Annotated in this window: 49 protein-coding genes (1 of these 49 only partly in view); 11 read left to right on the top strand and 38 right to left on the bottom strand. The window is 37.7% G+C overall.

What is annotated here, in order from left to right:
* Window positions 1-281: 281 nt before the first annotated feature.
* From AC27H3_RS13830 to AC27H3_RS13765, 14 genes are all read right to left on the bottom strand, one after another.
* The gene (locus AC27H3_RS13830) at window positions 282-2,423 is read right to left on the bottom strand and encodes a hypothetical protein (protein WP_487107059.1); all 2,142 of its coding nucleotides are present in this window, start codon (window positions 2,421-2,423) and stop codon (window positions 282-284) included.
* A gap of 333 nt (window positions 2,424-2,756) precedes the next feature.
* Window positions 2,757-3,098, bottom strand: a complete 342-nt coding sequence (locus AC27H3_RS13825) for a PDZ domain-containing protein (RefSeq protein WP_487107057.1) — start codon at window positions 3,096-3,098, stop codon at window positions 2,757-2,759.
* A gap of 78 nt (window positions 3,099-3,176) precedes the next feature.
* Window positions 3,177-4,163, bottom strand: a complete 987-nt coding sequence (locus tag AC27H3_RS13820) for a lysophospholipid acyltransferase family protein (protein ID WP_487107055.1) — start codon at window positions 4,161-4,163, stop codon at window positions 3,177-3,179.
* Between the two features lie 2 nt (window positions 4,164-4,165).
* Complete coding sequence (locus AC27H3_RS13815; RefSeq protein ID WP_487107054.1) at window positions 4,166-5,014, bottom strand: hypothetical protein; 849 nt, start codon at window positions 5,012-5,014, stop codon at window positions 4,166-4,168.
* Window positions 5,011-6,243 carry a zinc metalloprotease gene (locus AC27H3_RS13810; RefSeq protein ID WP_487107052.1) on the bottom strand — a complete coding sequence of 411 codons (1,233 nt, stop codon included), beginning with the start codon at window positions 6,241-6,243 and terminating at the stop codon, window positions 5,011-5,013. Before AC27H3_RS13810 ends, AC27H3_RS13815 begins: the two co-directional genes overlap by 4 nt.
* A 56-nt stretch (window positions 6,244-6,299) precedes the next feature.
* Window positions 6,300-6,434 carry a hypothetical protein gene (locus AC27H3_RS13805; protein WP_269844052.1) on the bottom strand — a complete coding sequence of 45 codons (135 nt, stop codon included), beginning with the start codon at window positions 6,432-6,434 and terminating at the stop codon, window positions 6,300-6,302.
* A 633-nt stretch (window positions 6,435-7,067) separates the two neighbouring features.
* Entirely contained in the window at window positions 7,068-7,562 is a 495-nt protein-coding gene (locus tag AC27H3_RS13800) for a helix-turn-helix domain-containing protein (protein WP_487107050.1), read from the bottom strand.
* Between the two features lie 20 nt (window positions 7,563-7,582).
* Window positions 7,583-7,813, bottom strand: a complete 231-nt coding sequence (locus AC27H3_RS13795; protein WP_085305855.1) for a helix-turn-helix domain-containing protein — start codon at window positions 7,811-7,813, stop codon at window positions 7,583-7,585.
* Window positions 7,813-8,406 carry a DUF2975 domain-containing protein gene (locus AC27H3_RS13790; RefSeq protein ID WP_487107049.1) on the bottom strand — a complete coding sequence of 198 codons (594 nt, stop codon included), beginning with the start codon at window positions 8,404-8,406 and terminating at the stop codon, window positions 7,813-7,815. Before AC27H3_RS13790 ends, AC27H3_RS13795 begins: the two co-directional genes overlap by 1 nt.
* 239 nt (window positions 8,407-8,645) lie before the next feature.
* Window positions 8,646-9,719 carry a hypothetical protein gene (locus AC27H3_RS13785; RefSeq protein ID WP_487107047.1) on the bottom strand — a complete coding sequence of 358 codons (1,074 nt, stop codon included), beginning with the start codon at window positions 9,717-9,719 and terminating at the stop codon, window positions 8,646-8,648.
* Between the two features lie 372 nt (window positions 9,720-10,091).
* Window positions 10,092-10,592, bottom strand: coding sequence for a DUF6702 family protein (locus AC27H3_RS13780; protein ID WP_487107045.1), 501 nt, complete (start codon window positions 10,590-10,592; stop codon window positions 10,092-10,094).
* On the bottom strand, window positions 10,582-13,032 hold the full coding sequence (locus AC27H3_RS13775) for a M1 family metallopeptidase (protein ID WP_487107043.1): 2,451 nt from the start codon (window positions 13,030-13,032) through the stop codon (window positions 10,582-10,584). The genes AC27H3_RS13780 and AC27H3_RS13775 overlap by 11 nt, the downstream gene beginning before the upstream one ends.
* Window positions 13,033-13,312: 280 nt before the next feature.
* The gene (locus tag AC27H3_RS13770) at window positions 13,313-14,596 is read right to left on the bottom strand and encodes an ABC transporter permease (protein ID WP_487107042.1); all 1,284 of its coding nucleotides are present in this window, start codon (window positions 14,594-14,596) and stop codon (window positions 13,313-13,315) included.
* The gene (locus AC27H3_RS13765) at window positions 14,586-15,278 is read right to left on the bottom strand and encodes an ABC transporter ATP-binding protein (protein ID WP_487107040.1); all 693 of its coding nucleotides are present in this window, start codon (window positions 15,276-15,278) and stop codon (window positions 14,586-14,588) included. Before AC27H3_RS13765 ends, AC27H3_RS13770 begins: the two co-directional genes overlap by 11 nt.
* Before the next feature lie 96 nt (window positions 15,279-15,374).
* Here AC27H3_RS13765 and AC27H3_RS13760 point away from each other — a divergent pair, with 96 nt between their 5' ends.
* Entirely contained in the window at window positions 15,375-16,055 is a 681-nt protein-coding gene (locus tag AC27H3_RS13760) for a DUF3299 domain-containing protein (protein WP_487107038.1), read from the top strand.
* Window positions 16,056-16,126: 71 nt separating this feature from the next.
* Here AC27H3_RS13760 and AC27H3_RS13755 read toward each other — a convergent pair whose 3' ends face one another.
* The 12 genes from AC27H3_RS13755 to AC27H3_RS13700 form a co-directional block, all read right to left on the bottom strand.
* The gene (locus AC27H3_RS13755; protein WP_487107036.1) at window positions 16,127-17,128 is read right to left on the bottom strand and encodes a CobW family GTP-binding protein; all 1,002 of its coding nucleotides are present in this window, start codon (window positions 17,126-17,128) and stop codon (window positions 16,127-16,129) included.
* A 22-nt stretch (window positions 17,129-17,150) separates the two neighbouring features.
* Entirely contained in the window at window positions 17,151-17,327 is a 177-nt protein-coding gene (locus AC27H3_RS13750) for an SEC-C metal-binding domain-containing protein (protein ID WP_487107034.1), read from the bottom strand.
* A 12-nt stretch (window positions 17,328-17,339) separates the two neighbouring features.
* Window positions 17,340-17,717 carry an SgcJ/EcaC family oxidoreductase gene (locus AC27H3_RS13745; protein WP_487107032.1) on the bottom strand — a complete coding sequence of 126 codons (378 nt, stop codon included), beginning with the start codon at window positions 17,715-17,717 and terminating at the stop codon, window positions 17,340-17,342.
* Window positions 17,718-17,786: 69 nt separating this feature from the next.
* Entirely contained in the window at window positions 17,787-19,124 is a 1,338-nt protein-coding gene (locus tag AC27H3_RS13740) for a dihydroorotase (RefSeq protein ID WP_487107030.1), read from the bottom strand.
* Window positions 19,125-19,333: 209 nt separating this feature from the next.
* Window positions 19,334-19,945, bottom strand: coding sequence for a ZrgA family zinc uptake protein (locus tag AC27H3_RS13735; protein WP_487107028.1), 612 nt, complete (start codon window positions 19,943-19,945; stop codon window positions 19,334-19,336).
* A gap of 14 nt (window positions 19,946-19,959) precedes the next feature.
* Window positions 19,960-20,640, bottom strand: coding sequence for a DUF1826 domain-containing protein (locus AC27H3_RS13730; protein ID WP_487107027.1), 681 nt, complete (start codon window positions 20,638-20,640; stop codon window positions 19,960-19,962).
* The gene (gene zigA / locus AC27H3_RS13725; RefSeq protein WP_487107065.1) at window positions 20,637-21,839 is read right to left on the bottom strand and encodes a zinc metallochaperone GTPase ZigA; all 1,203 of its coding nucleotides are present in this window, start codon (window positions 21,837-21,839) and stop codon (window positions 20,637-20,639) included. Before zigA ends, AC27H3_RS13730 begins: the two co-directional genes overlap by 4 nt.
* 333 nt (window positions 21,840-22,172) lie before the next feature.
* Window positions 22,173-22,424: an AraC family ligand binding domain-containing protein gene (locus tag AC27H3_RS13720; RefSeq protein WP_487107025.1), complete on the bottom strand. Its 252-nt coding sequence runs from the start codon at window positions 22,422-22,424 to the stop codon at window positions 22,173-22,175.
* 334 nt (window positions 22,425-22,758) lie between these two features.
* Entirely contained in the window at window positions 22,759-23,226 is a 468-nt protein-coding gene (locus AC27H3_RS13715) for a nuclear transport factor 2 family protein (RefSeq protein ID WP_487107023.1), read from the bottom strand.
* Between the two features lie 47 nt (window positions 23,227-23,273).
* On the bottom strand, window positions 23,274-25,079 hold the full coding sequence (locus AC27H3_RS13710; protein WP_487107021.1) for a 2Fe-2S iron-sulfur cluster-binding protein: 1,806 nt from the start codon (window positions 25,077-25,079) through the stop codon (window positions 23,274-23,276).
* A 30-nt stretch (window positions 25,080-25,109) separates the two neighbouring features.
* Entirely contained in the window at window positions 25,110-25,304 is a 195-nt protein-coding gene (locus AC27H3_RS13705) for a hypothetical protein (RefSeq protein ID WP_487107019.1), read from the bottom strand.
* A 64-nt stretch (window positions 25,305-25,368) separates the two neighbouring features.
* Window positions 25,369-25,992 carry a glutathione S-transferase family protein gene (locus tag AC27H3_RS13700; RefSeq protein ID WP_487107017.1) on the bottom strand — a complete coding sequence of 208 codons (624 nt, stop codon included), beginning with the start codon at window positions 25,990-25,992 and terminating at the stop codon, window positions 25,369-25,371.
* Window positions 25,993-26,142: 150 nt separating this feature from the next.
* On the opposite strand from AC27H3_RS13700, the gene AC27H3_RS13695 reads away from it, so the two are divergent.
* Window positions 26,143-27,051: a LysR family transcriptional regulator gene (locus tag AC27H3_RS13695; protein WP_487107015.1), complete on the top strand. Its 909-nt coding sequence runs from the start codon at window positions 26,143-26,145 to the stop codon at window positions 27,049-27,051.
* A 124-nt stretch (window positions 27,052-27,175) separates the two neighbouring features.
* Here the strand turns inward: AC27H3_RS13695 and AC27H3_RS13690 are convergent, their stop codons facing one another.
* Window positions 27,176-28,060: a LysR family transcriptional regulator gene (locus AC27H3_RS13690; protein WP_487107013.1), complete on the bottom strand. Its 885-nt coding sequence runs from the start codon at window positions 28,058-28,060 to the stop codon at window positions 27,176-27,178.
* 275 nt (window positions 28,061-28,335) lie between these two features.
* On the opposite strand from AC27H3_RS13690, the gene AC27H3_RS13685 reads away from it, so the two are divergent.
* On the top strand, window positions 28,336-29,163 hold the full coding sequence (locus AC27H3_RS13685) for a sulfite exporter TauE/SafE family protein (protein ID WP_487107011.1): 828 nt from the start codon (window positions 28,336-28,338) through the stop codon (window positions 29,161-29,163).
* A gap of 38 nt (window positions 29,164-29,201) precedes the next feature.
* On the opposite strand, the gene AC27H3_RS13680 is transcribed toward AC27H3_RS13685, so the two are convergent.
* The 3 genes from AC27H3_RS13680 to AC27H3_RS13670 all read right to left on the bottom strand — a co-directional run bounded on the left by AC27H3_RS13680 (window position 29,202) and on the right by AC27H3_RS13670 (window position 34,341).
* Window positions 29,202-30,305 (bottom strand): methionine synthase, encoded by a 1,104-nt coding sequence (locus AC27H3_RS13680; protein ID WP_487107009.1) that lies wholly within the window; start codon window positions 30,303-30,305, stop codon window positions 29,202-29,204.
* 41 nt (window positions 30,306-30,346) lie between these two features.
* Entirely contained in the window at window positions 30,347-31,324 is a 978-nt protein-coding gene (locus AC27H3_RS13675) for a DUF1852 domain-containing protein (protein ID WP_487107007.1), read from the bottom strand.
* A gap of 653 nt (window positions 31,325-31,977) precedes the next feature.
* Entirely contained in the window at window positions 31,978-34,341 is a 2,364-nt protein-coding gene (locus AC27H3_RS13670) for a fatty acid cis/trans isomerase (RefSeq protein WP_487107005.1), read from the bottom strand.
* Between the two features lie 231 nt (window positions 34,342-34,572).
* Here AC27H3_RS13670 and AC27H3_RS13665 point away from each other — a divergent pair, with 231 nt between their 5' ends.
* Together AC27H3_RS13665 and AC27H3_RS13660 are read left to right on the top strand one after the other, a co-directional pair.
* Window positions 34,573-34,806, top strand: a complete 234-nt coding sequence (locus tag AC27H3_RS13665) for a hypothetical protein (protein WP_487107003.1) — start codon at window positions 34,573-34,575, stop codon at window positions 34,804-34,806.
* 21 nt (window positions 34,807-34,827) lie between these two features.
* A complete protein-coding gene (locus tag AC27H3_RS13660) occupies window positions 34,828-35,355 on the top strand; it encodes a hypothetical protein (RefSeq protein ID WP_487107001.1) in 528 nt (175 codons plus the stop codon).
* A 59-nt stretch (window positions 35,356-35,414) separates the two neighbouring features.
* Here AC27H3_RS13660 and AC27H3_RS13655 read toward each other — a convergent pair whose 3' ends face one another.
* Window positions 35,415-36,416: an AEC family transporter gene (locus tag AC27H3_RS13655; protein ID WP_487106999.1), complete on the bottom strand. Its 1,002-nt coding sequence runs from the start codon at window positions 36,414-36,416 to the stop codon at window positions 35,415-35,417.
* A gap of 268 nt (window positions 36,417-36,684) precedes the next feature.
* On the opposite strand from AC27H3_RS13655, the gene AC27H3_RS13650 reads away from it, so the two are divergent.
* On the top strand, window positions 36,685-37,194 hold the full coding sequence (locus AC27H3_RS13650) for a DUF3016 domain-containing protein (protein WP_487106997.1): 510 nt from the start codon (window positions 36,685-36,687) through the stop codon (window positions 37,192-37,194).
* A 94-nt stretch (window positions 37,195-37,288) separates the two neighbouring features.
* Here the strand turns inward: AC27H3_RS13650 and AC27H3_RS13645 are convergent, their stop codons facing one another.
* Together AC27H3_RS13645 and epmB are read right to left on the bottom strand one after the other, a co-directional pair.
* A complete protein-coding gene (locus AC27H3_RS13645) occupies window positions 37,289-37,585 on the bottom strand; it encodes a hypothetical protein (RefSeq protein WP_182254608.1) in 297 nt (98 codons plus the stop codon).
* A 152-nt stretch (window positions 37,586-37,737) separates the two neighbouring features.
* Window positions 37,738-38,754 (bottom strand): EF-P beta-lysylation protein EpmB, encoded by a 1,017-nt coding sequence (gene epmB, locus AC27H3_RS13640; protein WP_487107063.1) that lies wholly within the window; start codon window positions 38,752-38,754, stop codon window positions 37,738-37,740.
* A gap of 58 nt (window positions 38,755-38,812) precedes the next feature.
* Between epmB and efp the strand changes: the two genes are divergently transcribed.
* Window positions 38,813-39,382 carry an elongation factor P gene (gene efp / locus AC27H3_RS13635; RefSeq protein WP_085305912.1) on the top strand — a complete coding sequence of 190 codons (570 nt, stop codon included), beginning with the start codon at window positions 38,813-38,815 and terminating at the stop codon, window positions 39,380-39,382.
* A 123-nt stretch (window positions 39,383-39,505) separates the two neighbouring features.
* Here efp and AC27H3_RS13630 read toward each other — a convergent pair whose 3' ends face one another.
* Window positions 39,506-39,847 carry a DUF4389 domain-containing protein gene (locus tag AC27H3_RS13630; RefSeq protein WP_487106995.1) on the bottom strand — a complete coding sequence of 114 codons (342 nt, stop codon included), beginning with the start codon at window positions 39,845-39,847 and terminating at the stop codon, window positions 39,506-39,508.
* Window positions 39,848-40,403: 556 nt separating this feature from the next.
* Between AC27H3_RS13630 and AC27H3_RS13625 the strand changes: the two genes are divergently transcribed.
* The 4 genes from AC27H3_RS13625 (at window position 40,404) to panP (ending at window position 44,908) form a co-directional block, all read left to right on the top strand.
* Window positions 40,404-41,345, top strand: coding sequence for an ABC transporter ATP-binding protein (locus AC27H3_RS13625; protein WP_487106993.1), 942 nt, complete (start codon window positions 40,404-40,406; stop codon window positions 41,343-41,345).
* A gap of 5 nt (window positions 41,346-41,350) precedes the next feature.
* Window positions 41,351-42,124: an ABC transporter permease gene (locus AC27H3_RS13620; protein WP_085305918.1), complete on the top strand. Its 774-nt coding sequence runs from the start codon at window positions 41,351-41,353 to the stop codon at window positions 42,122-42,124.
* Window positions 42,125-42,168: 44 nt separating this feature from the next.
* Window positions 42,169-42,861 (top strand): tRNA (guanine(46)-N(7))-methyltransferase TrmB, encoded by a 693-nt coding sequence (gene trmB, locus AC27H3_RS13615; RefSeq protein ID WP_487106990.1) that lies wholly within the window; start codon window positions 42,169-42,171, stop codon window positions 42,859-42,861.
* A 418-nt stretch (window positions 42,862-43,279) separates the two neighbouring features.
* Window positions 43,280-44,908, top strand: coding sequence for a pyridoxal-dependent aspartate 1-decarboxylase PanP (panP, locus tag AC27H3_RS13610; RefSeq protein WP_487106988.1), 1,629 nt, complete (start codon window positions 43,280-43,282; stop codon window positions 44,906-44,908).
* 141 nt (window positions 44,909-45,049) lie between these two features.
* On the opposite strand, the gene panC is transcribed toward panP, so the two are convergent.
* The 4 genes from panC to pcnB form a co-directional block, all read right to left on the bottom strand.
* The gene (gene panC / locus AC27H3_RS13605) at window positions 45,050-45,898 is read right to left on the bottom strand and encodes a pantoate--beta-alanine ligase (protein ID WP_487106986.1); all 849 of its coding nucleotides are present in this window, start codon (window positions 45,896-45,898) and stop codon (window positions 45,050-45,052) included.
* A gap of 77 nt (window positions 45,899-45,975) precedes the next feature.
* Window positions 45,976-46,770, bottom strand: a complete 795-nt coding sequence (panB, locus tag AC27H3_RS13600) for a 3-methyl-2-oxobutanoate hydroxymethyltransferase (RefSeq protein WP_487106984.1) — start codon at window positions 46,768-46,770, stop codon at window positions 45,976-45,978.
* A gap of 53 nt (window positions 46,771-46,823) precedes the next feature.
* A complete protein-coding gene (folK, locus tag AC27H3_RS13595; protein WP_487106982.1) occupies window positions 46,824-47,315 on the bottom strand; it encodes a 2-amino-4-hydroxy-6-hydroxymethyldihydropteridine diphosphokinase in 492 nt (163 codons plus the stop codon).
* Window positions 47,315-48,581, bottom strand: partial view of a polynucleotide adenylyltransferase PcnB gene (gene pcnB / locus AC27H3_RS13590; RefSeq protein WP_487107061.1) — the 3' portion only. It continues 170 nt past the right edge of the window; the window shows 1,267 of its 1,437 coding nt (coding positions 171-1,437); its start codon lies off the right edge, out of view; the stop codon is at window positions 47,315-47,317. The genes folK and pcnB overlap by 1 nt, the downstream gene beginning before the upstream one ends.

Genomic DNA, 48,581 nt, shown 5'->3' with positions numbered 1-48,581 from the left:
AATGTACACACCTTGGGTAGGCGCTATTGTTGTTTTAGTGGCCCTTATTTTAACACGCTATAGTGGAATGCTTGATAGAAAAAGGGCAAGTTTAAATTTTAGTTAACGTTTAGAGGAGTAAAGTGGGGTATCCCACTTTACAGATTTTATTTTTCGACATAACAGTGAGCTATCGCCAAATTTATTGGTAAGCTGTACGACAAAATCACCTCTTAGTCAGTTTGAATATGTATCATCAAGCTGTATGTTGAGGTTTATAATCAGGGTAAGTATTCGCAAAATCATACAGTATTTCTTTGTAGTATTGGTCCTTGGTTCCTTATTGATCTGAGCTGCCCCATACTTTTTTCAAATTGCTTAATGAGTGCCGAATCACATTTAAAGGTTTCCTGCATTTTACGCACGCCTCGCACCACTTCATGTTCATTAAAGAAGGCATGCGACATAGCACGGACTTCACAAACTTCCTGACACAAACCAAGTAAATCGCTAGGAATTTTGAAGTGCTCAGTGTAATTACGACCTTCTGCAATGACTCTTGAATTTCCAAAACTATCAACTTCAAGTACCGTGTCAGAACTTCCATGGGCAGTATAAGTTGAAGTTCCAGCCATACACTCTCTATCGTTATTCTGGTAATTGAATAAATATTCTTTTATCGCGGCATTCGACATACTCATATTCATATTCATTTTTCCTCCTGTAGCTTCAACTAGCTCTTTAAGAGGGTTGTTATTCATGAACGTTTGAAGTTTTCCTAAATACTGTGCATCTAATTTACTTATCGTGGCGGTGTCAGTACGTAGCATTGCATCTAAATACTCGCCACCCGGTAAATTACATAGTTCCTTGTTTTCGCAGCGTTTAGTTAATTGGTTTGCATTTATGGTTGTCTGGGGCGCCAATTCGTTAAAAAGCGCTATGGCGACTTTTTCACTTTGTGTTAAATACATCATTCGCATTTTATTTGCAGCGAGGGGAGATTTACGTAAGCACTTTTCAGTGGCGTCATTTTTACCAGCGACCCATTCAATACAAAGGGCTTGATTAGGCTGTGTATTACCCGACTTATCAATTACCTGGTACCGACTAGACTGCCATACAGGATGAGAGTGTTGCTGGCTGGTATTTTTACTGAACTTAAAAGTAGTATTTGTCGCGCCACCTTCAATATCACGCATAATATTGCCGGTTTCGGTATTTTTCATGGTATTTCTGATTAACAACTTTTGTTGCTTGCTGTCCCATATAGTATATCGTGTTCTGTCACTAGGGTTGTAAGCGTTAGTTTTACCATACACTCTAATGGCAACTGATTGGTTAAAGTCAGTGCCGTTGGAAGGTATTTGATCTACGCCACTTGAGTCGACTAAGTAAAAGCGAGTTAAATCCTTAAGTTTTTGTTCTTTATCAATTTGAGAGGGTAAATTGACAACAAGTTGCGATAAATCGACTTTTTTATCACTAATCAAGCCAGTTAACATAAAAGCATTTTTAATAGTTTCACAATCTGTTTTGTCTGGATGCTCATAGATATTGCCATACTTATAGATGTCATATTGTAAATTCTTAATATTGACATTAGATGGCAAAGGCTGACGATATTCCGTTGGCCCTCGTCCACTTCTTCCTCTTTTGGTCCCTACGAGAATATCTTGCTGCGGCGAAGACTCTATATGCAAGAGATCAAAAGGGAATACCTTTTTAATTTGAACTTTGATATCGGCTAACTCACCAAAATACATTGCGCAAGTTGCTGGCACTTTCGTTAAAGTATCGGCCGTCACATTCTGAGGTTTTTGTATAATGGCAAGTTCAACAGCAGTGGGTTTACCGCCTGAATATTCTTTAATCATCTGATTTTGCGCATCACTGGGTTTCACTCTAGTGAGCTCTACAAGTTTAAATCCCATAATAATAGACATATTGCCGGTCATTTTAACGGGAGCAACAAAAGATTTTAAATGGAGAAATTCCCATATCCTTTTGCATTTTTTAGCTTGCGCATGATCCTCATTATTTTTCCTATACCTTCCAACACTTTTTGGAATCATTAACTTAAAAGCTCTATTGCGACTATCAATGTCTTTCTTTTCACCTACTTGTCTTGCCACCCACAAATCGTTTTGGCGTAAAGGAAATGCCACATTAGTATTGCATTGCGGTTGCTTAGCAAACGATATCACGCCCTGCAACACACCTACACTGCGAAAATCTTGAGACCACCTTGTATCGTGCCATAAAGTTAACTCTATCCTACCCAGATTACTTTTAGGAAGTGCCCAATTACCCACTAATTTTTGTGAATGTAGCACTTGTGAGTAAGCTGGTGCTTGAATGCCAACGAGCAACAACAAAGTAAGAATGAAAATAGATTGCGCAGAAGTCCGTCGCGCATTAATAAATAACGATTGGCTACTCAAAATAAATCCTTGTTTAGATGTAGTAACCTGACAGTAGCATAGGCTGTTTATGTATTTCAATTTGACGTAACCTATAATCGTGGTAAATACACGGCAAGATCATTATATTTTGAACACATGAAAAGATGGTTTCATTTAAATTCAATAAGTTAGATTATATGCTGATTTTTAGGGAGCAAAGAGGGGTGTTACTACTAACCTAATAATGACTTGTTGATAGCGCACTAATAATTAAAGAGGCGCTATTGAGCATAAAATTAAAAACTAAATAGCGTTTGTCGAGTATCTATTTATGGCAAAGTTTAACAAAGAACCGAATGCAAACTATGGAGGTTACATTAACTGAATGTCTACTGAGTATTGCTGTCCATTTTCTTTTTTAAATTGAAAGTTTACCATGGTGCCTATAGGTTGAGATATATGTGCTTTTGCTGTGCTTGCCGGACAGCTTGGTATTTCGCAACCATTTATAGCGAGTAATTGGTCTCCCGCTTTCACGCCTTCAGATTCGGCTAATGTACCACTTCTTACCGACTTCACGGTGGCTTGTTTCACCTCAGGGGAGAAAAAGCCTTGAACAACTACATCTAACTTAAAACCAAGATCACGTTTTTCTGCAGCGAAACTCGGATTAATAAATAACATTAAAAACAATACCGATAAATACTTATACATAAAACCTCCAACTATTATCAATTATATATTTGATAATGAATACTGTGTAATTAAAAGTGTGCAAGTGCAGTTCTCAAACTAAAAATTATTTTGTGACTTGTTTAAATCAACATGACTATTCGCGACATTCAACGCACTTTTAATTGAAGCGGTCTCTAATTGTAAGCTGTTTGCTAGAGCAAGTATTTTATGTTTGCTCATAGAGAAACTAGGTTGCTCAGGTAGCGGCAAGCCTAGTCGGTTATTTAATTGTCTTAGGTAAATCCAATGTTGTGGTGCATGGGCTAACTGCTGTTCGATTGATTTAAACAAATGACTTGTTAGGTCGTAGGTGTCTTGTTCAAAATCATCTGTGCTTTTAAACTGAAATGGTTTATGAAGAATGCATTTAACACCACCATTGTTATCAGGTACACAATACGCTTGCATGATCAGAGCATTAGTTTTAAGTGCTAAAAATGCTGTACCTGCCATTGCTGTAGTAAAGTGACCGAAAAAAGGAATTGAAATAGACTGCCCAGACAAGTCAAATACATCAGGCATCATTGTTAATATCTGTTTGTTTTTAAGACATTTTAAAGCCCTGACTAAGCCCCGATTGTCATTGAATATTGGATTGAACTTGTCACCTAAACTACTTAAAACCTCTTTATAAACCGCTGTGGTTGGATTCTTTTCTGGAGGATCGTAAAAGGCATTGACAGTTTTATTTTCACCCATATCAAGCACAGCCTTTAAGCAGCCAATAGCAAAAGGTCCATAATGTGGTGTAACAAAAATAACGGGCCCATCAAAGGTATGCGCCTGATGCCAATATTTAGGTTTGTCTACCCAAACTTTAGCGCTAATGAAGCGCTTTAAATTTTCACGAGTACTAGATAAACAAAAGTTATTTAGTTCATCTACTCGGGCCATTGATTGAAAGTGTTGATATATTTTTAAGTGATTAAACTTAGGATTAATGCGTTGCAAAGATTGCTGTAATTGTTGTCGAGTTTCTTGATCAGTAACAAGCCTTGTAAAAGCATTCAGGTGTTGTGAGAGGCGCTGTGTAATCGGTAACATAATTATGATCTGTTCCTTTGTAGTACGACTGTTTTCTGGTGCTTAATTGCTGCAAATGTAGGTTGTAAATCAGTAGATTCTAACCTAGGCCTTAAATGCCTGAGTAGCGCTTCTAATTGATTAACTTGAGAAATAAACACTTTTTCTAATCGCTCTACTTTATGATTGTTTAGCCTACTCCAGCTATATATGCTGCCATTTGGCGATTGATAACTGAGTGACAAGTCTTTGTACATATCACTTGGGTGTTTTACTAAGACTAAATTTTGTTCCACATTGAGGAAGTATGATGGAAGATTTTTTTTAGCACTAAGTAACCAAGAATATGTCGAGAACATGCAGGCTTGTCCATGAATATACGTTCTATACTCACTGGTTAAGCTTTTCGGGTGAAACTCAGGAACACTGATAAATATTTGTGTTTCAGAAGATAGTACAGGCAAGGGATTTAATGCTTTTTGATGGTTTATTAAAGTAATACGCGATAACGAGATCAGCCTTTTTAAATAAGGTAATACTTCAATCTGATCCATAATCAAGTAAAAATGAAGTGAAGGGTTACAGTACATTTTTGCGATTAGCTCAATTAAGGCACTACCATACGCAGCGTTGATAACACTAGCTTGTTCAAAAGGTATAGGTTTTTTATAATTCGACTGAGAAGTTTTTTCGCTGGTATACATTGAAATATTATTATCAACTTTCTCCATTGCCGCTAAATGATGGGGGCTATTTTTTTCGTTAACTGTTGTGGCATTTGAGGCACAAAAAACTCCTAGCTGTTTATTTTGTTCCGTCAACAATAAAAAATCTTCATTCATATTTAAAAATTTAGATAAGAAAAATTTCATTTATTGCTCGCCTTTACATTGTTATTGACTAATAAGTTTTTAATACGCTTTAAATAAAAAGAAAGTAGTAATGTGAATAGCGCTGCCCACATTAAGGCTTTTAGCAATGAAAGTAAGGTACCTTGCTCTAGCATTAGGTCAATATTGCTAAGTAAACTACTATTGGGCAGAGAAGAGATCACAGCAGCAATTTCTTGCCCCGTTTGCCAAAGCTTACTACCTAGAAAGGTTGCAATATAGGTAAAAAATAACATTGCCATTAAGCTATAAGGTACTAACAAGTATAGCGTTTTGTCATTTTTAAAGTTCAGTGGTGTACCTTTGAAAACTTTATGTTTTATGCGATTTAGCGCTGTGCGCATTTTGTCATGAAGGTTAGTAATACCACTGAGGTCACTGAGCAACCAATAACCATCAAATTTAAAAAAGGGATTGAGGGTATGTAGCATTGTTAGGGTGATTGTCCAAGATAAGACATAAGCAAACTGGCTTTCATAGAAAAAGGCGTAGCAATCAACAACAATCAGCAGTATTAATTGAAAATATATCCCACCTAAATCAACAACAGCACGCTGTTTTTGTGATAATCGCCATGCTTTAGAAACGTCAGCATAAAATACAGGGAACACTATGTATATACCAAAACCTATGCTGCCGTGCGGACAATTGAAGCGTTTACAAGCAGTTATATGGCCAAGTTCGTGAATAAAGTAACTCATTAGCATTGCCAGTAGAAACATGGGGATGGTTGACATCGATATGCCGAGTGTTGCTGCATGGCTAATATTAGCGAAAAGCGAAAAGTGAACACAGATAAAAACAAGGGCGAGGGCTGCACTTAGCCACTTATTAAATAATGGGGTCAATAAAACAGATAAGTAATTTAATATATGCTCAGGTAACAGAGTCATACTAAATATAAAAGGGTTTCGTTGCGGAGGAAGCTCCATATCTGCAAAAAGCTCTTTGGGAATGTGTTGATGAGCCAGCGCGATAATGTCTTCTTCAGTAGCCTTGTAGCGAGTTTTTATAAAATAACTTTCAACCAATGATTGACTCGAATTTTGATAAGTAAGTAAACTCTCAATTAATGATTTTACAGGTGCTGATACCACAAAGTTAAGATGTTCACATTGGATGAGAAATTTATTGTTTTTCTCTTCTGGCGATGAAGTTGTCGTCAAAATAAATTCGCTAATTTCAATGTTTTGATGAAGTTGAATAGGCATATTAAGTTAATCAGTAAGAGACAAAATTGAGAGGGGGCGACCCCTCTCGCTTTAAGTTACCAAGTAACTTTACATTCGCAGCTTCCATCTGTTTCAGCGCCGCCATCATCAACGACTGCTTCCATTTCAAAACGTGCTTCTAAAGCTTCTACAGTATATTCAGTGTTTAGCTCATTTTTATCATTATTCATGTGACTTTCCTTAATTTATAATAATTTTAAGTTCATCGAAACGTCATTGCCTCGACCAAATTATGATTGCATCACGACAGAATAAAAAAAATAGTAAAAACACGCCAAGCCCTTTAAAAAATGAGTCTGGCGATAAATTACAAGTAACAGTCAGAAAAATATTAGCTTTGTTAGGCAGCTATATTATTTAATAGCGCTAAGGATTTTTCGAATGTAAAAAATTACAATCATATTTTTTACATATTTAATTTGAGCTGATGAAATGACCTTACTTTTAGACTTAGGAAATGAAATTCTTTTTCAAAAACTTATATTCTATTCAATTAATGTCTAGGTAATTAAGTGCTTGCTGTGCATATTTATAATGAGGTTTAATTAGGTTCTTGACAGAATTTTATAAGCAGTGAGTTTTAGAGGTAATCTTATTAATATATAAGAGCCGATTTTTTTAAGCAGAAAAAACACCTTGGTAAGTGGTATTACTTGAGCATATTCTTTGTTTTCTTTGGTCGCTTTATTTATCGTAATAACAAGCTATACCTAACGATGATTGCGGTTAAATAAATACGTTGTTGAAAATTTTCTATCAAACTTAATGCGTTTTTATACTTAGCCTTAATGGGACAATAGCGTTTATATTAATGTTGTCGATTTGGGGGGATTTTTATTATTTTTAACTAAGTACTCAGAAGGGGTACACCCGTAGTACTCTTTAAAGCACTTACAAAAATATGATGCCGATGAAAAACCGCTCTCAAATCCAACTCTTTTAATTTGGAGGTTAGCATTCAGTCCAGTAACTGAGTGTTTTAGGCGTGATTTTTTTATTTCTTTACTTGGCGATGATTGATATGTTGCTTTAAATTTTCGTTGTAAACTACGTGGGCTTGAATTCAGCATAAGTGCAAGTTTTTCTGTGTTAAATTGAGGGTCACAGTAATGCTCTGAAATCAAAACCATTGCAGCTTTGGTCAGTATTAAATCCTGTTCACGCTCTCGGGTTAATTTATTACCCGATCTTTTAAAAAAGGTTTCCGTTACTGTATTCTCAAAGCGTTTCAGATTGAAAAAACTAAAAACCATAACTGATACAATACATAACGTAATAGTTAGCATTATACTTTCCATGTCATTTTCCTTATTTGTGCCTAATCTTGTTCCATTTCAGTGTTATTGTCTGCTTGATATTGCAAAATATCGCCAGGACAACAATCGAGTGCTTCGCATATAGCATCTAAGGTGGTAAATCGAATTGCTTTAGCTTTACCACTTTTAAGTACGGATAAATTCTGTATCGTGATATCTATCTGTTTTGATAGATCTTTCAATTTCAACTTTCGTTGAGCTAACATCACATCCAGATTGACAATTATTGCCATTAGATAACTAAACCTTGTTCATCTTTCATGGTACAAGCCTCCTTCATAATTGAAGAGATCACTAAAATTACAGCACCCCAAATTAATTGAGTTAATTCGGCACTACCAAAGTAATAATTTACTTCAAGCTTAGGAAATTCAAATAATAAATTTATAATGAATGAAACTGCAGAAGGCAGGAATATCATAACGATACCGTATGAAAACAAAGTGATTCCTATGAGTTGCAAATATCGACAACTTTGCGCCATAAATATTTCGCCTTTTTCATATAAACAGAATAATTTGAAGAGAAAAAATAAGACGAATAGTTGGGCAATAAAATCAACAGTACCTAAAATCCAGAAACTATTTAGGCCAGAACTTTCAAGTGAACTCGCATAGCTTGACCACTTCTCACTAATGGCTGATAAATTGACATTATTATCACCGAAGCTTTGTTTTGATTGCACTGCATCGGAGTTAAGTCCAACAAAAAATAGAAAAACACTAATATGAATTGCTCCACCAATAAGGATCATCAACTTAGTAATTTTACTAAGTCGTATAATTCTATGTATTGTTTGTGTTTTTTGACTATATTTATCTGACATTCTGATTGCTATAATTTTTTTAGTAATGATAATAATTATAATCAATAAAGATTTTAGGTCAATTTATTTATCGTTTATCGATAAAAAATGCATGATAAACGTTTCTTTATGAAAGGGCATTAGGGGTGGTAAGTTGCTATTTCTAGTATATGATTAGCGCCATCGAAGCTTAGTTACCTGATCTAAAGTAAATAATTATCTAGTTGATCTAGAAGTCTTCGGTTATTGAATATTTAACATTATTCTTCACTTAAAAAACTATTGAGACTATTTTCAAACCAATAATCAAACTCTTGTTGATGGTTTGGAAAATGTTCGAATAGTAGTTCCTCTATCACGCCTTGTGTTAGCGCTGAACAGTGCTCTTTCATTTCGAGTTTTAGTATCTGTTGAACTAATGCTCGGCCTTGAGCATTTGTCATTAAGAAATGAAACAATGCATTGCTGTTTTGGTATAACTCATGATTATTATTGCCATGCCAGTCTAATTCAGAAAATAACAATGTTGATATTTGATGCGGGTAGCGTTGGTGCTTTAACCATGAAAAATTGAATGTTGCTATTGAACCATTGCTGGAAATAGCAGAAAGATACTGCGCCATGCCTTCATTCAGAAATCGTAAAGAATAACCAAAATAGGCATAATTAAAAGCATGAATAGCTTCATGTATAGCGGCATTTATCGCTTGTTTATGGTTTACAAACTCTACAACAGCTAAATTATTATAACTTTGATACATGCCTTGATATCCTCTAGGTGGAGCTCCTAAGGCGTTTAAATAATTTTCAAATTCTGTTCTTGAAGTTAGAAATACAATCTGTAATTTGATTTTTTTATTAAGCCGTATGTCTAGTCGATTTTCAATATGTTGAAAGGCAGCATTAAGCTTTAGGTTTAATTCTTCTAAAAATGGTTCATATCCCTTTCCTAAGTTTGTTTCTAATTGGTAATAATTTTTGCTGACACGATAATCTATCGAACCATCATTTTTGGTATATTTTTGGCGCTGTGTAGTAATGTTAACTAACTCAGGAATTCGGCATCTATTTACGGTTACCTTGTTGGCTTTATGAGGACTAGATGAGGCCGAAAATGATTGGCTGTTTTGATCTGCTGCGATATTTGTTAATGAGTGATCGTTGCTTTCTTTTTTATTAGGCGTGACAGGTGAGCTTAAGTGAGGGCTTGATTGATAAACAGCTGCTAACTTATCAAAAGTAAGCTCAAAATACCCATAGAGCATATGACTGAAGATGAGGATAATAATCACAATAGTGGCTACTACTAAGAGCGCACGTTTTTTATAAGACATTTTCAACCAATAAATTTAATTGTTGCTTATATGAAATATACGGATAACACATATATTTTACGAGCTATTATCTTAATTTAAAATTAATCGAACGTGGTATTTTTATAGGTATATAAATACATCAAAAATTGAGGAGGTATTATGCAGCGCCTTGGCGTAAAATTGATTGCTCTGTTGATAATAATGTTGGTAAATTTTTATTGAACAAGCTAATTCATTTGCACGGCACCATTTGCAAGGTACGTCGTTTTAACTTTAATGAAAATATAGCGTTTTTGTCATTTATTCAAAATAGCTTGATAAAAGGCGTGGTTTTGATCATTAGTAAATCATTAAAACACGCCTATTAAACAAGTTATCGATAAAGGTGTTCTAGAACGTAACTTCAAGTAACTCTACTGAGTCATCAAAAGTCATTGTTTGTAGTTTTCCTTTCCCTTCAATATTGACCGTATTAACTTGGCTGGGCCATATTTCTTGAAGGGCATTGTGACGAATGCTTAGCGATTTCAGGGTCGGTGGCTCAACGGCCTCTTGGTATACCCAAAAGAATTGTCCATCGTTTTCATAGCCAATAGCGGTTAACTCTAAAGCACTACCAGCCGTAGACATTGAAAAGTGCTTGTTTACATAGTTGCTAAACTGCTGTTGTGTTTTTGTTGAGCCGATAATGTCGGCGTCTTTACCAAAAATATACTTAACTGCATGCTCAGCGTCATGAATTCTGAAACGATGCATTATCTCAATATTATGTGTTCTTGGGTTAAATGAAACGCTAGTGATTGCCGACTTTTGCTGATGTGCAAAAGAGTATGGGGCTGCAAAAAGCAGCCCCAATATCAGCATAACAATGAAGGGGGTACTATTCTTCATTGTCACCTTGAGTTTCTTTCTTCAATTCTGTTTTTATATCTTGCATGATATCTCGAGAAACCTTTTTGGTAGATTTCTTCTTCTTATATGCTTCGATACGAGACGGAATAATTTGACGCGGGTAGTGGTTGTTATGCACATCAACATCTGCTGTTTCCCAACGAGGGTCAACCGTTACACTGACTAGCTCTTTTTCTTTGTCAGTAATAATCAACTTACTTACAGCCTTAGGCGTACGACGCCAGATTTCAGCAGGAATGTATTGCGTATCTTTACTGCCATCAGTAAATGTTAGCTCTAAGATAATCGGCATTACTAAACCGCCTTTATTAGAGAAATCTAACACGTAGTAGTTTTTGTCTTCTTTAATCGCGCGATCTAGCGTTTTACGTTCCCAAGGTTCTAGTTTCTTAAGGAATTTTTGATAGCTATTTCGCTCTTTATTTGTCACGGTAAAACGGTCGTTTTCGTCATAAAAATCAGTGATGTCTGAAAAGCGATCAACCCATAACTCTTTACCTTCAGCTTTGTTACGCTCGTCAGTTTTAGACAATGGCTTGTCTAGTTCTTCTTGGCGTTGACGGTCAAAGTCTATGTCGGGGTTTTTGGTATCTAAGCGTAACTTTGATACTTTATCTAAAGAAATATCTACGTGATCTGTGCTGTAAAACCAACCTCTCCAGAACCAATCTAAATCAACACCTGAAGCTTCTTCCATGGTACGGAAAAAGTCTGACGGAGTAGGGCGCTTATACTTCCAGCGAGTTGCATATTCTTTAAAAGCGAAATCAAATAATTCACGGCCTAGAATGGTTTCACGTAGAATATTTAAAGCCGCTGCTGGTTTAGTGTAAGCATTTGGACCAAGTTTTAAAACGCTGTCAGACTGGGTCATAATCGGTACTTGCGTTGAAGACTTCATATAACTCACAATATCGCGTGGTTCAACACCCCATGGAATGGTTGGATCCCATTCGCGACCAGCAACACCATCTAAAAAGCTGTTTAAACCTTCATCCATCCATGCCCATTGTCGCTCATCAGAGTTAACGATCATCGGGAAATAGATATGTCCAATTTCATGAATAACAACACCAATTAAGAAGCGCTTTTCTGCTTGCGTATACGTGCGGCTGCCATCTTTTTGTAATTCTGTACGCGGACCATTGAATGTGATCATTGGGTATTCCATACCGCCTACTGGGCCATTTACTGACTGTGCAACAGGGTATGGGTAATCAAATGAGAAGCGTGAGTAAACTTCTAAGGTATGAATGATTGATTCAGTTGAATATTTCTTCCATAAATCACCACCTTCTTTTGGATAAAACGACATTGCCATTACAGAAGGTTGTTCGTCACCACCTTGTTGATGGCCACGTGCATCCCACATAAATTTACGTGATGAAGCCCAGGCAAAGTCACGTACATTTTTAGCACTAAATTTCCATGTTTTAGTTTTGTTGGTACCAGCTTTTTCGTTTTCTAAGGCTTCTTCTTCAGTAACGATGAAAACAATACGATCTGCTTTTTCAGCTTCTTTCAAACGCTTACGCTGCGTAGATGTTAGTACCTTTTTAGCATTGGTTAGTTCACCTGTAGCGCTAACAATGTGATCAGCAGGAACCGTTAGTTCAACATCATAATTACCAAATTCTAAGGTAAATTCACCACGGCCAATAAACTCTTTGTTAGTCCATGCTTCATAATCAGTGTATGCGTGAAGACGTGGGAACCACTGAGCTAATAAGAAAATGTCGTTACCGCCTTTGCGGGCATCGTCAGGAAAATGTTCGTACCCTGAACGTGCAGAAACAGCATCTTCTTCAACAATATTGAAAGCATAATCAATGCCGAATTTAACTTGAGTTCCTGGCGCTAATTTATTGCGTAAATCAATACGCATATTTGTGCCAACAATGACATGATGTAATTTATTGCCTTTGCTATCAGTAACCGACTGAATGTCATAACCAACAACATTGTCATCCATAAAGTGCTGGCGACGAAGTGCACCTAAGCTTAACTGTGCTGGTTTGCTTGATGTTGCCGCTGCTGTACCAGGGCCTCGGTTGCCAATGCCACCAAAAGTGGTTGTTGTAGCTGAAAGCGAGTCATTGCGGAATTTGTTTTGGTCTAACTGCACCCACAAGTATTTCAAGGTATCAGGAGAGTTGTTGTAATAAGTGATTGACTGAGTAGCTTCAATACGACGCTTTTTCTCGTCTAATTTAGCTTTAATTTTATAGTCTACTTGTTGCTGCCAATATTTGTGGCCTGGTTCTCCGGCCGCATTTCGGTATACGTTAGGTGTTGGTAAGCTTTCATCCAATTGACGAAATTTATCAACAAAATCGCCTTTGGTTTGCTGTATCGCCGCATTTGCCGAAGCAATTGCAGTTAACGATAGCAGTGTTATTTTAATTAATTTAATGAACATGGTGTTCCTTTTATTACACTAATTTATAATTTGGCTTTATTTTTAGCTACGACAGAGCGCATAACGTTAATAGATATTGGTTATATATTTTAAGACTAAAAATATATACACATGCTGTAATGTTACCTTGTAACATTACAGGTGTTCAAGTGGTATTTTAAAGTGCCTGCATTTAGCGCACAAGAGCATATCGTAAAATTTTAGCAACGCCTTACTTTTATTTTGATAATTAGTGGTTATTCACATTCAATTTTTTCGCGCAGGAAAGTAATTTTACGCTCTATCTATCTGATAAAGAATATTTTTTTGATTTTATATAACCATTAATTGATGGAATTACTGCAACAAGCGCAGATGTTACAAGCATTGTTATTATTAACATGAGCGTATTAGGTGTAAATATATTCATACTGATTTGCAGGCTAAAATAAGATGCTAAATAATTTTGCGTTAAAGATAAACTGGCTAGCAGTATGGCTGTGCCTAACGCACAGCTTATCATGGCAATAAATAAAGCTTCGAGTTGAATTAACAAAAACAAAAATAAAGGAGGTGCGCCAATCACACGTAATAGCTGTATTTCTCTTGTTCGCTGTTTAATTGAAGCGAGCAACATGGCACTTACACCCAAGCTAGCTGAAATAAAGACTAAAATAGAAACTAAAAACAGTGTGCTTTCTAAAACCCCCATTATCTGCCAAAGCTCTGACAATGCGATACCGGGTAATATGGCTAATAGGGGCTCTTGTTTATCATTATTAATGTCGCGCTGTATTTTAAATGTCGACATTTTTGAGTTAAGAGCCAACATAAAAGCAGTAATGCTTTTTGGGGTTAAATGAGAGGCTACTTGTGTGGTTAAATCAGCTTCTTTGTGGTGATGATGCATTTGACTGGCATCAATTTGATGAGAATAAGGATTGTTTTTACCAGTATAATGTATTGCTTCTATTCCTTGTAAGCTAACATGTAACGTATGATCTACAGGTGTACCGGTTGGAGCTAAAACCCCTACAACGGTAAATGGTTTCTCAGCATGTAAGCTAAAACTGTTTTTGCCTATACCATGAGCTAATACAAGCTTATCATCTAGCTGGTAACCTAATTTAGCGGCTACTTGATAGCCCAAAACCACATCAAATACATTGCTAAAAGCTTGCCCTTGCTTAAATAATAGCTTGTGTTTTTTGCCGTAGCTAAAGTGTTGAAAATAGGCAGGGGTGGTACCTAGTACTCTAAAGCCCTTGTGAGAATCGCCTAGCGAAATGGGAACCGCCCATTTTACTTGAGGGTTACTCGCCACTTTTTCGAATGACTGCCAGCTTATATTATTGCTTGCACTGCCAATTTTAAACACTGAATACAGTAATAAATTTAAGCTGCTAGTTCGTGCCCCCACTATTATATCAACCCCAGAAACGGTATTAGCAAAGCTCTCTTTTGTTTGATGTCGAATATGCTCAACACCGAGTAAAACAAAAACACTGACGGTCATCGCGATAATTGATAAAACAATGGAGTCTTTGCGATCATGTAGGCTTTTCAGGGCAAGTTTAATTAGCATGTAGATTTCCTGCATGATTAATATCACTTAGTAATTCGATACGGGAAAAATAGTGTGATAATGAGACATCATGACTCACAAATAATAATGTTATTTCATGTTTATCAACAAGTGCCATTAAAAGCTTCATAAAAGCATCGCTATTTTCTTGGTCGAGTGATGAAGTCGGTTCATCGGCAATAATTAATGTCGGTTTATTGATGAGCGCACGTGCAATAGCAATACGCTGTTGCTGACCAATACTTAGTGCACGTACCGGCTTTTTCCAATCTTTTTCTGCTATGTTTAACGTTTGAAGTAATGTTTCAATTTCTGTGGTGATTGTGGATTTTGATATTGATTTTGATTTTGAAAAGTAGTTTGCCAGTTGAATATTATCGATAGCATCAAGATATGGAATTAAATTAAATTGCTGAAAAACATAACCAATGTTGTTTGCTCTAAAAGTATCACGCTGCCGGTTTGTCATTTCATCAATACGTTGGCCAAGCACTTTTACATGACCACTATCAACCGAGAGTAAACCGTTTAAAATGTTTAATAACGTTGACTTACCGCTGCCTGATGAGCCGTGAATAAGCGTATGCTCACCGGCAGATAATGACCAAGATGGTATATCTATCACACGAGAGCTGGATTGTTCAGCGTAGCTAAACTTAAGATTAACGAGATCAATTATCATTGCTGGCTTATAACTCAACATAAAGAAAAACTAATGTAATAGCTAAATGATACAGTGTATCATTTAGCTATTAAACACATTTTTAGCCGATGTTATATGAGTAAATTAAGTATCGTTATTATCACAAGCCTATTCTTACTAGCATGTGAGCAATCTAAAAATAGTAATGCCTCTAACCAGGCCGGCATAGCCGCAGGAAATAAAAAGCTAACGGCTGTTACAGCGCCGTTGAATAAGCCTAGCGTACAAACTAGGATAGAAAAGCCAAATATACCTGAGTCTGCTTTTATGAAAGCTGATTGGCTCGATTTATTACCCGAAGATGATCTAAATGCACTGTTAAACCCGCCAAGTTATCTTGATGATATCGTCGATGGCTCTGCTGAAGATCAATTGAGTAATCCAATAAAAAATGAACTAACCAATGGCGAAGATGATCGTTATCAACAAGCGTTAGCATCAACTAATGTTAAGGCTATTGTTGATAATGCCCCAATCAAAATCCCAGCGTTTATTGTGCCACTTGAGTTTGATGATGAGCAAAACGTAACACAATTTTTTATGGTGCCATTTTTTGGCGCATGTCTTCATTTACCGCCGCCACCGCCTAATCAAACAATTTTTGTGAATTACCCACAAGGGCTTAAGCTTGAATCACTTTACGATGCGTATTGGATCTCAGGTGTTATAAAAACATCGCTAGTTGAAAACGATACTGCTACCGCTGCTTACTCAATGGAAATGCATGCATTTGAACTTTATACTGATGAGCCGTGATTATATTGATTTAATAAACTTTCACTTAAACTTAAGTTTAAGTGAAATTTAATGAATCCGTGAGAAAAAAATTAGTTGGGGCTTTTGTTAATGCAGGCCATTAGCTGCGTTTCAATAGAGTCACCTAGCTGCTTAGCTATTATTTCTATACGACTTTCCTTAGCATGGTTAAGCGCTGTTTCTGTTACGCCATCAGCGGTAAAATTATAGCCAAATATACCCTGTTCGGTGATAAATACGGCTTTTATGCGCTCTGCGTTGATATTGCTGAGAAAACGTTGCAGTTTAGCGTAATTGAATGTTTTTTCTTCAGCAAACCGCCAACCAACACTGGTAAAGCCTGCCCCGGTATTGATTGCTTTAATAAATCCGCATTCAGGTATCACTAAATCAGCAGTCATGACTTTTTTAGTTGTTTGGTGGTGTGACGATGAGGATAAGCCCAATGTCGTTGCGCCAGCTAAAAGCGAAAGTGCAATATCGCCTTGCTCAGAGTAATGCACATCAGCATTGGCTTGGCCATGTGCCTTTAAATAATCCATTAACCTTGTTTTATCTTCATCCTGATATAAGTCTACTTTATTGCCAATAATGGTGTCAGCAATCGCTATTTGCTGATTAAAAATATCGTGATTTGTGTAGCGGGTGTCGGTTAAGTTTCGAGCATCAACTAAGGTGATGGTTTTTTGTAATAAAAGTGCCTCTTGATAATGTTTCTCAGACAGTGCCTTAACAATCTCTTTAGGATGCCCAAGCCCGGTTGGTTCTATTAACAAACGGTCGGGTTTTGCCTGTAACAGCAGTTGGTTGAGGGCTATTTGCATCGGTACACCTGCGGCGCAGCACATACAACCTCCAGGAACTTCGCGTATAAAAACACCTTGTTTTTCTATGTGCTGACCGGAGAATAAGCTGCCATCAACACCTATCTCACCGAATTCATTCACTAAAATAGCCCAACGCTCATTTGAAGGTTTTTTTGTTAACAATTGCAGGATCGCTGATGTTTTACCTACACCTAAAAAACCGGTAATAATATTGGTCGGAACCGCGTTGATTTTCATCGATTTCATTTCATCTCTTTAACGTTATATTTTAGCCACAACACTTTTTAAACTTGCGGCCGCTATCACAGGGGCAAGGGTCATTACGACCTACTTTTGGTTGTGCATGCACTATTGGGCTTTGCGGCGCACAACAGCTTGCTTGGCTGCAGCAGCTTTCATTATCGACCATTGGTTGGTTAATACTATCTTGATTATTGTTATCCATGATTAAACCTTTTTAAATAAATGTTGATTCCGGCATTTGTGAAGAATGATGTTTGATAATTTTCCAAGATTTACCACTCCATTGATAAACAAAGGTAAATCGAGCTTGTACTTTTGAACCATCTTTAAAAGAAAACGTATAGAGGCCCGAGTTCATTGCGATGTCATTGAAAATAGAAATGTTAGTTTCATCTAATTCACCAACAGGCTCTCTGCTTAAAAAGTCAGTAAAGTATTTTTCCATTTCTTCATGGCTATGGCAGACGTTATTGGATATTGTTGGGAGCAGCAACGCGTTACGGGCATACAATTCAATTACGCGCCTTGGCTCTTTTGTTTTTATTGCGTCATTCCATTGCTTAAACAAGGCTAATATTTCATTTTTATTCATTTCTAGACTATTCTTATTTTTATATGTTTTCGCGTATTCTTATTTATCAGCGAGTAAGGCTTTGAATATTTATCGATTAAATTCTAGTCGTTTTGATAAAGCCGTGTGCTCAATTATCTGCTTACCGTCGTATACCTGCTGCCCATTAACCCATGTACCGCGAATACTTGATGAAAATACCTGTTGATCAAAAGGCGTCCAACCGCAAAGGTAGCGACAGTTTTCGTGGCTTACTTGTGTTGGTTGGTTCATATCAACTAATACAAAATCAGCAAAGTAACCTTCTCTAATAAAACCTCGTTCTTTTATGGCATATCGTATGGCAGGGTTATGCGCTGTTTTTTCTACAACTTGCGTTAAGCTCAAGCGGTTATGATTAACATGATCAAACAAACTTAATAACGCGTGTTCAACTAAAGGCAGACCTGCGGGCGCTTGTTGATAATCGTTTTGTTTTTCTTGCCATGTGTGAGGGGCGTGATCTGTTGCAATAATATCTATTTGGTTATTATGTAGCGCTTGTATTAACGCGTCTCTGTCTGTGGAAGATTTAATCGCAGGGTTACATTTTATTTGATTGCCCAAAGCTGAGTAGTCTTCTTCACTAAACCAAAGGTGATGAACACAGGCCTCAGCGGTAATATGCTTGTTTTCAATTGCACCCGAGTCGAATAGGCTTAACTCTTTTGCGGTGGTTATGTGCAAAACATGTAACTGGCTTTGGTATTTTTTCGCGAGTGAAACTGCATAAGATGATGAAGCATAACAGGCCTCAGTATCTCTGATTTTAGGGTGATCAGATATTGTCAGAGCGCGCCCTTGTGAGGTGATTTTCTCAAGGTTGTTAGCGATCACCGCGCCACTTTCACAATGGGTAACAATGAGTGTTGGGCTTTCTCGAAAAATGGCCTCTAATGCCACTGGGTTTTCCACTAACAGGTTGCCAGTAGAGGCTCCCATAAATACTTTTACACCACAGTGTTTTTTAGGATCAAGCAGCTTAATTTGCTCAAGGTTATCTTCAGTAGCGCCTAAGTAAAACGAATAATTGGCTAATGAGTGCTCTTTGGCTATCGCAAATTTATTTTCGAGTGCGGTAATTGTTGTGGTTGCTGGATTTACATTGGGCATTTCCATATAGCTTGTAATACCACCGGCGACAGCAGCACGTGATTCACTGGCAATTGTGCCTTTGTGAGTTAACCCTGGTTCACGAAAATGTACTTGATCGTCAATCATGCCAGGTAGTAGATACTTGCCGCTAGCATCAATGACCGTATCTTCTGGTTTGGCTGGAATATCTTTACCAATATATTTAAACCTTTGATTGGTTATTCTTAAATCGGCTTCGAAAATTTCACCTTCATTAACAATTTTTGCGTTTTTAACTAGTAGTGATTGCTTCATTTTAGTAATGTCTCCAGCGATCATAAATTGTGCTTATTGAGATATAAATACGTAAAATTTGTTGTTGTGCTTACTAAGGAAATACCCAAACAATTTACAGTGTTCGACATTATGTTGCGCGTAAGCTTTGGTGACTTCACATCTATATAATCCGAGCGTGAATAAGTACTTAAGCAGCATGTTTATTAAGGTATTAACGGTATGTATTTTTACTTCAATATTATGTTTTTATTATTAATATTTAGGGTTGAAGCGCCTTGTTGTAATTCGGTAAGCCACATAGCTTTTATTTGTTCAATGCCTGAAAAAAGATCAAATAGCTTAATTTTAATAGCTGATAACGTCGATGACTTTTTACAGCGGTAATGATACTTAGCAATCACTTCTCGATGCCCAACGCTTTCACTTATTTTTTGTTCATGATGGTGATCATCACGATGATTATGTGAATCAATATGTTGATCATTTTTTTCTTGCTGAGTTTGAATAACACTTGATACATCAATGAACTGATTGACTAATACGCAGTCGCCACCAGAAAATGAAAATACATCATGGTGATTAGCCAAAAGTAATTCGGCTTGATTGATGGCGGCTTTATCTGTTCTAGTTATCGCACTATGTTCAAAACCAAGTAGGTTCATGGCGGGCGATCTCATCTCAATTTCAAGCTGTTGTTTTTCTAATGCTATGGTCAACTCAGATACGCCATGCACATGCGCATTAAACGTTACCTTATCCTCGGCAAAACTGTGCAGGTGGGCTAACAATGCAACTAGCATTGTGTATATTGGTATAAAACTGTATTGACTAAGGTTCATGCGCTATGCCGTATTTAATCAGAGAGAAAATCAAGCGTTAATAAAAGCCTACGTTCACCTTCAGCTACCGGCGGTGAACGATGTACAAGCCCCGCGCCGTTGTTGTTATACCAACCTTCACCTTTTAGCAGTGCAACATCACCTTTTTTTAGTCGATTAATATCACTGAGACTATTAAAAAGTCCTGATTGCTCATCTGACTTACCTTGGTTGCCAGTACCTAGTTTGCCTCTATCGATTACATCATGAAGAAGCCAGTCAGTTGCAACTCCATGATATGTCGTGACTAAACGACAGGGGATTTTATCTACATGAAAGCGAGGACACATAGCACGTTCAAGTATAGAAATTCTTAGCCCTACGCCTTTTATGTCGAACAAGCAACAAAACATATCAACCAGTAGGGTTATATCATCCCTTAGCGCTTGCGCTATTTCGGTAACGCCAAAAGCTTCTATTAGAGCATCTTGAGTGTTTTCTGGTGTTACTGCCAATACTGTTGCTTTTGTTTTATTACGCTTTAAAAAGTCGTCAACGGCTAGGGTTAGCTCTTGGGAAAGATCACGTTGCCATGTAGCAATATTGGTGTTTTCTTGGTAAATATTGGTAAATACGTTAGGCGTATTGCCTTGTACTGAGCGCTCAACATGTGTTTCTGAGTAACTCTTTTCTTTGATCATCGCTGCACTACTCATGTTTCTTCTCCCCAGACTGGAAATGGGTCATTTAATGTGACCCAATACTTTTGCCCTTGTAGTAATTCATTTTCAGTTAGTAAGCATTGATCTAATGCTAACGTCATTTTCTTTTGATCAAGTTTCTGGCCTATAAACACCAGTTCTTGGCGCATATCACCAAAGGGTTCAACCCATTGCTTTTGAATCGCATCAAGTGAACCTTCATCGGTGGGCCAGTCTTTCTTCGGAATAGCTTTCCAAAACATGCCTGCAAAGCCGTAATGTGCTATACCGCCAGCTTGGCTCCATTGGCCACAAAACTGTGGTCGGGACGCAAGCCAAAAGTAACCTTTAGAGCGAATAAGTTTGCCGAATTGTTCGGTGTTGTGCAGGAAATGATAAAATTTTTCAGGGTTGAATGGTCTGCGTGCAATATAGTTAAAACTACCAATACCGTACTCTTCTGTTTCCGGAACGTGCTCTCCACGCATTTCTTTGAGCCAGCCAGGGGCTTTTTCCGCTTGTTCAAAATCAAAAAGCTTAGTGTTTAATACTTCATTAATATCAATTTTTCCTGATGATATTGGAATGATTTTAGCACGAGTATTAAGCACCTTGAGTATAGCGACAAGGCGATCAATATCTGCTGTTTTCACTAAATCTGTTTTGCTAATGATCAGTACATCTGCAAATTCAACTTGATCAATTAATAAGTCGGCTACGCTTCGTTCGTCTTCTTCGCCAAGTGATTCTTCAGCATCTTGTAAGTACTTCGCTTCGTCGAAATCTTTTAAGAAATTCACTGCATCAACAACGGTAACCATAGTATCTAAGGTAGCAACGTCAGATAACGAAATGCCATCTTCGTCGGCAAAGGTAAAAGTTTCAGCAACAGGTAGTGGCTCTGAAATGCCTGTTGATTCAATAACAAGATTATCAAACCTGCCTTCTTTCGCGAGTTTTTCAACCTCCAACAGCAAGTCTTCACGCAACGTACAACAAATACAGCCGTTACTCATTTCTACCAGTTTCTCGTCACTGCGATTAAGTGAAACCTCATTTTTTACGAAGGCTGCATCAATGTTTATTTCGCTCATATCGTTAACAATAACGGCAACCTTCTTGCCTTGACGGTTGTTGAGAATATGACTGAGCACGGTGGTTTTTCCCGCACCAAGAAAACCGGATAGCACGGTTACAGGTAATTTTTGTTCAATCACGTTACTAATATCTCTAATTTATGATGGTAAGGTATGTTACAACGTATCATTTGTTTTTGGTAGTTTATTATTGCAAATAGTGAAGCCCTTAATAAAGCATGCGTTCAGACAAGGTAGTGTCATCGCTAAAAGCCAGTTTATCCTGGGCACAAATAGCTTCAGCTATCTAACGCTTTATTAAAGAGATCTGCTTTGATAGGTGATATGAAGGGCTGTAAGACACTAATAAATGATTAGGAGAAAATACCGTTCTTTTCATTGCTGACGAAATACTATCAAGAAATTCATCAGTAAAAAATAATTAACTTTCCTTGTAGTTTATTGATTAAATCAAAAGCATGAATTTGATTTTTTTATGAATACAACACTCCCCAGCTGAATAGTGTAAGTTATAAAGTCAATAAAATGAGTACCGTGCCCTTGGGTGAAATACAACAAACTGTGAAACTGTATACGGTGTGGTTTTGTCGAAAAACTAATTTCCTCATTATCTAAACGGTTATATACATCAGATAATTCAATTATTTCTATACCAATATTTTTATGATTTTTCGGGCTAAATTTAATGTCTGGGATTTTCATAAATAGATTTGTATGAATAATTTTTTTAAACTATTTTTTTAGTGGTATCTGTAAATTAACCGAGTTGAAGGTGTATTGCATCAAATAATATCAGGGTTTACCAAGCGATTTCTGCCATGGTAAGGCTAATTTCAGCATGTTATATATTATTATCGCATTGTTAATGTTGTATTTTTTTACATTATGGATTTGCATTGCCTAGTTAATTTCATATAGCCTTGCTTGTGTTAGAGGTTACTTTATGGCGATGACAAGAAAAGCAGCAAGGAAATTCTTGTCTAACCATGGTTATAGAGCAGTATTATTTATAATCGTTTGTGATTTTGTTACATGTTTATAGCCCTAGCTCCGATAATTCAGGGTGATCATCAGGGCGGCAACCTTGTGACCAGTGCAACTTTCGCTCTGATGCTTTGATCGGTAAGTCGTTAATACTGGCATATCTATTTTGCATTAGGCCGTTGTTGTCAAACTCCCAGTTTTCGTTGCCGTAGGAGCGAAACCAGTCGCCATTTTTATCTTGCCATTCGTAAGCATATCGCACAGCGATGCGGTTGTCAGTAAAGGCCCATAACTCTTTGATTAAGCGATACTCTAACTCCTTTTGCCACTTTGCCTTTAGGAAATTTTCTGCTTCTTGGCGACCGTTAACAAAGCTTGAACGATTTCGCCATTGAGTATCAAGTGTATAAGCCATTGCTACTTTTTCGGCATTGCGGCTGTTCCATCCGTCTTCAGCTAAACGCACTTTTTGACGTGCGGTTGCTTCATTAAACGGGGGGAGTGGTGGTCTAGTTGACATAATAATTTCCTCAATGGTCGTTAGTAAATAAATTAGTAAGTGAGTGTTTATAAATCTAAAATAATAGTGCTAGTACCTTTTGCTGGGACTGCACAACAGATAAGCACTTCGTTTTCTGCGATTTCTACGCTCGGTTGAGTTCTATAAGTAACCTTACCTGCGTGTAGTTTTATCGCACAAGAACCACAGTTGCCGCTTCTGCAGCTATAGGCTGGCGAAAGCCCTTGCTTTTCCGCAACTACTAATAGTGTTTCATCGCCTTTATGCCATTGTTGTGTGATTTTTGAGTGGCGAAACTCTAGCGTGGTGCTGTCGGCTTCTTTCGCTATGTCACTTTCATGGGTTAAGCGGCGTAAAGCGGCTGGCCCAAATGTTTCTGCGAAAATTTGTTCATCGGCAACACCGAGTTCAAGCAAAAGATCATACATTGTTTGCATAAATGCTTTAGGTCCACATAGAAAGTAATCACTTGTTTGAAGTGTATTAAGGTCTGTGCTGTTTTCTACTAAAACGTGTTTAGCTATTCTTTTACCTGCAAGCGGGTAGTAAGCAATGCTGTTATCAGTGGCTGAGGCTAGTCTTGTAAAGTCATCATAGAAAGCCAGTTGCTCTCTTGTTTGCGCCGAATGAAAAATACTGAGGGGTCTTATATGGCGCATTCTAATGCCTTCGATATACGTTTGTAACGCCATTGATATCATAGGTGTTATGCCTACTCCTCCGGCTAATAGTACGGCAGGGCGTTTGGATGAAGTGTCTAGCCAAAAATTTCCTTGGGGTAACTTTGCGTCAATCAGTGCGCCAATGGTTAAGTTTTGATGTAAATGTGAAGACGCCACACCATGTAATTCACGCTTAACCGAAATGCGATAAAACGCATCGTGAGGCGAGCTAGACAAGGTAAAGTTACGAATAACCCACTCTTTTCTATTCGGTATTGCTAAATCACTGGCTAAGCCAATCGCTATGCGAATAGTTAAGTGTTGGCCTGCTTTAAAGGGCACAAGTTCACCCTTATCGTGTTTTTCTAGATAAAAAGATCGTATGTCAGCCGTCTCATCAATCACCTTAACAACCTTAAATGAACGCCACTTATTTGATTGCTGCTGAGCAACTTCAAGTTGCTTAGCTTGCGCCCAACTACCAGTTAACAGTGAATTAGGAGAATACTCAACAAGGCTAGCGCTAAAAGGTAATGCATTTTTTATACTCAGCCCTTGCTCGACGATAAATTGCCAACCGCGCTCAGCACCTTTGCATGAATTAAGTCGAGGATCATGCTCTGGTAGTATTTTCACGCGTCCAGAAAGGAATATTAAGTCACCTGTTTCAAAGTTGGGGAAGAGCAAACCCGCTTTCGGATTCAGTAAGAAGTTACCCATGGTATTAAAGAAATTGTTGCCCGCGTAATCAGGGATGGTCAGGGTATTGCCATCTACGGCTACAAAGCCTGATTTTCCGCCCCGATGCGATACGTCAATGCTTTCGACGTTTTGCGTATTTTTGACGTTAACTGCGCTAGCGACAAAAAAAGTATCGGCTTGAGAGATTATGTTTTTTGCATCACAGTCTAATTCTTTAAAATAGGTTTTGTTTGCCACCACATTGTCAACTTGGCGAAAATCCCGGGTTTGAATGTACTTTGGACAATTGCCGAATGACTGATCAACTTTAACGCTAAAGCCTTCCTCTGTGACAGAGGTAATGTGTGCATTTAAACGATTTCGTCTGCGTGTTGGTATTTCAATGCCTAGAAAACCTAATGGTTGACCCAGTTTGAGTGAGCTTGATAAAGGATCGCCCTTAATAGGTGTTGCTTTAATATCTACACGGGTAGGTGTTGTTGATTTCATAAAACCAGACGAGCCCGGTAAAATAGAAGCCTAAGGTCTGCCTGCTTCGTCGACACTACCAACAATAACAAAAGGCAGTTTTGCAAAAAACTCGCGGTGTTGCTCTGGTAAGTAAGAGCGGATTACCTTGCGGCCAATAGTTTCCATCGCCTCAGCTTTACCGACACGTTGTTGCATGGCTTTTTCACCGGCATGAAAAGGTGAATTTTCTGATGCATTAGACATATTGGCCTCAAATTTTGTTAGTTATTCTTACATGATTAGTCTGATGAACTATTTAGCTATTTAGCTATTTAGCAAGCAGGCCAGCTTCAGTCGTTGGCATTGCGACAAAGCCATCAAGCGCTTCAATATTCTTTAAAAGTCGCTGAACATTTGGGTAAGGTAATAACGAGACGTTGCCCTCTGGCGCATGGGCGGTGTAGCTATAAACGGCAATGTCTGCAATTGTTGGTGTGTTACCGACAAGAAACTCACGCCCTTGCATGTGCATGTCTAATTTACTCAGGGCTTTTGCGGCAATCACCATGGTGTACTCAACATTAATTGGCGCATTAAATACAGTGATCAACCTCGCTGCCGCAGGTCCAAATGCAAGCTCACCAGCAGCCAGCGTAAGAAACTTTTGAATGTCAGCTTCAATGATTGGATCGTTAGGCAAGAAAGTGGGCGCATATTTTTTCGCTAGATAAACCAAAATAGCATTGGAGTCAGATACAACCACGTCACCATCTTCAATAACCGGTACTTGGCCCAGTGGGTTTAGGGCGAGAAAGGGGGCTTCTTTGTGCTCACCTGCAGGTAAGTTAACTATATTTACCTGGTGCTTAATACCTGCTATAGCTGCAAATAATACCACTCGGTGTGCGTGTCCTGATAATGGAAAGCTATGAATTTTTATAGTATTCGACATGATTAAATCCTCGAAATATTGTGGTTTTTAAGTATCTGTATATTTAATGAACTAGATAGTACTGCTTGGTAAGTTTGTAGACAATATGGTGCTTTATGGAAAAACTATGTACATTGTGTACATAGTAGGTAAGGGTGAGAAAGTAATATAATGGATACTGTTGATGGTATGCGCACTTTTGTAGCGGTAGCAAAGCAAGCGTCATTTACTGGTGGTGCTAAGTTAATAGGTATTAGCACTAAGTTGGCAAGTAAGTATATTGCTCAGCTAGAAACGCGACTCGACGCTCAGCTTTTTCATCGAACAACACGTAGCGTAACGTTAACCGAAACCGGACGGGCTTATTTTGAAAAGTGCCAACCAGTACTTGAGCAATTTGACGAGCTTGAAGATGTTGTTCAACAAGAGCAAGCTGAGTTAGCGGGCGTAATAAAAATAACGGCACCAACAGGCTTTGGTAGCACTAAACTGGTGGAAGCACTAGCGCCTTTTCAACAGTTACACCCTAAGGTGAGTATTGACCTGCGTTTGTCAGATCATAACGTCAGTATTGTTGAAGAGGGCATTGACCTTGCCATTCGCTTTGGTAATTTACAAGACTCGACTATGATCGCAAGAAAGCTAATGGATATGCGTATTGTGGTATTTGCTTCACCAGCTTATTTAACAAAATTTGGTGAGCCAAAGCACCCAAGTGCGTTATCGAGCCACAATTGTTTGTTACAACAATTTAGCGCTGAGCCTTATCATTGGCAATTTAAGTTTGGCGATGAAATGAAGTTATATCCGGTGACGGGTTCATACAGTGCTAATTCGCCACGAGCCGTAGCTCACATGGCAGCAGAAGGTCTTGGTATAGGTGCAGGACCCGCTTATGCAGTTGAGCCTTACTTAAAAGACGCTTCGTTAAGATTATTATTCGAAGATAACGAGGCACGTATTATACCTTTGCATGCGGTCTACCCTTCGGGCCGACATTTGGCGAAACGTATGCGTGCTTTGATTGATCACCTTGTAGTTATATTTAGTCAGTCTTCGCTTGCAGCTAAAGAAAACTGAGCGGTTGATTTAGCAAAAATTTCAGCAAAAAGTTAAGTGAGAAAATGTTAAACTTAATTGTCTTATCAGCCAATTGTCTCAGTGTTTCATTTATTATCAGTAGTTCTAGAATAAAGGTGATTTATTATTTTGTTTTTTTAGCCTGAGTAATAAAATCGTTTAAGTAGTCGATATGCTGCTCATCTTTGCGAATTCCTACAAATATTTGTTTTTGAATTCCTTGCTCCCCGAACCGCAGACTCTTGATAGGCATTGATTTTGAATACTCGTCTACTAGCCAACCTGGCAAGGCACAAGCGCCTCGTCCTGCAGCCACCATTTGTAGCATGATCTCAGTAGTTTCTATGTACTTGTGTTTTTTTACTGAACATTTTGCAGGGTTTAGAAATTGGCTAAAAATATCTAGCCTTAGCGGCTCTACAGGATAACTAAACAGTACGTCGTTATTTAACTGCTCGGGTAATACAAAGCTTTGCTTTGCCAGTTCGTGAGAAGCAGAAACTACTAATCTATGCTCATAATCAAAAACCGGTATGTAGTCAATTTTGGGTTTAAACAGTGGATCAGGTGTAATAAGTACATCGATTTCGTAACTAAGCAAAGCACCTAAAGCACCGAATTGGAATTCTTGCTTCACGTCCATATCAATATCGGGCCATTGCTCTAAATAGGGTTGAATTACTCTCAATAGCCATTGATAACAAGGATGACACTCCATGCCAATGCGTAACGAACCCATTTCACCTTTGGCAATTTGGTTCAATAATAATTCAGTATGTAAAAATTGAGGTAACACTCTATTTGCCAAGGTTTGGATGCGGGCTCCTGCAGCGGTTAGGCGTAGGTTTCTGCCGTCTTTTGTCCATATTGGTGTAGCAATTTGGCCTTCAAGTTTTTTGATACTATGACTTAATGCCGATTGAGATAAGTGTAAGGAGTCAGCTGCTTTAGTTAAGGTACCATGATCTTTTATCGCGGTTAGTATTTCTAAATGGATCCTCTCTAACACTTGTAAACTCCTATTTTTAAATGTTTTTTAGCTTTAATGATGAACTACATTCATCGTTTGATGAGAGAATATCATTTTATCAATCATAAAAGTTTTTTTACAATCAAAACAGGAATAAATAATGACAACTATATACTTGGTAATTTTTTGCCAGAACTTAATGGATAAGGGATACTGGCGCTGTTGTTTTACTTAAAAACCTAACCACAATGGCTGTATTGAAATAATAGCAAGGCCCATCTCTTTTAGACATTAAATATAAGTAGTAGTTAAATATGATAATTGAATTTATAACGAATAATATGCCAACTATTTTAGCCTTGGTTGCTACTGGTATATTCGCTGGGATTTTAGCCGGTTTGTTGGGGGTAGGCGGCGGTATCGTGATTGTACCTGTGCTATTTTTCTTGTTCCAAAGTTTTGGCGTATCACCAGAGTCTGCCATGGTTATTGCAACAGCAACCTCACTGGCCACCATAGTGCCAACGTCTATTAGCTCTATTCGTTCCCATCACCATAAAGGAAATGTTGATTTTAGCCTGCTTAAACGTTGGGCGGTATTTATTCTTGTCGGTGTGCTAGCGGGAAGTTGGTTGGTAACTCGGATTGAAGGTACGATATTAACCCTATTGTTTGGTGTGATAGCGGTTTTATCAGCATTAAATATGTTATTTAGAACAGGTAAGTCGGCGCTATATCAAAAGCTACCGGGTACAGCAGGACAAACAATAATGGGTGCATCGATTGGCTTTTTCAGTTCTATGGTAGGGATTGGCGGCGGCACCATCTCAGTACCATTGCTTACGCTCTATAATTACCCTGCTCACAAGGCCGTTGGCACTGCTGCGGCAATAGGGTTAATTATTTCCTTGCCGGGCGCATTAACAATGCTAACCTTAGGCAATACACCTATTGATGCCCCAGCAGGCACCTTTGGCTTAGTCAACTTAGCGAGCTTTATTTGTATTGTGCCGCTAACGGTATTATTTGCCCCTGTTGGAGCTTCATTAGCGGCAAAGCTAGACGCCGTAAAACTGAAAAAAATCTTTGCCTTCGTACTACTCTTTACCGGCTTACGCATGCTAGCGCAGCTATTCTTGTAACACTCTCGCTTCTTAGCTTTTAACTGACAGCTAATAGCTTATAGTTGATAGCTTTTTATTTTAGCAAGTTCATTTCGAATAATTGCAGCACCAGCACTTAACGCATTTAACTTCCCTCTTGCTACCTCGCGAGATAAAGGAGCCATGCCGCAATTAGTGCAAGGATAGAGTTTATCTGCATCGACATACTTAAGCGCTTCTCTTAAGGTTTTGGCAACTTCCTCTGGCGTTTCAATGGTGTTACTTGCGACATCAATAGCGCCCACCATTACTTTTTTACCGCGAATAAGCTCCAGTAAGTCCATAGGTACATGAGAGTTATGACACTCTAGCGAGATAATATCGATTGAAGATTTTTGCAGTTTAGGAAACGCTTGTTCATATTGTCGCCACTGTGATCCTAAAGTTTTTTTCCAATCTGTGTTGGCTTTTATGCCATAGCCATAGCAAATATGTACGGCAGTTTCACAAGTTAGCCCTTCAATTGCCCGCTCTAAACAAGCAATACCCCAATCATTAACTTCATCAAAAAATACATTAAATGCAGGCTCATCAAACTGAATAATATCAACACCTGCAGCTTCTAATTCTTTAGCTTCTTGGTTCAGTATTTTAGCAAATTCCCAAGCGAGCTTTTCGCGACTTTGGTAATGGTCGTCATGCAGGGTGTCTACCATTGTCATCGGGCCCGGCAAAGCCCATTTAATAGGATTGTTAGTTTGCTGGCGTAAAAGTTTGGCGTCTTCAACAAACACCGACTTTGGACGAGAAACCGGGCCAACTACGGTAGGTACACTAGCCTCATAACGGTCGCGAATTTTAACGGTTTTACGGTGCTCAAAATCTACGCCGGTTAGGTGTTCAATAAAGGTAGTAACAAAATGTTGGCGGGTTTGCTCGCCATCACTAACAATATCAATACCGGCTTGTTGTTGCTCTTGCAATGAAACACGTAGCGCATCGTGTTTACCAGCAATGAGTTCATCGCCTTGTAGCTTCCAAGGTGACCATAACGCTTCGGGTTCTGCAAGCCATGAGGGTTTAGGTAAACTGCCTGCTGTTGATGTAGGGAGTATTATTTTTTCTTTCAGCGCTTTGTTAGTAAGTTCGTTGTTAAGTGTTTTTTTAATTTGCGTATTCATAATAAGTGCCACGGTACCTTTTTCTTATTCAAATATATTAATTAAAGTGCGTAATTTTCCGACCATTGATTGAGCACTTTCTGGTAAGGTTTGATAAAGTTTTCTTCAGCAAACTTGCCTTGTTTTATCGCTAATTTACTGCGTTCTTCTTTGTCATAAAAAATTTTCGTTAATGAATGGTCTTGGTTCTTTAAATTGGGTTGATATACATTGCCTGCCACAGCATTTGCGTTATAAATTTCAGGTCGATAAATCTTTTGAAATGTTTCCATGGTGCTGATGGTGCTGATTAACTCAAGATTGCTATAATCGTTAAGTAAGTCGCCAAAGAAAAAGAAAGCCAAAGGTGCAACGCTTTTTGGCGGCATAAAGTAACGAACTTGTAAGCCCATTTTTTTGAAATACTGCTCGGTTAAAGAAGATTCACTAGGCTGATATTCAACCCCCAATAAAGGATGCTGATTGCCTGTTCTATGATAGGTTTTGTTATCCGAAACACTTAAGCAAATAACCGGCGTTTTTTTAAAGTGCTGTTTATAGGTACTTGAATTTACAAAGTTCTTAAAAAGTTTGCCGTGTAAATCGCCAAAATGCTCAGGAATACTAAATTGGGCTTGGCCTTTATTATGCTCAGACAACAACACACTAAAATCATAATCTCGTACATAAGAAGAGAAATTATTGCCTACAATCCCTTCAATACGCTCGCTAGTTTGATGATCAACAACCGTGGTTTTTAATACTTCAATTGACGGAAAAGCTTGTCCGGTGTCTTCAATATCGATATCAACAGAAATTATTTCTAGCTCGACAGAATAACGATCGCCTTTAGGGTTATCCCAATAAGCTAAAGCATTAAAGCTATTGTCGATCATCTTTAAGGTGTTACGTAAATTCTGTTGTCGGCTATTTCCTCTAGCTAAATTAGCAAAGTTGGTGGTAATGCGCGTATTGTTTGACGGGTGATAGTTTTCATTCAGACCAATGCGCTTAATAGTAAATGTAAAATCTTTATTCATGAGAATCTGTTATCCAATTGCTGTCGTAAAATCTGAATTAATTCCATGCTCTTTACTGAGCGGGTTAATTTGTTTTCTGACTTTTCCTATAAGAATTTTTTGCCGTTAGTTTGGCAAAAGCGTAATTCAAAGCTAGCTGTAATAATGTCGAAAGTTAAAAGCAGAGTGTGTTTTATACGGGGTTCGTTATATGAATAAAATTGATTTTATTTCATTGTTATATGAGTTTTTCTCATGAATGGTGTTTTTTCATCAATTTGAATTAATTCTTGCGGTTATTTAAAGCCATACAAGTCCAAAGTTTTCAGGGGAGGTTATTGTTTTTAGGGCAAGGTATAAAATTAGATGAATGTAATAAATGACTTCAGTTACGCTTTCGAAACTGATAAAAAAATAGTGTGGTAGTTTGTTATTTTTGAAATAGAAATAGTGAAAAATATAGACATTGAAAGAAGGACGTTTATCTATGAAGGGAAGGGCTTCGCTATATACTAAGTTTTTTACTTACTATGTAAGGCATGTTCTAGTTAATCCATGATGAAGAAATTGAAAGTTAGAAATTAAAAAGCAAAAAAGCTCATTTTACTGAGCTTTTTCATTTTGGGTTCGCGCTTTACACGCTACCCTTGCTGTACCTAGTATTAAAATTAATACTATCGATTTTGTAGTCGATTATAATCAAAAAGCCCTGCTTTATAAGGGTACTTTTTCTTATTGTCTGCATGCACTGCGTCGCTATGTTGCCAAAAACTAGTATCAGTTCTGCGTATGGCATAATCGTCCATTAATGCTTGGTAATCAGCTTCTGTGTTTAATGCCATAACCGCTTTAACATAGCCGGTTAATTGAGACTCGCTAACATTAACGAATACATCTGGGTATGCACCCACCAAGCCACTCGTAACAGTAATGGTGTCTTGTTCAGGTAAGCGGTTCTCATCTTCACTTAATAAGCTGGTTATATTACTGTGAGCATTATTTCGCAGCACGCTGTAATAGTAGGTTTGATCACTGTTTTGCACAGACAAAAAGGTAATTTGTGGCATTAAGGTTATTGGGCCGCCTGTTATATTCTGTAATTTGTCTAACGCTTTTCTATGACTTCTCGGTGTTCTTTTACTGACTAAATTATTATCTGTAACTAGCACAGGACTAACTTTTTGTTTTAGTAACTGATACAGCTCTTGCTTATGATCTTTTGTTTGATAATTAATGCCAGAAGGTTGAGAGAACAATTTATGCGGTGCCATTAAGTATTCTTTTTGGCTATCTGATACACCAGAGTACCATTTTGTTAGCTCTGTTTTGCGCGTCTCTGGTGGTAATAGTGCTAAAAAGTTAAATTCGCCTTCTATACGAAGAAAATCCATATATAAACGAGTATTTAATTGATGACCAATATTGCCATATACGTCAAAACCTGCAGCTAATAAATAATGAATACGCTCTAATAAACCATAGTCAATTACCCAAGAGGTTTGTGGAGGACGACCGACTAAACCTTTAATCACAGTTGCTGAGTCAATATGGCGAAATATGGTTAATGCCGCGTTTGTATTATCGCCATCACCTGCCCATATTTGTTCTGTTGTAAGGTGCTCGCCATTAGGAAAAGCTTTGTTCATCTTGAGCGCTTTATCATGCATGAACTCACGTTGAAGCTTAGAATATTTAAGCCAATTGGTAATGATATAGGCATTGCTTTCTGCGGCCGATGGTAAGGCTAAATTATCTTGTTGATTATTATAAAATGCGGAGTGATCTTTGGCATTTTTTTCATTTGGGTTAACAAAAAACACCCAAAAACGATCGTTAATAACATTCAACGCAACTTGCCCTCTGCATACTGGGCTTTTAATAAAGTTCATGATGGTGAACTCTGCTTCTTCAAGCAAAAACTTATACCGAGAAACAGACGGTATTGCTTCAAATGCTTTAAATGGATTTGAAGCTACTTCAGGTTTGTAAGAAGGCAAGGCCTTTACCTGGTAATTATCTTGATAAAATAATTGGTTAAACGTTGCTAAACGATCGTTATTTAATGCATACGGCATATGGGTTTTTTCTAGTATGGTGCCTTGCTCGCGCCAAAAACGGTAATAAACTCGCTCTACACCTGGGTCGTCATAAGGTCGACGGGTAGCAATAATATCAATAGGTTGCCCAGGAGGTGTTCGAGATCGTACTACTTTGAAAAACTCACCAGCGGGCAATTCAGAAAAATACATGTGCGCGATGAACCAATGTTCATATAAATAACGACTTACTAGCTTTTCTTTTAATGAGTCGCCATTTAAGTAGTTTTCCCATGTTGCTATTTGAGCGATGTAGTTATTTTCTAAAGGCTTTGGTGGGGCCATTTTTGCACCGTTACGCAACCATGTTTGTAAAATTTCATCTTCAGGTGCTGATAGCGCAGGTAAACCAAAAGGCATGCCCCAATCGGGATAATTTTGTGCATAGCTATCCATTTCAACATCGGTAGGGCATTGTTGTTGTCTATCTAAGGCAAAGTTAAATTGCTTAGGTAATATTTTCCCCTTAGGGAGCGGATGCTGTTGCTTAAGTGAAAGTAATCTCGACATAACACTTGCTTGTTGATTAAATGCTGGCGATTGTTGACGTTCGTTTAGGACGCCATAAAAACCATTGTTACGCCACGCTTGTGTATTGTCATGATCTTCGAATAAGCGTTGGGGTGTTGCGGCGAGTAACCGCGTACCGTCATATACTAATGCTTTGTTTGCACCGCGGTCGATACCTTGTGCAGATGATAACTTCAACTGACATGGCGCATCATAACAACCATGACAAACCACACAGCGCTGTTCAATAATTGGCTGTACTTCATCATGATAAAACGTTGCTTGTGTTGAGTTATTATCTACCATTCGAGCTTGAGGCTCAGCTTTACCAAACAGATCATCAAATTGACTATTAGCGATCATGGCACAACCACCCAAAATAGCGATGAAGATTAAAAGCAGAAATGGCTTTGATTTGTGAGAAATATTCATATCGGCGTTAACACTTATAGGTTAATCAAACGTGACTTTAAAAGCTGCATATTATAAACGAAACATGGCGCTCAAAGCTACCTAGCACTATGATGCGTTTGATGGCATGTTGACTGTACATATGAAGCATAGGCCCCTATTGCCAATAGCTTAATCCCCAACTAGTAAAGCGCTGATTATCAATGTAGAGTTAGCTTTGGTTTTTGTTTATCCACTTGAAAGTTAATGCAGATGACACTTAAAAAGTTTACCAATGCGGCCCAACAACTTTTAGCACGTAGAGTTTCAGGCACCAAAGCCTATAGTGTAGATGCCACTATAAAACCTAATACCATTGAGGAAGCTTTAATTGTCCAACAAGAAACTATTAAACTTCGTACTGACTTTGTGGCCGGTTGGAAATGCCTATTACCCTTAGCAGAAGATAAAATTATCATTGCGCCTATTTTTAGCGACACCATGTAAAACGGTGAGCAATGTTGGTTAATGCAAGACAATAACAAAGTGCGAGTTGAGCCTGAAATTGCTTTTGTTCTAAACCATGATTTACCTGCACGTAAAGAAGGTTATACTGCCGCAAAAATCGATGCAGCTATAGGTAGTTGTCATATGGCGTTAGAGTTAATACAAAGTCGTTTTGCTGATGACTCTGATGCATTATTTCCTGAGCGATTAGCTGATTGCTTAGTTAATCAAGGCTTATTTATCGGGCCAGAAATTGATAAGGCAGTGGCATTTTCAGCAAATAAATTTCAAGTATCTATTAAGCAGTATGAGCCAAACACTGCGGTTAACGAGCAAGTTTTTAATGGCGTACATCCTAATCCATTGCCACAACTACCAGTTTATTGGGCAATAAATTTTATGACAAAACGAGGCACTAACTTTAAGAAAGGTGAAGCATTTACAACCGGTTCTTATGCTGGCGTTGTTGAGTTATATTTTGATCAAACTACTCAAATTGATTATGCCGGTATTGGCAGTTTTAAGGTTATATTTAAAGAACTTGTTTAATTATTTTTATTAGCAACAGCAAAAGAAAAGTAAAACAGATTTAATGCTAATGAAACCAATTAAATTAACGCAAAAGATTTAAGTATAGCCAAGCCAATACTGACGGTAAATAAAGAGACAACCGTACTCATTACAATAATATTAGCGGCTAACGTTTCATTACCTTTCATGGCTTTCACCATAATATAACTTGCCGCCGCGGTTGGCGTACTTGCCATTAAAAATAAAATGCCTAAATCCATTTTTGAAAAGCCGCTAAGGTAAGCTATATACGTAATTATAATCGGTGATACCACTAATTTAGCAATAACGGCAATGCCAGCCACGCCTTTAGTATCTTTCATATCATTAAACGATAAGCTAGCCCCAATGCATAATAGTGCTACTGGTAAGGTTAATTGTGCTAAATAATCACCCGTTTGCAATATCACTGGATGTATTGGTACGTGCAATAAATTAATACTAATGCCAAACATAATACCAATAATTAATGGGTTTTTAGTCATGCTAACGATCATTGAAAACACGTTAAGCTTTTTGTCTGTTAGTGTCGACGTTAAGGTATAAATAGCCAACACGTTATAAACCAATGACAAAATAGACATCACAATAGAGGCTTTAGCAATGCCAGCATCACCATATAGATTGACACAGAGTGCTAAACCTACAATAGCTAAATTCCCGCGAAAAGCGCCTTGCACATAAACCCCTTTATCTCGTGGATTTTTCACAAAAACATTTGCGGTTAATGTCAGCAATATAAAAACGAGTAATGTAGAAAGTGAGGCGCTTGCTATGGTCATGGGATCAAAAACCGTGGCTATATCTGTTCTGAACATGCTCATACCAAGCATCACAGGCAGTGATACTTTAAACACCATTATCGAGGCTTGGTCGACAAAGGCTTTGCCAATTATGCCGTATTTTTTCAGGATGCCGCCGAGAACAACCATCATAAAAATAGGGCCCGTTACTGAAAACGAGAAATGCAGTGTAGATAAAAATTCAGTTAGCACTATGGGCTCAGTTTTTGTTGGTAATAAGGCAAGATATGCAACCACGTTAGCCAGGTTACACCGGATTTAGCTTTTGAGTTTAGCTATTTCTTGGACGTTGCAGCAATAGCTTTATGACGAAAATTTCTAATTTAATCTTATTTTTGTTAACCTTTCAGAAGAATTATAGATAAATACTGCGCTGAAATATAAATGAATCTTGAACATTCCCACTCTTAAAGACTCTCAGCACAGTAAAGTATAAACATGTCATTTGCTTATCGAGCATTATTAAGTCTATTAGGTATATAATGAAAAAAAGAGGTAAAAAATTATGATTAAATTTATTACAAGTTTATTAAGCTTAGCTATTGTTATGGTACAAATGTCGTCAGTACAAGCTGCAGAAGTTGAAGTTAAATGGACAAATCCTGATAAATATACTGATATTAAAGCAGGTGAAGGGCACCGAAAAAAGTTTCAAGAACAAACATTTAAAACCCTAGAAGAACATTTTGCTAAAATGGCTAAAATGTTACCTGAGCAACAAAAATTACTTTTAGATGTAACCAATTTAGATCTGGCGGGCGATGTTAACTATGGCATTAAGCGAATTCGTATTGTAAAAGATATATTTACTCCTCGCATGAAGTTTAGTTATCAGTTGTTAAATGCAGATAAAACTGTGGCAAAAAGTGAAGAGGTTTCACTTAACGATATGGGATTTTTGATGCATAACAACCTAAAATACCGAAGCGAAAGTCTAAAATACGAGAAAAAGATGTTAGATGATTGGTTTAGAAAAACCTTTGCAAGCAACGTGAAAAGTAACGAGCAAAAATAAATAAACATCATAGGTTTGTAAAACTAAAAAAAACGCAGCTTGGCTGCGTTTTTTCTATTGTATTTGCGACTAAATATAACGTTCAACAGTATGTTTAGCTATGTTCAAATTTAGCTAATACAGTAAATAGTTGCTCAATTTTTTTTACAATATCGATTAATGTATTTTGGTCTGAAGTTTTTTGCCAAAAAATTAAATCATTCGCTACTTCTTCAACGTAAGGTTGAAAAGTATTAGCGGAACACTTAAAGCCTGCATCTTCAGTAAATATAGCAGCAAATCCTGCTTGCTTAGCTTCTCGTAATGTCGTTAACGTGGCGTCGGCTGCGAGAGATTTCTTTAAAATTATCGAGATATTTTCGATTAGTTGTTTGTGTACGGCTTCGCTCATAATTACTTATTTTCAGTTTGTGTATTTAATGGCGCTATTATGCCAAATTGATTTGCTTTTTGTTAGTCTCAAATGTAATTTTGCTAATACCCGTGTTACCGTTATTAGCGCTTACAATATATTCCTAAAAAAATGAGTTTTACTGCGCAATATTAGGTTAAATTTATGGGTGTTTTATTGGCTTCTCCAGCAATTTCCCTGACCAATTTTGGCATTAAATAACCGGGTAAAATCGCCATAAGCTGCAAGGTAATTTCTTTTGCCTCAGTTTCTGTTAAGTCGAAATGAGCCACGCCTTGTACTTTATCAAACAGATGTAAGTAATAAGGTTGAATACCAATATCAAATAAACGTTCGCTTAACTGAGCCAGTATTTGAGCGTTGTTATTAATGCCTTTTAGTAACACACTCTGATTAAAAAGCGGTATGCGTGCTGATATTAGAGGTTCAAGTGCTTCAGCGACATTATTGTCTATTTCATTCGCATGGTTTACATGAAATACAATGACAGGTTTAAGACGTGTTGTTCTTAAGGTGTTAACTAACGCGGGCGTAATGCGCTGAGGTATAACAATCGGCAAACGGGTATGAATACGTAAACGGGTGATATGCGAAATTTTTTCTATTTCAGCAATAAGCCACTGTAAATGCTCATCACTTGCCATTAAAGGGTCGCCGCCACTGAAAATAACTTCGTTAATCTCGTTGTGTTGCTCAATATAGTTAAGTGCTTGCTGCCACCGTGCTTTATTCGGGCTATTATCTGCATAAGGAAAATGCCGACGGAAACAGTAGCGACAATTAATAGCGCAACCTGTTTTTACCATCATTAATACACGGTGTTTATATTTATGTAATAACCCAGGCGCTACAGTGTCATGTTCTTCTAGAGGATCTTCGTTATATCCCTCGGTTATTGAGAACTCAAGATCTAAGGGCATTACTTGTTTCAGAATAGGGTCGTTAATATCTCCTTTTTTAATACGAGAGATTAAAGGTCGTGGTACACGCACCGGAAATAGCTTTCGTGCAGCAAAGTGATGTTGATACATTTCTGGTGAAATATCCACCAACTCTAATAGGGTTTTAGGATCGGTAATTACATTTGCTAATTCTTTTTGCCAAGAAGTGTGCAATTGATTGCTGATTTGGGTTATTATTTGCGGCATTTCTATATTCAATTTTTAACCTTTACGTTTAGTACGTGAACGAGCGAGCATAATAATTATGGCTAATTTTAGCACTAACCAGTTCAAAGCTGGACTTAAATTAATGATTGATGGTGAACCTTGTAACATTATCGATAATGAAATCGTAAAACCGGGTAAAGGGCAAGCATTCAATCGCATTAAAATTCGTAAGTTAATATCTGGCAAGGTATTAGAAAAAACGTATAAATCAGGCGAGAGTGTTGAAGGCGCTGATGTAATGGACGAAGACCTAGCCTATTTGTATGCCGATGGTGAGTTTTGGCATTTTATGAACAACGAAACATTTGAGCAAGTTGCCGCTGACGAAAAAGCCGTTGGCGATGTTGCTAAATGGTTAGCAGAAGGTGATGTATGTAATATTACCTTTTGGAACGGCAACCCTATCTCTGTTGATCCACCAAATTTTGTTGAATTAGAAATTACTGAAACTGACCCTGGTCTTAAAGGTGATACTGCCGGTACCGGTGGCAAGCCTGCTACTTTAGTTACAGGTGCGGTTGTGCGTGTGCCGCTTTTCATTCAAATTGGTGAAATAGTTAAGGTTGATACGCGCACGGGTGAATATGTTTCGCGTGCAAGTAAGTAAAAATTTATTGTTAGCCTAAAGCTTATTGCTTTCGGTACTCATTGAGTTAAGCACTTATTTAAATGCTTAAGCAAATAAAAAAGCTCACTTTTGTGAGCTTTTTTATTTTGTTGGCTTGAGTTATTAAGCCTGTTCTGCAGGCGGCACTTGTGAAGTGCGACCTTCTGGCCAATCAGTAAAGGGGAATGGATAAACTTCAGAATTAAAGGTTAACAACTGATTAATTTGGTAAACATAACTATTTAAACTTTGCCCAAGTCTTAAAAGTTGGTTATTAGGTGTGTTACTAAATAGCATAGTGATAAACTGAAAAATAGCGATTAGAGCAATAAAAAATCGAATAAAACCACTAATAAAACCAAAACACAGCATAGCTAAACCGCGCTGCCAAATGCCAGGGCTTTTCCATGAATCTTTAGGGGTTTTGTTGTTACCAAATAATTCATTTTCTAACTCATCTCTCATAAAATACTCCATATTGAATTGGTATAATTTGTTTCAACTTTATTTAGCAACGTTGATTTGCCAAGATAATTTATAAAGTTAATTTATAGCGTGAATTTGCAAAGATAAGGCCAAGATTTTTATTTAAATAGAATCAAGTGGTTAGGTTTTATTAAACCTTTGGTTATTTGTCAATACGATCATTATTTAGCGTAAAAAGCTAACTTTTACCATGATTATGCATTTAGGAATAACCCTGTTTTATGAATGAATAGCTTTAATGAATCAAAGATAAAATGTTATTGCTAGTTAGCTTTGAAAACCAGCAAACATAGTATTTTTCGTAGCGTATTATGCTGTAATTACACTAAATAATACTGATATTTTCGTTTATTGATAAACATGCTTTATCATTGATGTTTTTGTTTCCTTTAAGTTTTATACTAGGGCAAGATTAAAGTATTCACCTTAACATTCGACTCGTTCATTATTTTTAGGGCATTAACCGCTAGATTTACTGTTGAAAATTATTTACTTGCCCCCACGTTAAGGTCACGCAATTATTTTGAGGTTCGCTATGTTACCAGCACTAGAAATTTCCGGATTAACTAAAATCTATAAGGGCGGTTTTCAAGCACTTAAAGGTATTGACCTTACCGTTAAACAAGGTGACTTTTTTGCTTTGCTTGGTCCTAATGGTGCAGGCAAATCCACTACCATAGGTATTATTACTTCATTAGTGAATAAAACGGCTGGTAAAGTCGCTGTTTTTGGTCATGACATTGATCAAGAGCTTGAAGCGGCTAAAAGTTTTATTGGTTTAGTGCCACAAGAGTTTAACTTCAATCAATTTGAATCGTTAATGAAAATCTTAGTTAACCAAGCTGGCTATTATGGTGTTGAGCGAAAGTTAGCGGTACAGCGAGCTGAAAAATATTTAAAGCAATTAAATTTATGGGAAAAGCGTAATGACGCTGCCCGTATGCTTTCTGGTGGTATGAAGCGCCGACTTATGATTGCTCGTGCCTTAATGCATGAACCTAAAATGCTGATCCTTGACGAACCCACCGCTGGCGTCGACATTGAGCTGAGACGCTCGATGTGGGAGTTTTTGCGTGAGCTAAATAAGCAAGGCATTACCATTATATTAACCACACATTATTTAGAAGAAGCCGAAATGCTTTGCCGCAATATTGCCATTATAGATTCAGGTATTATTGTTGAAAATACGGATATGAAATCGCTGCTAGCCAAATTAGATGTTGAGACCTTTGTTTTCGATTTAAAACCCAATAGCGAACCCCAAGAATTAGTGGGCTTAAGTTCTAGAGTAATAGATAGTCACACAATAGAAGTCGACGTGAAAAAAACGCAAACCATAAACGCTGTGTTTACTGAATTAAATAATCAAGGCATTGAAGTGTTAAGTATGCGTAATAAGAGTAATCGACTAGAAGAGCTATTTGTAGGTCTAGTAGGTAGTGGTCAAGCCGCAAGCAAAAGCGCAGTTAAGGAGTAAATATTATGGGTTCTTCTAGAAATATTATTGCGCTGAAAAGTATCATGCATAAAGAGATACACCGTTTTATGCGTATTTGGGTGCAAACATTAGTACCACCAGCAATTACCATCAGTTTGTATTTTGTTATATTTGGCTCGTTAATTGGTTCTCGAATTGGCGAAATGGGCGGTTTTGATTACATGTCATTTATCGTACCTGGTTTAATCATGATGAGTGTAATTACCAACTCATACTCTAATGTTGCTTCGTCTTTTTTCAGTGCTAAATGGCAGCGAAACGTAGAAGAGATGTTAGTAGCACCGGTACCTAATTGGGTTATTGTTGCTGGCTATGTTGGCGGCGGTATGGCGCGTGGTATGCTCGTAGGCAGCATTGTTACTTTAGTATCAATGTTCTTTGTAGATATTCAAATTCATAATATTTGGGTGATTATTGTTACTGTGGCGCTAACATCTGCAACCTTTGCATTAGGTGGTTTAATTAATGCTATTTTTGCGGGTAGCTTTGATGATATATCGATTATCCCGACCTTTATTCTTACACCGTTAACTTATTTAGGCGGTGTATTTTACTCTATCAGCTTATTACCTGAATTTTGGCAAGGTGTATCGCAGATCAACCCTATTGTATATATGGTTAATGCCTTTAGGTATGGATTTTTAGGGATAACAGATGTGAGCTTAACCTTATCGTTTGCTGTACTGGGTGTATTTATTGTTAGTTTATACACTATTGCAATGGTGCTAATCACCAAAGGTATAGGCTTAAGAAGCTAATAGTATTATTGATTAATATATTGAATTTTAAAGGTAAGTATTTGATGAACGACACGGAAATAACCGGCGACTCTAAAGCCATTGTTACCAATCAACCAGGGGTACATGAAAAACTTGTTGAAATTGTTAACAAGCATATCGCCCATCCGTCGCAAAAACCGATACAGGCTCATACTCAACAAGCATTTGATGAGATAAATGAAATTGTTCAGGCGTTTTCGGGCGAGGTTATACTTGATTCGTGTTGTGGTGTTGGTCAAAGTACGCGTTTATTAGCAAAACAAAACCCAAAGGCGTTAGTTATTGGTGTTGATAAATCAGCTCATAGAATTAACCGTAATGTTGATGAAGTTAAACGCGACAACGGTGCAGGCAACGTTGAAAATTTTCATTTAGTACGTGCCGATTTGAATGACTTTTATCGCCTTGTGCTTGCTGCTAATTGGCAAATATCTAAGCATTATATTTTGTACCCAAACCCTTGGCCAAAAGCAAAACACGTGCAAAGGCGTTGGCATGGCAGCGCAGTTTTCCCTCAAATTGTTGCCATTGGACAAGCGCTTATATTGCGAAGTAATTGGTTACTGTATTTAGAAGAGTTTAAAGTCGCGGCAGAAATATTAGCGTGCAAAGGTGAAATTTCAACGGTTAATGTCACGCAACCTTTAACGCCGTTTGAAGCGAAATTTCATGCCAGTGGTCAACAATGTTGGCAATTGCATATTGTTAAAGGCTAACCGTTTATAATTCTGACAATAAATTGGTTAGATTAACAAAAACTTAGTCAATAAACCTTGGCAAGTTAGCTTGTTTTTAATAATATATTCTCTTTAGTTATTATATATCAAGTGGTTACAGTTTTGGCCTGATAGTTGATATTAACTTTGTATCAACGTTAAATTTAGGACAAACACTATGACTAATAATATTAAAAAATCTGTATTTATGATGGCCTTAAGTAGCTTAGCTATTGTTGAACTTGGCTTAGTTTATATTGCAACTTTACTGGGTTAAGACCAACTTTATTGCAACAAAAATTAGCTTTTAACCTGAGTATTGATGGAAATAACGAGACATTTGCTGCTATTTTTATTAAAGTGCCGATCTTATATAAATCTCAACTTGCTTCAAGCAAGTAGTTAATAGTGAATAAGTATGACGGCTAGTAAACGCGCGGCAAAAGTATCTGAAAAATCTTTACATCGCATTTTTACCATTCCAGTTGCACCCGATTCTACATTGGGCCGCATAGAGAATGATATATCTCAGAACTTGGCTGGGTTTCTTGGCGAGCACATAGCGGCTACCGAGCAAGCCCTTAGCGAAATTGAAAAAGATTTTGCCAATCCAATGATCCCTGAAGAGCCTGCGTTTGTTTCAGACCATATGCAGCACTTACTTGATAAGCTAGTGTCGCAATCAGTTCATACTTCGAGCCCAAGCTTTATCGGTCACATGACCTCTGCTTTACCCTACTTTATTTTGCCACTGTCGAAGCTGATGGTAGGCTTAAATCAAAACTTAGTTAAAATTGAAACCTCTAAAGCATTTACTCCCATGGAACGACAAGTTCTGGGTATGATGCATCGTTTAGTTTATCAAGATAATGAGCCGTTTTATCAACAATGGATGCACAGTGCGAATCATTCGTTAGGTGCATTTTGCTCAGGCGGCACAGTAGCCAATTTAACGGCACTTTGGGTGGCGCGCAATAATTTACTAAAACCAAGTGGAGATTTTAAAGGAGTAGCGCGTGAGGGCTTATTTAAGGCACTTAAACATTATCAATATGAAGGCTTAGCTATTTTGGTGTCAGCTCGAGGGCACTATTCTCTGAAGAAATCAGCTGATGTGTTAGGCATAGGTCAAGACAGTGTTATTGCTATTCCAACCGATGAAAACAATAAAATCGACTGTAAATTGCTTGAAGCTAAGTGTCAGCAATTAGCTAGCGAGAATATTCGCGTGCTCAGTATTGTCGGTGTTGCTGGTACGACAGAAACCGGTAATATTGATCCACTTGAACAAATGGCTGAAATAGCACAACGCTATAAGGCTCATTTTCATGTTGATGCTGCTTGGGGTGGCGCGACATTATTATCAAATAAATATCGCCCTTTGCTAAAAGGGATTGAGTTAGCAGATTCGGTAACTATTGACGCACATAAACAAATGTATGTGCCAATGGGAGCAGGTTTAGTGGTGTTTAAAAATCCAGCTTCTGTTGCGGCTATTGAACATCATGCTGAGTATATTTTACGTAAAGGTTCAAAAGATTTAGGTAGCCACACGCTAGAAGGTTCAAGACCTGGAATGGCAATGCTAGTGTATTCAGCATTGCATGTAATTAGCCGACCTGGTTATGAGTTATTGATTAACCATAGTATTGAAAAAGCGAACTATTTTGCTAATTTAATTACTCAGCATAAAGATTTTGAGCTAATAACAAAACCAGAACTATGCTTGTTAACTTATCGATATAACCCAGCTGTTGTGCAAAAAATATTAGCTAATGCTGATATCGAACAGCAAGAAACGATTAACGTTTTATTGGATAAGTTGACAAAGTTTATTCAAAAGCGTCAACGTGAAAATGGTAAGTCGTTTGTTTCTCGAACGCGCATTGAAGTGCAAAAGTATCAAGGACGTAAAACCTTGGTGTTTAGAGTGGTTTTAGCGAACCCTTTAACCTCAAAAACTATTCTCAAAGATGTGCTTGCAGAGCAAACCTTGTTAGCACAAGAAAGTGAGACCTTTCTGCCAGCACTTTTGTCATTTAAATAATGACTGTTCACTGAAGTGACACGAGTTAATTAAATACTTTCTCAGTCAAATAAATTTAGCTACATAAAAAATCGACATAAAAAAAGCGACTAATTAATTGGTCGCTTTAATGTTTGCCAGTGTTTTATTACCACAGCGAAATTAAGTTAATTGCACTTGCAAGTTATCAATCAACCTTGCTTTACCGCAGTGCGCTGCTGCTAGAATAACTAATTCTTTATCGTCTTCGCTGGCCGGCTGCAAAGTGCGAGCATGGCAAATATGAATGTAATCAGTTTTCATACCTGCATTATCGATATAGCCCGCGGCTTTTTTTGCTAAACCAATGAAATCATTGTTATGTTGAATTTCTTTCGCGAGCCATTGAATATTTTGACTTAATGCCGGCGCTATCTTCTTTTCTTCAATACTTAAGTAGTTATTGCGCGAACTTAACGCTAAACCTGAAGGCTCGCGTACAGTAGCAACGGGCACTATCTCAATAGGCATAGATAAGTCGTCAACCATGGTTTGAATTACTTGCACCTGTTGATAATCTTTTAAACCAAAGCAAGCAATATCGGGTTGCACTAAATTAAATAATTTACACACTACGGTTGTTACACCACGAAAGTGTCCAGGTCGGCTTTCACCACAATAGCTGTGCGAAACATTAGGCACTTCTACATAGCTTTGGTTTTCTAAACCTTTAGGATAAATAATGGCAGGGGTTGGGGTAAATAAAATATCACAACCTGCAGCAACTAATTTCTCTTGATCAGCAGCCATGGTGCGAGGGTAATTATCTATATCTTCATTGATACCGAATTGCATCGGGTTTACAAAAATACTTGCCACAACTTTATCGGCGAGCAACTTGGCTTTTTCTACTAAGGCAATATGACCTTGATGAAGGTTGCCCATAGTAGGCACAAACGCAATTTTTAGGCCTTGTTGACGCCAGAGCTTAATTTCGCTGCGTAAAATCGAAATTTGTTCAATTGTTTGCATGGTTATTCTACTTTTTACTCGATGTGTAAACGCTTAATTTTCATTAAGCGCCTGATAAATTTATTGTATGGATGTACTTATTTGAAAATATGTTCTGGTCCAGGAAAGTTGCCTTGGCTAACTTCCTCAATATAAAGCTCTACCGCTTTTTTAATATCACCGGTATCGATTAAAAAATTACGTGAAAATTTTGGCATGTAACTGCACGAAATACCTAAGGCGTCGTGCATCACTAAAATTTGTCCATCGGTATCTTTACCTGCACCAATACCTATGGTCGGTATAGATATCGCTTCGGTAATCGCTTTGCCTAAACTACTTGGAATACATTCTAATACGAGTAGTTGCGCGCCAGCCGATTCTAACGCTTTGGCGTTTTCTATCATTTCTTGAGCTTTAGCGCTGTCTCTACCTTGCACTTTAAAACCACCAAAAACATTAACTGACTGAGGTGTTAAGCCTAAATGCGCACAAACAGGAATACCACGTTCCACAAGGCCTTTAATGGTTTCTTCTAACCATTGACCACCTTCAACTTTTACAATGCTAGCACCTGCCTGCATTAATTTAGCCGCATTTATATAGGCTTGCTCGGTAGTTGCGTAACTCATGAACGGCATGTCAGCAATAATTAACGTGTTTTCTACACCACGTTTTACACATTGTGTATGATACGCCATATGGTCAATATCAACCGGTAGAGTATCGTCATTACCTTGTAAAACCATACCTAAGGAGTCGCCAATTAAAATGGCATGAATACCTGCTTGATCAAATATTTTCGCAAAACTGGCATCATAGGCAGTAATGGTGGTAATTTTTTCACCTTGTTGTTTCATTTTCATTAAGGTGGCAGTGGTTATTTTAGCCATATTATTTCCGTTTGTTATGATGCCGTGTTTGTTTTTATTTTAGAGTTTATAGTCTAACTTAACTTGCTGTGAATTTTTAACCCATTTCGAGCAATATTGCTAGCTAATTCATCAATACTATCACCATCGGGTAAAAATAAATCGCTCGTAATTTCAGCTAAAGGTAACAATACAAACTCACGCTGCTTTAAGCCGTAATGGGGAATAGTTAAGCGAGTGGTATTTATAACTTGTTGATCAAATAAGATAATATCTAAATCTAGTATTCGAGCACCCCAACGGTCGTCTTTTCTTATGCGACCTGTAATGGCTTCAATATGCTGTAGCTGCTCTAATAACTCAATAACGCTTTTATTAGTTTCAAGCGCGACAACAGCATTCATGTAATCGGGCTGGTCTTGCGGACCCATTGGGCGACTAAAATATAACGAAGATATTTTGATTACGTTACCGCCATCAAGTTGCTTTAGCTTCTCTATTGCAGCAATTATTTGGGCTTGCGGATCAGATAAATTACTACCTAACCCGATATAAGCAAGTGACATTACGCTTCTTTACTAGCATGTTGAACACGAGGCTTTCGACGCTTACGTGTTGTACGGCGAGGGCCACTTTTGTTGCTGGCAATGCTTTTAATCATCACTTGTTGCGTATCTATGTTGCAGGCTTGAAAATCGCCCCACCATTTTGCTAATTCTTGCAGTGCCGCAGCTTCTTCAGGGTTTTTGTTAGTGGCACCTTCAATTTCAGCACGGAGTAAAAGGAAATCATAACCCGCTCTAAATTTAGGGTGCTCAAGCGCTTTATAGGCACGTTTACCATCTCGGCGCGCTAGCTTTTCTTGTAAAATCCAAATGTCTTTCATCACCGCTTGGAAACGTTTTGGAATAGCGATACTGCGTTGCTGCTCAGACATTATTTCACTTAATGCACCAAAAAATGCATCTTGTGGTGTGAGTTGTGTTTCACTGTTTAGGCGCTGTATATGCTCTTGCATTGGATACCAAAGCATGGCTGCAAATAAAAATGCAGGTGTTACACGCTGATCATTATTGACCCGATAATCAGTGTTCTTCATGGCAAGCGCGATAAAGTCAGCTAAATAGGGTTGTGATTGTTGGTTAAGTTGCTGATCAACGGCAGGGAAGAAATATTGAAATAAGTTGTATTCACGCAGCAAATGAAAATTTTCTACCGCTTTACCTGACATAAACAGTTTCAAAAACTCTTCAAATAAACGTGCCGGTGGAATGTTGGCCATTAAAGGCGCTAAATCTACTATCGGTGCTTTGGTGTCAGGATGAATTTCCATACCTAATTTGGTTGAAAATCGAATAGCGCGCAGCATTCTAACCGGGTCTTCACGATAGCGAGTTTCAGGATCGCCAATTAAGCGTATTTGTTTGGCATAAACATCGGCAACACCGTTGGCAAAATCATAAACTTTAAAGTCTTTGGCAGAATAATAAAGGGCATTGATCGTGAAGTCTCGACGCTCAGCGTCTTCTTCAATACTGCCATAAATATTGTCGCGTAATAGCATGCCATCTTCATTTTGCTTTGATGTTTTTTGGTCTTTATCATTATCGTGGTGGCCGCGAAAGGTAGCTACTTCAATAATTTCTCTGCCAAAAACAATATGAGCAAGACGAAAACGGCGACCAATAAGACGGCAATTTCTAAATAAAGCTTTAATTTGTTCTGGAGTGGCGTTTGTTGCTATATCGAAATCTTTAGGGGTTAAACCTAAAAGAATGTCGCGAACTCCGCCGCCAACTAGATAAGCGTCATATCCGCCTTTATTTAAGCGA

The organism is Colwellia sp. NW0002-52-1 (assembly GCF_057550865.1).
Note: the sequence above shows the minus strand (reverse complement) of the source record. Positions and strands in the feature narration are given on the sequence as shown.

Bases quoted from the DNA above. Each gene is read 5' to 3' on its own strand.
- AC27H3_RS13815 (WP_487107054.1), bottom strand. From the start codon at position 5,014: ATGAAATTTTTCTTATCTAAATTTTTAAATATGAATGAAGATTTTTTA.
- AC27H3_RS13670 (WP_487107005.1), bottom strand. From the start codon at position 34,341: ATGAATATTTCTCACAAATCAAAGCCATTTCTGCTTTTAATCTTCATC.
- AC27H3_RS13650 (WP_487106997.1), top strand. From the start codon at position 36,685: ATGATTAAATTTATTACAAGTTTATTAAGCTTAGCTATTGTTATGGTA.
- AC27H3_RS13675 (WP_487107007.1), bottom strand. From the start codon at position 31,324: ATGAATAAAGATTTTACATTTACTATTAAGCGCATTGGTCTGAATGAA.
- AC27H3_RS13630 (WP_487106995.1), bottom strand. From the start codon at position 39,847: ATGAGAGATGAGTTAGAAAATGAATTATTTGGTAACAACAAAACCCCT.
- AC27H3_RS13820 (WP_487107055.1), bottom strand. From the start codon at position 4,163: ATGTTACCGATTACACAGCGCCTCTCACAACACCTGAATGCTTTTACA.
- AC27H3_RS13745 (WP_487107032.1), bottom strand. From the start codon at position 17,717: ATGAATAAAAATGAAATATTAGCCTTGTTTAAGCAATGGAATGACGCA.
- AC27H3_RS13740 (WP_487107030.1), bottom strand. From the start codon at position 19,124: ATGAAGCAATCACTACTAGTTAAAAACGCAAAAATTGTTAATGAAGGT.
- AC27H3_RS13660 (WP_487107001.1), top strand. From the start codon at position 34,828: ATGCAAGACAATAACAAAGTGCGAGTTGAGCCTGAAATTGCTTTTGTT.
- AC27H3_RS13710 (WP_487107021.1), bottom strand. From the start codon at position 25,079: ATGAAATCAACAACACCTACCCGTGTAGATATTAAAGCAACACCTATT.
- AC27H3_RS13805 (WP_269844052.1), bottom strand. From the start codon at position 6,434: ATGAATAATGATAAAAATGAGCTAAACACTGAATATACTGTAGAAGCT.
- AC27H3_RS13695 (WP_487107015.1), top strand. From the start codon at position 26,143: ATGGATACTGTTGATGGTATGCGCACTTTTGTAGCGGTAGCAAAGCAA.
- AC27H3_RS13730 (WP_487107027.1), bottom strand. From the start codon at position 20,640: ATGAGTAGTGCAGCGATGATCAAAGAAAAGAGTTACTCAGAAACACAT.
- AC27H3_RS13795 (WP_085305855.1), bottom strand. From the start codon at position 7,813: ATGGCAATAATTGTCAATCTGGATGTGATGTTAGCTCAACGAAAGTTG.
- AC27H3_RS13760 (WP_487107038.1), top strand. From the start codon at position 15,375: ATGAGTAAATTAAGTATCGTTATTATCACAAGCCTATTCTTACTAGCA.
- efp (WP_085305912.1), top strand. From the start codon at position 38,813: ATGGCTAATTTTAGCACTAACCAGTTCAAAGCTGGACTTAAATTAATG.
- folK (WP_487106982.1), bottom strand. From the start codon at position 47,315: ATGTCACTTGCTTATATCGGGTTAGGTAGTAATTTATCTGATCCGCAA.
- AC27H3_RS13770 (WP_487107042.1), bottom strand. From the start codon at position 14,596: ATGCTAATTAAACTTGCCCTGAAAAGCCTACATGATCGCAAAGACTCC.
- AC27H3_RS13775 (WP_487107043.1), bottom strand. From the start codon at position 13,032: ATGTTCATTAAATTAATTAAAATAACACTGCTATCGTTAACTGCAATT.
- AC27H3_RS13780 (WP_487107045.1), bottom strand. From the start codon at position 10,592: ATGAAGAATAGTACCCCCTTCATTGTTATGCTGATATTGGGGCTGCTT.
- AC27H3_RS13685 (WP_487107011.1), top strand. From the start codon at position 28,336: ATGATAATTGAATTTATAACGAATAATATGCCAACTATTTTAGCCTTG.
- AC27H3_RS13715 (WP_487107023.1), bottom strand. From the start codon at position 23,226: ATGTCAACTAGACCACCACTCCCCCCGTTTAATGAAGCAACCGCACGT.
- AC27H3_RS13735 (WP_487107028.1), bottom strand. From the start codon at position 19,945: ATGAACCTTAGTCAATACAGTTTTATACCAATATACACAATGCTAGTT.
- AC27H3_RS13705 (WP_487107019.1), bottom strand. From the start codon at position 25,304: ATGTCTAATGCATCAGAAAATTCACCTTTTCATGCCGGTGAAAAAGCC.
- AC27H3_RS13680 (WP_487107009.1), bottom strand. From the start codon at position 30,305: ATGAATACGCAAATTAAAAAAACACTTAACAACGAACTTACTAACAAA.
- trmB (WP_487106990.1), top strand. From the start codon at position 42,169: ATGAACGACACGGAAATAACCGGCGACTCTAAAGCCATTGTTACCAAT.
- epmB (WP_487107063.1), bottom strand. From the start codon at position 38,754: ATGCCGCAAATAATAACCCAAATCAGCAATCAATTGCACACTTCTTGG.
- AC27H3_RS13765 (WP_487107040.1), bottom strand. From the start codon at position 15,278: ATGATAATTGATCTCGTTAATCTTAAGTTTAGCTACGCTGAACAATCC.
- AC27H3_RS13620 (WP_085305918.1), top strand. From the start codon at position 41,351: ATGGGTTCTTCTAGAAATATTATTGCGCTGAAAAGTATCATGCATAAA.
- AC27H3_RS13750 (WP_487107034.1), bottom strand. From the start codon at position 17,327: ATGGATAACAATAATCAAGATAGTATTAACCAACCAATGGTCGATAAT.
- AC27H3_RS13800 (WP_487107050.1), bottom strand. From the start codon at position 7,562: ATGGAAAGTATAATGCTAACTATTACGTTATGTATTGTATCAGTTATG.
- AC27H3_RS13755 (WP_487107036.1), bottom strand. From the start codon at position 17,128: ATGAAATCGATGAAAATCAACGCGGTTCCGACCAATATTATTACCGGT.
- AC27H3_RS13720 (WP_487107025.1), bottom strand. From the start codon at position 22,424: ATGAAAATCCCAGACATTAAATTTAGCCCGAAAAATCATAAAAATATT.
- AC27H3_RS13790 (WP_487107049.1), bottom strand. From the start codon at position 8,406: ATGTCAGATAAATATAGTCAAAAAACACAAACAATACATAGAATTATA.
- AC27H3_RS13700 (WP_487107017.1), bottom strand. From the start codon at position 25,992: ATGTCGAATACTATAAAAATTCATAGCTTTCCATTATCAGGACACGCA.
- AC27H3_RS13785 (WP_487107047.1), bottom strand. From the start codon at position 9,719: ATGTCTTATAAAAAACGTGCGCTCTTAGTAGTAGCCACTATTGTGATT.
- AC27H3_RS13665 (WP_487107003.1), top strand. From the start codon at position 34,573: ATGACACTTAAAAAGTTTACCAATGCGGCCCAACAACTTTTAGCACGT.
- AC27H3_RS13825 (WP_487107057.1), bottom strand. From the start codon at position 3,098: ATGTATAAGTATTTATCGGTATTGTTTTTAATGTTATTTATTAATCCG.
- AC27H3_RS13810 (WP_487107052.1), bottom strand. From the start codon at position 6,243: ATGCCTATTCAACTTCATCAAAACATTGAAATTAGCGAATTTATTTTG.
- panB (WP_487106984.1), bottom strand. From the start codon at position 46,770: ATGGCTAAAATAACCACTGCCACCTTAATGAAAATGAAACAACAAGGT.
- AC27H3_RS13625 (WP_487106993.1), top strand. From the start codon at position 40,404: ATGTTACCAGCACTAGAAATTTCCGGATTAACTAAAATCTATAAGGGC.
- panP (WP_487106988.1), top strand. From the start codon at position 43,280: ATGACGGCTAGTAAACGCGCGGCAAAAGTATCTGAAAAATCTTTACAT.
- AC27H3_RS13645 (WP_182254608.1), bottom strand. From the start codon at position 37,585: ATGAGCGAAGCCGTACACAAACAACTAATCGAAAATATCTCGATAATT.
- panC (WP_487106986.1), bottom strand. From the start codon at position 45,898: ATGCAAACAATTGAACAAATTTCGATTTTACGCAGCGAAATTAAGCTC.